Below are 50,108 nucleotides of genomic sequence, written 5' to 3' on the forward strand. Positions count from 1 at the left end.
AATTTTCCTGGTATGCAGTAAATACCTTTTTTAGTGAATTTTATGAATTTCAAGCGTTTTTAACTACAAAATACAACCAAAATCATAAAATTATAGTAGACTTAACTAATTTTTAACCAGAAACAAAAAAGCCTTACTAAAATTAGTAAGGCTTTTTGTGATCGCGACAGGATTCGAACCTGTGACCGTCTGCTTAGAAGGCAGATGCTCTATCCAACTGAGCTACGCGACCGATAAAATGTCGGGGTGGCAGGATTCGAACCTGCGACCTCCGCGTCCCAAACGCGGCGCGATAACCGGGCTACGCTACACCCCGAAATTGGTTATCTAATGCGGAGAGACCGGGATTCGAACCCGGGCATCCCGAAGGATGACAGCTTAGCAGGCTGCTGCATTACCACTCTGCCACCTCTCCTAAATCATTTAATGAACTTTGCAATAAAATTGCGGATGCAAATGTATGATTTCATCTCGTAGAACACAACATTTTTAGTGATTTTTTTGAAATTTTATTCCGGATACTCAATTCTTAAATGGTAAATGTTTGCTAACTTGCGTTTTAGCACTTTTTTTATGGCTTCAATTTCTTTAAAGGTTATATCTGCATTTAAAAATTGTCCTTCGTCTTTTTGTTTATTTATGATATTTTCTACAAAATTATCAATTTTTGCTGACGTAGGTTCTTTTAAACTTTTTGATGCTGCTTCTACACTATCACACATCATTAGTATTGCAGTTTCTTTACTAAATGGCTTTGGTCCTGGATAGCTAAAGTCTTCTATGTTTACACCTTCATTATTAGCCTTTTCTTTCATGTAGAAATAATAAACTTGACTGGTACCATGGTGTGTTCTTATAAAATCTATTACTCTGTCTGGTAGATTATTTTTCTTAGCAATTTCAATTCCGTTTATAACGTGATTTATTATGATTTGAGCACTTTCTTTTGGAGATAATTCGTCATGACTATTTATTCCTGACGATTGATTTTCAGTAAAATAAGTAGGGTTTTTCATCTTACCAATATCGTGATATAGAGCTCCTACTCTGACCAACATCGCATTTGCATTTATTTCATTTGCTGAAGCTTCTGCTAAATTTGCAACGTTTAATGAGTGATGGAATGTACCTGGAGCTTTATTTGACAGCTCTTTTAAAAGTTTAGAATTTGTATCGGACAATTCTAAAAGAGAAACATCTGATACTAATCCAAATAGCTTTTCATAAACATAAATTAATGGCTGGACAAACAATGTAGCCAAACCGCAAAGTATAAATAGTACAAAGGTTTGGGTATGTATGTTTTCTATACTTGCTTCATGTATAACAAAAAAGGCAAAATAAGCGATGATATAAATTAATGTAATTTGACCTACTGATATGAATAGATTTGCTCTTTTATAAAGTTCTGAAACTGTTAATATGGTTACAATACCTGCAATAATTTGCAAAAACATATACTCATAACTATTTGGCACTATTGATCCAAGTAAGAGCACTGTAATAACGTGTGCAAACAAACCTAATCTAGCATCAAAAAAAGCTTTTAAAACTAAAGGTAAAATAGCTATAGGTACAATATAGACATATTCTGATTTGTAACTTACCACCAAGGTTGTAAGCAAGACAACCACAAATATGTTAAAGAATATAAAGGTAACTTTAGTGTTATTGTTAAAAACATCTATTCTATACTTTCTTATAAATAATAATAACATTAATAAAGCTAAAGCGACTAATAATGTGTAAGCAAAAACAATCCAATAATAGTTAGATTTTGTCCAATCTTTAGACTCATATTCATTGACCAAAGAGTTTAAAATTTGAAATTTATTATCGTTTACAATTTCTCCTTTAGAAATAATTAAAGTCTCTTTTTCAATCATTCCCCTATTTACCGAAATAGATTGCAAAGCTTCATTTAAAACATTTTCTGTTAATGTTCTATTATAGGTTAAGTTTGGTTTTATAACATTAAAGAAAAGCGCTATTATAGAGTTTATTTCTTTTGGAGTAAAAATATCTTTTAACTCGTTTTCAACGGTAGATTTTACTTCAGATTGGTTGAATAAATTTTTAAAATTTGTAGTTTCTTTTTCAACATTATTTTCAAGTATAATTACAGTTTTTTCAGGCTTTAACTTGATGTTTTCGCTTAAAATTCCAAATTCATAAAACTCATTTAAAATCTGACTACTTTTTTCTTTAAGAATGTTATAATTTGGTATTGAATCTGAAAAAACATTACTAAAAGACTTTTCAAAAGCATTAAAAACAGTTGATTTAACCTTTTCATTTCTATTAAAATATGCTATAGATTGACTTTTTAGAAGCTCTTTTTCTTTATCAATTTCAGACTTATTTTTCTTTATAGCAAAGTTAAACGGTGCGTAAAGATTTTCTGTTTGCCAAGGTTTTCCTTTTTCAAAGTTATATTTAAAACGACCACTTTTAGGAAATAAAAACACAATTAAAAAAGTAGTAGCTATAAAAAGTAATACTTTGTATATGTTAGAATGGTTTTTGTAAAAAATATTTATGTTGTTGTTCATGTTCAACTAACTAATAAGTTTTTAAGCTTGTATGTTACACTAATTTATTATTCAAATTCTATATCAAAATCTTTTTGGTTGTATTTAATGGGAATTTTAGACCAAAAAATTTCATCTTTATTGTAAATGCTATCAGGCACTTTAATTTCTAGGAATATAGTACTAACTTCAGGATCATCTGGTAAAAAAGTTACAAAATACTTTTCACTCTCTTTTGGTTTAGATCTCCCTATATAATTATTTTGAGTGTAAGTAATAGAATTGTAACTATAGGTATATTTACAAGTCACACCACCTTTCATAGCATAAATATCATCAATAGTTGCTATTGTGAACTTCCCTTCGTTTAACAATTTTTTATCTCTTTTAAGATTAATTATTAAACAAATAATAATAAAAATCAAAAAAATTGGAATGCCTATTTTATCCTTTTTGTTTAGTTTAAACATTTTTACTAGTTAGTTAGATTCTTAATATTTCTTAACCAGCATTAAATTAACTTATTTTAAGTTATCCATTGACTTCTATTAAAAAACTGTAGTTTTTCAAATGTAATAAATAAATACAGTTTTGATTAGTTATAATGCACAGAATGGTCTAAATTTTATTAAAAAATTAGTAATTTCGTGGACATAATAAAAACTAAATAAATATATGAGTAAAGAAGTTGTAATTGTCTCGGCTGCAAGAACACCAATAGGTAGTTTTTTAGGTGCTTTAAGTACTGTCCCTGCTCCTAAATTAGGTGCTGTAGCTATTAAAGGTGCATTAGATAAAATTAATTTAAAACCAGAATTGGTTGATGAAGTTTTAATGGGTAATGTAGTACAAGCTGGTACTGGACAAGCACCAGCAAGACAAGCAGCTATTTATGCAGGTATACCAAATACTGTACCGTGTACAACTGTAAATAAAGTTTGCTCTTCTGGGATGAAGGCAGTAATGCAAGCTGCGCAAAGCATTGCTTTAGGCGACACAGAAATAGTTGTTGCTGGAGGTATGGAAAACATGAGTTTGATTCCTCATTACTTACATGCAAGAACTGGAACTAAATTTGGTCCTGCAAGTTTAATCGATGGTATGCAAAAAGATGGTTTAGTAGATGCTTATGACCAAAACGCAATGGGTGTTTGTGCAGATGATTGTGCTACTGAATATAATTTTTCAAGAGAAGAACAAGATGCTTTTGCTATTCAATCGTATAGTAGATCTGCAGCAGCATGGGACGCAGGAAAATTTGATAATGAAGTTGTACCTGTAGAAGTACCTCAGCGTCGTGGTGAACCAAAAATAGTATCTAAAGACGAAGAATATACAAATGTTAAACTTGAGAAGATTCCTGCATTACGTCCTGCTTTTACTAGAGACGGAACAGTAACTGCTGCTAATGCTTCTACAATAAACGATGGTGCTGGAGCAATGGTTTTAATGAATGCTGATAAAGCAAAAGAATTAGGCCTAACACCATTAGCAACTATAAAATCTTATGCAGATGCAGCACAAGAACCAAAATGGTTTACTACTGCTCCTGCAAAAGCATTACCTAAAGCTTTAGATAAAGCGGGAATTAAATTAGAAGATGTAGATTACTTTGAGTTTAATGAAGCTTTTTCTGTTGTTGGATTAGCTAACATGAAAATTTTAGGTTTATCAGACGACAAGGTAAACGTTAATGGTGGCGCTGTATCTTTAGGTCATCCATTAGGTTGTTCTGGTGTAAGAATACTAATTACTTTATTAAATGTTTTAGAACAAAATGATGCAAAAATTGGAGCAGCAGCTATATGTAATGGTGGCGGTGGCGCATCAGCTTTAGTACTACAACGTCAGTAAATACAACTAATGCAATACGGAATTTGTAATTTAAGCATTGTTCCTTTAAGATTAGAAGCATCAGACACAAGTGAAATGGTATCTCAGGTCATTTACGGTGATGTTTTTAAAGTTTTAGAGCAACGAAAAAAATGGAGTAAAATCAGATTAGCTTTTGATAAATATGAAGGCTGGATTGATAATAAACAATATGTAGAAATTACAGAAGAACATTATAATGACTTAAATAATCAACCTTTAAAAATCTCAACAGATTTAGTTGAGTTTATTCAGGATGAAAATGAGCAACTTCATACAATTGTTTTAGGTTCTAGCTTAAATGGTGTTAGTCTATTAAATCATAAATATGAAGGTGCTTTTGTAGATCAAACACAAGAAAAAAGTCATTTAATTGAAACTGCATTTAAATATTTAAATGCTCCTTATCTTTGGGGAGGAAAAACTCCTTTTGGTATCGATTGTAGTGGTTTTACACAAATGGTATATAAACTTAATGGTTATAAATTATTGCGTGATGCCTCACAACAAGCCACACAAGGTGAAGCTTTAAGTTTTATTGAAGAAAGTGAACCAGGTGATTTAGCTTTTTTTGATAATAATGAAGGCCAAATTATTCATGTTGGCATAATAATGCAAGACAATTATATTATACATGCACATGGAAAAGTAAGGATTGATCGTTTAGATCATACAGGTATTTACAATGCAGATAGACGGATGCATACCCATAAACTTAGAGTTATTAAAAAGATAATATAAAAAAAGCCTCCTAAAATTTAGGAGGCTTTTTTATTATAATGGTTAAAGGTTTTATTTCCCTTCAATCTCTGCATTAATTGCTTTTGCTTTTTCTACTTCACCTAAAGCATTATATATATTCTTTAACTGTTGTAAAACAGATGTAGGTACAGAAGTATTATTATTTTTAAAATCTACTAGCGTTTGTGCTGCTTGATCAAATAAAGAAGACTTCTTCTTTTTAAGTTCTTCATATTTTAAATCATCTGCTCTACTGTTTCCTAAAGAATTCATTTGCTCTACTAAAGCATTTCCTTCTTCAAGGTATGATGTAGATAAGTTTAGTGCTGCATCTGCATTAGCAGGTTTTAAGCTTAATACTTTTTCAAAAGACTGTCTTGCTTTTTCAATCTCTTTGTTATTCATGTAAATAACACCTACGTTATAATGTAAGTCTGCATTATTAGGCTCTTTTTGTATAGCTTCTTGCAAGATTGATTGAAACTTTTTCTCATCACCCATTTCAAAATAAATGTTTGCTTCGTTAATTAATAAATTAACATCATCTGGGTTTGCTTGTTTTGCCTTTTCTATAGCTGCTAAAGCTTTGTCTTTTTCACCTTTATTAATATAAATTAATGCAATATTTTTAGTGATTTCAGAAGCTCTAGATTCTGTGTTTTGGGTCTCTGGATCTGTGTGTGTTCCACTCTTTACATATATATCTCTTTCAGATTTACTGTTAAAGCTATCTACTTGTCCAGTTTCTTTGTTTGTAGCAACAAACATTGTTTTTTCTCCTGTATAACCTAATTTATCTAACTCTAAGTAAGACTCTAATGCTTTATCAAAGTTTTGAGCACCTATATAACTTACTGCTGTGTAATATAAATAGTCCTGTGCTTCTGGATTAACTTGATACATCATGTTAAAAGTTTCTGCTGCTTTATTAAACTTTTTACTTGAGTAAAAATTATTTGCTTTTGTTAACAGATCATTTTCTATGATTCTTTTAAACTCTGCTCCTTCTCCTTCTACTTTAAGTATATTTTCTATAGCTTTATTAGTATCTGCATTAGTAGACGTCCCGTTAGCATAATATGCTTTTGCTGCAGCTAGGTAATAATCTTCTTTTAAGTCATCATCCATAGCAGACACTTGAGAATCTAATTGTGTTGCTATAGTTTTAGCTTCTGCAAAATTGTCTTTTTTTACTGCTTTTTCTAATGCTTTAACTTCTTTTTTTTGGGCAAAAGTAAAAACAGATACAAATAATGCTAAAGCAATAATTACTTGTTTTTTCATTTTAAATTTGTGTTTTAAATTTTATAAATTATTTATTCTTCTTCGTTAGTAGCAATAGTTGTGCCATCTTCTGTGTTGGCAGTGTCTTCTAAGTTTTCAATATCTATTTCTTCTTCATCTTCATCTTTCATTACTTTAGCTACAGCAGCTATAGAATCGTTACCTTTTAGATTTATTAACTTAACACCTTGAGTTGCTCTACCCATAGTCCTTAAGTTTTCTACTGCTAGACGGATAGCAATTCCAGATTTGTTGATAATCATTAAATCATCAGAATCTGTAACACTTTTTATTGCAACTAAGCTTCCTGTTTTTTCTGTGATAGAAATAGTTTTAACACCTTTTCCTCCTCTATTAGTGATACGGTAAACTGCTTCTCCATCTTCTGGATCATCAATAAAAGTACGTTTACCATAACCGTTTTCTGAAACTACTAATACAGTTTCTTCTTGCGGATTGTTAACAGTTACCATTCCTATTACTTCATCATTATCATTTCCTAGAGTTATACCTCTTACTCCTGAAGCATTACGACCCATAGGACGTGTTTTTGCTTCTTCAAATCTAATAGCTTTACCAGATTTTAAGGCTAACATAACTTGGCTGTTACCTGTTGTTAGTTTTGCTTCTAGTAACTCATCATTATCTTTAATGGTAATTGCGTTAATTCCGTTTGTACGAGGTCTAGAGTATTGCTCTAAAGCTGTTTTCTTAACCTGACCTTGTTTAGTTGCCATTATGACATAATGAGAATTTATGTAATCCTCATCTTTTAGGTCTTGAGTACAAATAAATGCCATAACCTTATCATCTTGTTCAATATTTATAAGGTTTTGTATTGCTCTACCTTTTGATGTTCTTGAACCTTCAGGTATTTCGTAAACACGCATCCAGAAACATTTTCCTTTTTGGGTGAAGAATAGCATATATTGATGGTTTGTACCCACAAATAAATCTTCTAAAAAGTCTTCGTTTCTTGTATTTGAAGCTTTTTGACCAACTCCGCCTCTATTTTGTGTTTTATACTCTGTTAAAGATGTACGTTTGATATATCCTGCATGAGAAATAGTAATAACTACTTGCTCATCCGGAATCATATCTTCGATACTTAAATCTCCACCAGCATATTCTATTGTAGAACGACGCTCATCTCCGTACTTATCTTTAACTTCGATAAGTTCTTCTTTGATAATGTCCATACGACGTTCTTTCTTTTCTAAAATATCTTTTAAATCTGCTATTGTCTTTATAATATCTTCATATTCACTACGTAGCTTATCTTGTTCTAGACCGGTTAATTGGCGTAGACGCATATCTACTATTGCTTTAGCTTGAATTTCTGAAAGCTCAAAGCGATCTATTAATTTTTGTCTTGCTTCTTCTGCATTAGACGATGCTCTAATTATTGAGATTACTTCGTCTATATTATCTGAAGCTATTATTAAACCTTCTAAGATATGTGCACGTTCTTCAGCTTTGCGTAATTCGTATTTAGTACGTCTTACTACAACATCATGTCTATGCTCTACAAAGTGATAGATTAAGTCTTTTAAATTTAAAAGCTCTGGTCTACCGTTTACTAATGCAATATTATTGACACTAAAAGAAGATTGTAATGCTGTGTATTTGTATAACTTATTTAATACGATATTTGGTATTGCATCACGTTTAAGCACGTAAACAATACGCATTCCGTTACGGTCAGATTCATCACGAATTGTAGAAATACCTTCTAATTTTTTATCGTTAACTAAATCAGCAGTCTTTTTAATCATATCTGCTTTATTAACTTGATAAGGTATTTCGGTAACTACTATAGATTCTCTTCCGTTAACTTCTTCTACATTAGCTTTACCACGCATAACAATACGTCCGCGACCTGTATGAAATGCTTCTTTTACACCATCATAGCCATAAATTGTTCCTCCTGTAGGAAAATCTGGAGCTTTAATATGTTGCATTAACTCGTCTACTTCAATATCGTTATTGTCAATGTAAGCAATAGTACCATTAACAACTTCTGTTAAATTATGAGGAGGCATATTTGTAGCCATACCTACCGCAATACCAGAAGCACCATTAATTAATAAACCAGGAATACGTGTAGGTAAAACTGTTGGTTCTTCTAAAGTATCATCAAAATTTAGTTTATGGTCTACAGTTTCTTTATCGATATCTGCCAACATGTCTTCAGATATCTTTCGCATACGCGCTTCTGTATAACGCATTGCTGCAGGACTATCTCCATCTACAGATCCAAAGTTACCTTGACCATCTATTAACATATAACGTAAGCTCCATTCTTGAGCCATACGCACCATAGTGTCATATACTGAGGTATCACCATGTGGATGATACTTACCTAAAACCTCACCAACTATTCTTGCAGATTTTTTATGTGCAGTGTTAGACCTAACACCTAATTCGTGCATACCAAAAAGCACACGTCTGTGTACTGGTTTTAAACCATCTCTTACATCTGGTAAAGCACGTGACACAATGACTGACATTGAATAATCAATGTAAGCCGACTTCATTTCATCTTCAATGTTAATCGGAATGAGTTTTTCTCCTTCTGCCATATATAATTTAATTTGTTATATTCATTATTTCAAAACACGCTAATATAAAACTTTCGTTAGTAACGGTAAGCCTTTTACTAGGTTTTTTTAGTGTTTTTTATTAACAATTTTAGCCTCTTTTTTAGTTAATAACTTAATCACTGTTAATTTGTAGATTATTCTTACTTTCAAACCAAAAACAATTAACATATTATTTAAGGTACAGTTTTTGCCTATACTAATTATGTTTACTATTTTTAAAAGCAGAAAGGAAATAAATATGGACGATAATTTTTCACCAAGAGTTAAAGATGTAATTGCATACAGTAAAGAAGAAGCGCTTAGATTAGGGCACGACTTTATTGGCACAGAACATCTTATGCTTGGTCTTTTAAGAGACGGAAACGGTAAGGCTATTAATATTTTAAACGCATTAGATATTGATTTAAATCATTTAAGGCGTAAAGTAGAAATTTTAAGTCCTGCCAACCCAAATACATCAATAACTTCTAACGAAAAGAAAAACTTGCACTTAACGCGACAAGCAGAACGTGCTTTAAAAACTACTTTTTTAGAAGCTAAGCTTTTTCAAAGCACATCAATAAACACAGCACATTTACTGCTATGTATTTTAAGAAACGAAAATGATCCTACTACAAAGCTTTTAAATAAGCTTAAAGTAGATTATGATAATGTAAAAGAACAATTTAAGTCAATGATTACAAACGATGATAATTTTGAAGATATAACAGGAAGCCCTAAAGCCGAATTTCCTGAAGATGATGCACAACAAGATGATGCATCAAAAGATATATTTAATACGCCTTCATCAAAAAGCAACAAAAAGTCTAAAACTCCTGTTTTAGATAATTTTGGTCGCGATTTGACTGCTATGGCAGAAGAAGGTAAATTAGACCCAGTAGTTGGACGTGAAAAAGAGATTGAAAGAGTGTCTCAAGTATTATCACGTCGTAAGAAAAACAATCCTCTCTTAATAGGAGAACCTGGTGTTGGTAAGTCTGCTATTGCAGAAGGACTTGCTAACAGAATTGTAAGTAAGAAAGTATCTAGAATACTTTTTAACAAACGTGTAGTTACTTTGGATCTTGCAAGTTTAGTTGCTGGCACTAAATACCGTGGACAGTTTGAAGAACGTATGAAAGCTGTAATGAATGAGCTTGAAAAGAATGATGATGTTATTCTTTTTATTGATGAAATTCATACCATAGTTGGCGCTGGTGGCGCAACAGGAAGCTTAGATGCTTCAAATATGTTTAAGCCTGCTTTAGCACGTGGCGAAATTCAATGTATAGGTGCTACAACTTTAGATGAGTACAGACAATACATAGAAAAAGATGGTGCTTTAGAGCGTCGTTTTCAAAAAGTTATTGTAGAACCTACTACTGTTGAAGAAACTATTCAAATACTTAATAACATTAAAGCTAAATATGAAGATCATCACAATGTAGAATATACAGATGAAGCTATTGAAGCTTGTGTTAAGTTAACCAATAGATATATGACAGATCGTTTCTTGCCAGATAAAGCTATAGATGCTTTAGATGAAGCTGGTTCTCGTGTTCATATCACAAATATTGATGTCCCTAAACAAATTCTAGAATTAGAAAAGAAGCTAGAAGAAGTTAGAGAAACTAAGAATTCGGTTGTAAAAAAGCAGAAATACGAAGAAGCTGCAAGATTACGTGATGACGAAAAACGTTTAGAAAAAGAACTTGCTGTTGCACAAGAAAAATGGGAAGAAGAAACCAAATTACATCGTGAGACAGTAACAGAAGATAATGTAGCAGATGTTATCTCTATGATGACAGGCGTTCCTGTAAACAGAATAGCACAAACCGAAAGCAACAAACTAGCACAATTACCAGAGCTAATTAAAGGTAAAGTTATTGGTCAAGATAATGCTGTTGCTAAAGTTGTTAAAGCGATACAACGTAACCGTGCTGGATTAAAAGATCCTAACAAACCTATTGGATCATTTATATTTTTAGGTCAAACAGGTGTTGGTAAAACACAATTAGCTAAAGTTTTGTCAAAACAATTATTTGATAGTGAAGAGTCGCTAATTAGAATAGATATGAGTGAATATATGGAGAAATTTGCTATATCTAGATTAGTTGGTGCGCCTCCAGGATACGTAGGTTATGAAGAAGGAGGACAACTTACAGAAAAAGTAAGACGTAAACCATATTCTGTAGTACTTTTAGACGAAATCGAAAAAGCGCATCCAGATGTATTTAATATGTTGCTTCAAGTATTAGATGATGGTTATTTAACAGATAGTTTAGGTAGAAAAATAGATTTTAGAAACACTATAATAATCATGACCTCTAACATTGGTGCCAGAAAATTAAAAGATTTTGGTACTGGTATAGGTTTTGGCACATCGTCTCAAAAAGCTCAAGAAGATGCAAATGCCAGAAGTGTTATTGAAAATGCACTTAAAAAATCTTTTGCACCAGAGTTTTTAAACAGAATAGACGACGTTATTGTCTTTAATGCTTTAGAACAAGAAGACATTAATAAGATTATTGATATAGAATTAGAAAAACTATTAAAACGTATTGATGGTTTAGGCTACAACTTACAATTAACTAAAGATGCTAAAAACTTTATAGCAGAAAAAGGATTTGATAAGCAATACGGAGCAAGACCATTAAAACGTGCTATTCAAAAATACATTGAAGATGCTTTAGCTGAAGAAATTATAACTTCTAAATTAAAAGAAGGAGATAATATAGTTATGGATTTAGATAAAGACAATAACGAAATAGTTATTTCTATACAATCATCAGAAGAAGCTAAATAACAATATAATTAAAATATAAAAACCTGTTGATTATTTATATTAACAGGTTTTTTCTATCTTTATAAGAGTTAAAACCAACCTATATGCCTATAAAAATCACATTAGATTTTTGCACTTTAGAATTTATTGATAAAATTGCTATTGCAGTTATTAATGAAGGTGTGCACGTAGACTATGAAATTAGTAAGGCTATAGCCCAAGCTTGTACAAACTACTTTAAACAAGCACCTTTTGTATATTTATCGCTTAGAACAAACTCATATTCTGTTGACGTTACAAAATATAGTACTTTAGTTAATCAAATGGAAAACCTTAAAGGTTTTGGAGTTATTTCCACTTCATTATCTGCAAGAAATGCAGAAATAGAAAGCCTTTTCCTAGATCTTCCTTTTGCAATATTTGACGATTTAGACGAAGGTCTTAAATGGGCAAAAAACATTTTAGATAAAAATCCAAAGAGAATTAACTAAATAACTCACTTGCATCAATACCTAAATTATTAATAAATAGTATTGATTTTTCTATATCATCGTGTAAAATTTCATCTTCTTTAACAAAAGGCACTTCTACCCTATAACTTTGTAAAAATAATTCTATAAAATCAGAAGATTTTAATGGTGCTCTAAAGTATATAGCCTGCGAAGCATTAAATAACTCTATAGCTAAAACACGCTCTACATTATCTATTAACTTAAATGCTTGTGTAGCTGCATTTGCCCCCATACTTACGTGATCTTCTTGACCATTACTTGATACAATACTATCTACACTAGCAGGACTTGCTAACTGTTTATTAGCACTAACAATACTTGCTGCGGTATATTGCGGTATCATAAACCCACTATTTAAACCAGGATTATCTACTAAAAATGCAGGTAAACCACGAAGTCCTGATACTAATTGAAAAACTCGTCTTTCAGAAATATTTCCTAATTCTGACATTCCTATTTTTAAATAATCTAATGCTAATGCTAAGGGTTGACCATGAAAATTTCCTCCAGAAATAATTTCATCTTCGTTTGCAAAAATATTTGGATTATCAGTCACAGAGTTTATTTCTGTTATAAATGTTTTTTCTACAAAAGATAAAGTGTCTTTTGTTGCACCATGCACTTGTGGTATACATCTAAAGCTATAAGGGTCTTGTACGTGTTGTTTTTCTTGACTTATAATTTCGCTACCTTCTAAAAATTCTCTTACTCTTTTTGCTGTTTTTAATTGTCCGTTATGCGGTCTTACTAAGTGTATTAATTCATTAAAAGGCTCTATTCTTCCATCAAAAGCTTCTAAAGAAATACTTCCTATTAAATCTGCTAAATAAGATAATTTATAAGACTTCAACAATAAAAACACACCGTAAGCACTCATAAATTGCGTGCCATTTAACAATGCCAAACCTTCTTTAGACATTAGTTTAATAGCATCCCATTTAAAGTATGTGTTTAAATCTTCTGCTTCTAAAACTGCATCTTTATACCACACTTTTCCTTTTCCTATTAAAGGTAAAGCTAAATGCGCTAAAGGAGCCAAATCACCTGAAGCACCTAATGATCCTTGTGTATAAATTACAGGTAAGATATCATTGTTAAAAAACTCAATTAAACGCTGAACAGTTTGTAATTGTACGCCAGAATGTCCATAACTTAAAGATTGTATTTTAAGTAACAGCATTAACTTAACAACTTCATTAGGCACAACATCTCCTGTACCACAAGCATGAGACATGACTAAATTTTCTTGCAATTTAGTTAAGTTTTCTTTATTAATTTTTACATTATATAACGATCCAAAACCAGTATTTATACCATAAATTGGCTTAGTTTCTGTTTTTAGTTTTTCATCTAAATAAGCACGACAGTTTTCTATTTTGTCAATAGCTTCATTAGACAACTCTAAATGCTTTTCTTCTAAAATTATTGATTGAATGGTTGCCAAATCTAATGGCTGTGATGATATATAATGAATTGAACTCATGGACATATTTTATTGTGTCCCAAAAGTCATAATTTGAGATAAATTCTGCAAGTTTTTGTTAATAATTCGTCAAAATAAGAAATCCTCAAATTATTCTTTTATTTTTGATTGAAAATTAAATAATCAATAATGAAGAAAGTTTTAATGTGCTTAGCAGGTTTGGCCATAATAGCCTGCAAACAAGAACCTAAAGATTACGCTACTTTTTCTGGTAAAATCGAAAACGCTAATAGTGATTCTTTATTTGTATTTCAATCAAGAAATTACAAAAAAACTATTAAGGTTAATGAAGATGGAACTTTTAGTGACACTTTAAAAGTAAATCCTGGAGTTTATGGTATTTATGATGGAAAGGAACAAGCTTTTGTTTATCTTAAAAATGACGCAGATATCAAACTTTCTGTTGATGCAGAAAACTTTAGAGAAACCATTAAATATGAAGGTAAAGACGTAGAAAACTCAAACTTTTTAGTAGAAAAAGCAAGGTTTGAAAGCAGCTTAATTGATTTAGAAGCTCTAAAAAATCTTGACTCATTAGGTTTTGAAAAAAAGCTAGAAAGCCTTAAATCTGAAATGATGGCTTTTTATGATAAAAACAAAAATATAGATTCTAGTATTATAGCTACATCAAAAAGTCAAATTAATCCAATGCTTATGTCTTTAAAAAGATATGTTGGAGAGTCTATTAAACTAAGATCACAGTTACCAAAAGGTTCTGAATCTCCTTCATTTAAAGACTACGAAAATTATGCTGGTGGCACTACATCTTTAGAAGAATTAAAAGGAAAATATGTTTATATAGATGTATGGGCTACTTGGTGCGCACCTTGTAAAGTAGAAATTCCTTCATTAAAAAAATTAGATGAAGACTACAAAGACAAAAACATAACTTTTGTAAGCATATCAATTGATGACGCAAGAGCACACAAAGGATCTATGGAAAACGCAAACGAAGCTTGGAAGGCTATGGTAGCCGATAAAGAGTTAACTGGTGTGCAATTATTTGCTCCTAATGGATGGCAAAGTGATTTTATTAAAGACTATAAGATTAATGGTATACCAAGATTTTTATTAATTGATCCAGAAGGAAAAATTGTAACACCAGATGCACCAAGACCTTCTGACGAACAACTAAGAACTTTATTAGATACCTTAAACATCTAAATCTATTATAATTTAAATTAAAAAAAGCGAGCTTTATAAGCTCGCTTTTTTTATTTAATCTTGTTCGCCATCATCCTCTTCTTCTACTTGAGGTTGTTCTGGTTTTTTAAATAAATCTAGATAAGCTAACGGTATTCCTTCAACAACATGTGTTGCTATAAAACTTTGATAACCTAACTCATCTACAAGTAAGTCTGCCGCTTTACCGTGTAAATAAATGGCAAATACTGTTGCAGATAATAAATCATAGCCTTGTGCAATCATACCTGCAATCATACCTGTTAAAACATCTCCTGTTCCTGCTGTTGCTAATCCTGGATTGCCGGTAACGTTTACATATAGTTTATCCTCTGCAACCGTTATTGTATTAGCGCCTTTTATAACTACTATACATTTATACTTTTTACTAAATACTTTTGTTTTTTGTAATTTATCAAAATCATCTTTCCAAGTCCCTATTAAACGTTCTAATTCTTTAGGATGTGGTGTTAAAATAGTTTGTCGTTCTGGTAAAAGCTTTAATAACGACTCACGTTTAGCCAACATATTTATACCATCTGCATCAATGACTAAAGGTTTTTTATTTGTTTTTAAAAAAGCTTCAAAAGCATCTATAGACGCATTATCTGTTCCTGCTCCTACTCCAAAAGCTATAACATTTGCGTCTATATCAAAATTAATCTCGGTAAGCTTTTCTTCATCTTTATCTGTAATTAACATTAACTCAGGAAAAGCGCCTTGCAAAGGAATGTATCCACATTTGGGTGTAAAAGCTGTTACTTTTCCAGCACCAGCACTTAGTGCACCTCTTCCTGCCAAGTTAACTGCTCCTATTTTACCATAACTACCTCCAATAATTAAAGCGTGTCCAAAAGTACCTTTATGACTATATTTTTCTCTTGGCTTGTATATTGTTAAGACTTCATTCTTTCCAATTAAGTCTGCTTCTGTTGGTGTCGTATATAAAAATTCAGGATCTATACCAATATCTAACACTTCCCATTGTACTGTGTATTTGGCAGTTTCTGGTAAGAAAAAAACTAATTTAGGTGATTGAAAACTTAATGTATATCCTGCATTAACAACATTATTTGGTGATGTTGGCACAGCATCTGTTTGCAAACCTGATGGTATATCTACAGATAAAACAAAAGCTTTTGTAGCTCTAAAATGATCAAAAATATTTACTACCCAATTAGCTACTGGTCTGTTTAAACCTATACCAAAAATAGCATCAACAATAATATCTCTTTCTTCTATTTGCGGTAATTCGCTTTCTTCATTTAGTAATATTGGCCAATCTTTTGTTGTATTTTTAATACGATCGTAATTAATTAAAAAGTCTTTTGATCTTGACGTACTGTAATTAACAATATACGTTTTAACATTATAACCATGAGTTATTAAGTGCCTAGCAATTACTAATCCATCTCCTCCATTATTACCTATACCACAAAATATATGAATTGGTACTTGTGCACCATGCATACGCATATGTAACCAATTAAAGATTTGTATGCCAGCACGTTCCATTAAATCTGTAGAACTTATATTTTGTTTTTTAGCGGTTAATGCATCACCTTCATAAATCTGTTCTTTCGAAAATATTTTCATCTATAAAAATTTATTATAACATTCATTTTAAGTTTCATTATTAATAAAATTTAAGCTTAAATTTATTAATCTATCAAAAATCAAACTTAGGTTTGTTTATTAAGGTAAAAGTAATACATTTGATAAGTATTGAAGCAAAAAGATGAAAACAACTTCTTTAATTATTACTTTTTTTATGACAATGACCCGTTAGGGTTATGCTTCTATATATCTTCCGTTTAAGGTAGTTTAAAAACTACATTTTTCAATTAATAACATACAAACTAAGATGAAAGTTCTAAAATTTGGAGGAACCTCTGTAGGTTCTAGTCAAAACATAAATAAAGTTATAGCCATTTTAAAAGAAAAATCGCAAGAAGACACTGTAATATGCGTAGTTTCTGCAATTGGTGGCATCACAGATAAACTATTAAAAGCTGGGCAATTAGCTAAAAATAAAGATAAAAGTTATTTAAATGAATTTGAAATTATTAAAGACATTCATTTTAAAACAATAAACCAATTATTACCACAACCAAGTAAACCCATAACGACTGTTGTAGAAGATAAACTTAATCAATTAAAAGAATTATTGAATGGTATTTATTTGATAAACGAATTATCACCAAAAACATCTGATAAACTAGTAAGTTTTGGTGAGCACTTATCTTCTACTATCATTGCTAAAACAATGAAAACTCAAGGTTTTGATGTAGAATTAAAAAATAGCCAAGATTTAATTGTAACTGACGATAATTTTACACGTGCCCAAGTTAATTTTGAAGTAACTAACAATAATATCAAATCCTACTTCAAAACACCTAAACAAATTACAGTATTACCTGGTTTTGTGGCAAAAACTACTTCTGGAGAACCAACAACGTTAGGTCGTGGCGGATCAGATTTTACTGCTGCTATTATTGCTGCTGCATTAAAAGTGGATCAATTGGAGATTTGGACAGATGTAAGTGGTATGTACACAACAAATCCAAAACTAGTAAAACAAGCATTTCCTATTGATAATTTATCGTATCAAGAAGCTATGGAATTATCGCATTTTGGAGCCAAAGTATTATATCCTCCAACAGTACAACCTGTGTTAGATTTAGACATACCAATTCACATAAAAAACACTTTTGATCCTGACGCTATTGGAACAGTAATCACCAAACAAGACAACGAGAAAAACTTAACCGTTAAAGGTATAAGTAATATAAACGACGTAGCTTTACTTACACTTGAAGGAAGTGGAATGATTGGTATTCCTGGATTTTCTAAACGATTATTTGAAGTCCTTGCTAATGAAAAAATCAATGTGATTTTTATAACACAAGCGTCTTCTGAACATTCTATTTGCTTCGGAATTCATAAATCGGATGCTGAACGTGCCAAGAAAGCTATTGATACTGCTTTTGATTATGAAATTTCGCTTCATAAAATTAATCCAATCGCTGTAGAAAAAGACTTATCGATTATTGCTTTAGTTGGCGATAATATGAAAAGCCATCAAGGCATTAGCGGAAAAATGTTTAGCACTTTAGGTAAAAACAATATAAATATTCGCGCTATTGCACAAGGTGCTTCAGAAAAAAATATATCTGCAGTTGTATCAGAAAAAGATGTAAAAAAAGCTTTAAACGCTTTACACGAACGTTTTTTTGAAAGCAACACTAAACAACTTAATGTATTTATAACAGGCGTAGGTAATGTTGGCGAAAAGCTAATAGAGCAAATTAAACAACAACGCAGTTATTTAAAGAAAAACCTAAAACTTGATGTTAGAATTATTGGACTATCAAATTCTCGTAAAATGGTCTTTAAACCAGAAGGTATCGATTTAAATAATTGGGCTTCACTTTTTCATCATGCAGACAAATCAAGTATAGAAGGTTTTTATCAAAAAGTAGTTAATCTTAATTTACGTAACAGCATTTTTGTAGACGTAACAGCAAACGAGGATGTAGCAAACATCTACGAAAAATACCTAAAACAAAGTGTAGCGGTTGTGGCTTGTAGTAAAATAGCGTGTTCTAGCGCATTTGCTAATTATAAAAAGTTACAAGATTTATCATTAAAATATAACGCACCTTTTTTATACGAAACTAATGTTGGCGCAGGATTACCAATAATAAATACCTTAAGTAATTTAGTTGCTTCTGGTGATAAAGTGATAAGTATTAAAGCCGTTTTATCGGGTAGTTTAAATTTTGTGTTCAATAATTTTAGTGATAAGAAAAACTTCCATGACACTGTAAAACAAGCGCAATTTGAAGGTTATACAGAACCTGATCCGCGAATTGATTTAAGCGGCATTGATGTGGCTAGAAAAATTCTAATTCTTGCTCGTGAAAATGGAATAGAAATGGAAATTGAGGATATTAAAAACAAATCATTTTTAACCAAAAAAAATTTAGAAAGTGACACTGTCGATGATTTTTATGAAACCTTAATAGAAGACGAAGCTCATTTTCAAAAGCTATATGCGTCTGCTAAAGCAAATAATTGCCAACTAAAATATGTTGCAGAATATAAAAATGGTAAAGCATCTGTTGGCTTACAAGAAATACCAGAAGGTCATCCTTTTTATAATTTAGAAGGTAAAGATAATATAGTAATGTTCCATACACAGCGCTATCCAGAACAACCTTTAATTGTAAAAGGTGCAGGTGCTGGCGCAGATGTAACTGCTTCTGGATTATTTGCAGATATTATTAAAATCGGAAGTAAATAATATGGATTGTATTAAAATATTTTCTCCTGCGACTGTTGCCAATGTGTCTTGCGGCTTTGACGTCCTTGGGTTTTGTTTAGATCATATTGGTGACGAAATGATTATAAAAAAGACTAAAGAAAAAGGCATTAAAATCACAAAAATTGAAGGTGCAAACCTTCCTTTTGAAGTTGAAAAAAATGTTGCCGGAGTTGCTGCTTTGGCTATTTATAATCACGCAAAACCAGATTATGGTTTTGAGATTGAAATTTATAAAAATATAAAACCTGGAAGTGGTATTGGTAGTAGTTCTGCTAGTGCATCTGGAGTTGTTTTTGCTATCAACCAATTATTAGGCAAACCATACAATGCAACGCAATTAACCCAATTTGCAATGAAAGGTGAAGCTGTTGCTAGTGGTTGTGAGCATGCAGACAACATTGCTCCTGCACTTTTTGGTGGCTTTACTTTGGTAAAAAGTACGCAACCATTGGGAGTACTGTCGTTACCAACACCAGCGGATTTATATGCTACAATAATTCATCCTCAAATAGAAGTAAAAACTGCTGAAGCTAGAGCCATTTTACCTAAAAAAGTAGAATTGCAACATGCCATATCGCAATGGGCAAATGTTGGTAGTTTGGTACATGCATTGCATACTAACGATTATAATTTGTTAAGTGAATCTTTAAAAGATAAAATTGTAGAACCATACAGAAGCAAGCTTATACCTTATTTTGATGATGTAAAAAATGCTGCAATAAACGCTGGTGGATTAGGAACAGGTATTTCTGGTTCTGGACCTTCAATTTTTACTTTAAGTAAAGGCGAAAAAACAGCAAAAGACGTTGAAAAATCTATACAAAACGTGTACAGTAAAACAGATATAAAATTTAATACTTACGTGTGTAAAATCAATACTGAAGGCATAAAAATAATTTAAACAAAAGTTTCGCTAAGACACCAATATGAAATACTACTCTTTAAATAAACAAGCACCAATTACTACATTCGAAAATGCAGTAGTAAAAGGATTAGCGCCAGACAAAGGACTTTACTTTCCAAAAAAATTAACGCCACTACCACAATCCTTTTTTGATACTATTGATAATCTTTCTCACGCTGAAATTGCTTTTGAAGCCATCAAACAGTTTGTAAGTCCAGAAATACCTGAAGCCGAACTTAAACGAATTGTTGAAGACACATTGTCTTTCGATTTTCCTATTGAAAAACTTACAGAGCATATATCAACATTAGAATTATTTCATGGTCCAACTATGGCGTTTAAAGATGTTGGCGCTCGTTTTATGGCGCGTTGCTTAGGTTATTTTAATAAAGAAAACACAAACGAAGTTACAGTTTTAGTAGCTACTTCTGGCGATACTGGTGGCGCTGTTGCTAACGGATTTTTAGGTGTAAAAGGCGTAAATGTAGTGATCCTCTATCCTAGCGGAAAAGTAAGTGATATTCAAGAAAAACAATTAACTACACTTGGTAAAAACATTAGAGCTTTAGAAGTAGATGGTGTTTTTGACGATTGCCAAGACATGGTTAAACGTGCTTTTTTAGATGAAGAATTAACTTCTAAAATGCAATTAACATCTGCAAATTCGATAAATGTGGCGCGTTGGTTACCGCAAATGTTTTATTTCTTTTTTGCTTACAAACAGTTACACAACTCACATAAAGATATTGTATTTTCTGTCCCTAGCGGAAATTTTGGTAACATTTGTGCAGGTATGATGGCGCAACAATTAGGCTTACCAATCAAACATTTTATTGCCGCTAACAATGCAAATAATGTTGTAACTGAGTTTTTACAATCGCAAGAATACAATCCAAAACCATCTGTTCAAACCATTAGTAATGCGATGGATGTTGGTAATCCAAGCAATTTTATTCGTATACAAGAAATTTATAATCAAGATTTCAACGAATTAAAAAACAACCTAACGTCTTACAGCTATACAGATGAAGAAACTTGCGAAGCTTTAAAAGAAATGTATAACGATTACAACTACGTTGCAGATCCACATGGCGCTGTTGGTTATTTAGGCTGTAAGGACTATTTAAAAACTAATCCAAACGCGCATTGTGTCTTTTTAGAAACAGCGCATCCAACCAAGTTTTTAGATGTTGTGGAAGATGTAATTAAAGAAAATATAGAATTACCACCACAAATTTTAAGCGTCATGGATAAAAAGAAAAAGGCGACTAAAATTAGTTCTTATGAAGAATTGAAACGTTTCTTATTGAAATAACAATTCATCATCTAACTTCTACAATTCGGTGATATAATATTTAGTATTTTTCAAATTAGAGATAAGTTTGCTTCAACATTTAATTTCAACTAATGAAAAATAAATCAAAATTAATCCTAAGAATTGTTCTGCTTTTAAGCACTGTAATTTCGCTCTATTTTGTCCCTTGGCCAATTGTAACTGCTTGGATAAAACCGTTACCAAATACTATTCAAGAACAAGTAAATCAAGCTTCAGATTACGGTTTTGATGGTATAATTGTTTATGTAGATCAAGCAGGAAAATCACCTCAATTTTACACTTCTGGTTATCATAATACAGAAAATAAAATTCCTGCAAAACCTGACGCTTTATTTAAAATTGCAAGTAATGATAAACTATACACATCGGTTTGTATTACTAAATTAGTTTATGACAAAAAGATTGATTTAAATAAAACATTAGCGGATTATTTTCCTGAATTAGTTGGTAGAATCGAATATGCTAACACCATAACTATTAAAATGATGGTACAGCACAGAAGTGGTATACCAAACTATACAGATTTTAATAATTATTGGGCAAATCCAAAATATACAAATGGAGAAAACCTTAAAATTGTTTTAGATTTACCTGCTCGTTTTAAACCAAATACAGATTACGAATACAGTAACACCAACTACCTATTACTAACAGAACTTATTGAAAAAGTTACCGAAAAACCTAAGTTTGATTACATAAACCAGCATATCTTAAAACCATTACAGTTAACAAACACTTATAATTCCATAAACGATGTAAATATTAACCGTATTATGAGTGGTTATTATGTTGGTTATGACAAAGATTTAAAAACCGAAGATGTTGGTATGCTTGCTACTGCAGAAGATTTAGGCAAATTTTTAAGAGCCTTAAATAACGGAGATGTATTTAAAAACAAAGAGGAACAAAAAATTTATTCCTCTATATATAAATATGAACATACTGGTTTAGTTCCTGGTTATCAAAGCATCGCTAAGTATCATAAAGATATTGATGCTGTTGTAATACAATTTACTAATACCGTTAACTTTGAAGGTTATAATTGGAACCTATCTGAAGTTATGTATGGTCGTGTTATTAAAATTTTAAAACGCAATAATTAGCTAGATAACTTATGTAAAGCTTCACCAATTAAGGTTTCTCCTTTAATTATTTCAAAAGTCTCTCTATTTGCTGTATCGTCATTTAATACACTAACTAATGTTTGTGCAACATCGTTACGGCTAATTTCGCCATGTTTATTGAGATGTTGTTTTAACTCAATTTTATTTGCTGCTGGCTCGTTAGTTAATGATCCTGGTCTTACTATAGAGTAGTTTAAATCTTTAGATTTTAAATACTCGTCTGCATTGTGTTTTGCTTTTAGGTAGTCTTGAAGTTGGTTAGCTTCTTCTGGTTTATCTGCACCTAAAGAGCTAAGCATAACAAATTTTTTGACATTGTTTTTAATAGATGCATCTACTAATTTTTTAGCACCTTCTTGGTCTACATTAACTACATCTTTTCCTCCAGATCCAGCTGCAAAAACAACTTTATCAATAGATTTGTTAAATGCCCCATCAACATTATCTTTTAAATCTGCTAATACCGTCTCGACATTTTTGGCTTCAAAAAAAGGGATTTGCTCTTCTTTTCTTACCATTGCAATTGGGTTAAAATACTGAGATTCTTTTAAAAGGTTTACTATTTTTTTTCCTGTGGTACCATTGGCACCTGCTACTAATATATTTTCCATAATACTCTAATTTACAAAAGAGTTAGATTTTAATAAGAATTGTAAAATAGGTTTAACTTAGGTTTAATATAGATTGAAATGAAATGCTAAATTTTTAACACTAAAAACGTATAAATTCAATAATTTAAAAGAAATTTCAGTGTGTGATAAATTGAAGTTATTTCTTCAAAATGAAAATGTCTAGTCAATATTTTTCAATACTTTTGTTTCACTTAAAACTAAAAAATTCCGCTTGACGGAAATAAAAAATATTATTTAAAATGAAAAATACTGCATTAACAGATACTCACATTGCATTAGGTGCTAAAATGGTTCCTTTTGCAGGTTACAACATGCCTGTTCAATACGAAGGTGTTAATATAGAACACGAAGCTGTAAGAACAGATTGTGGCGTTTTTGACGTGAGCCATATGGGTGAGTTTTTGATTGAAGGAGAACATGCTTTAGATCTTATACAAAGCGTAACCAGTAATGACGCTTCAAAATTGACTATTGGTAAAGCACAGTATTCTTGTTTACCAAATGATGAAGGCGGAATTATTGACGATTTAATTGTATACCGAGTAAAAGAAAATACATATTTATTAGTTGTTAATGCTAGTAACATAGAAAAAGACTGGAATTGGATTAGCTCTAAAAATACATTTGGCGCTACTATGCGTGACTTATCTGAAGAATATTCTTTACTAGCTATTCAAGGTCCTAATGCAGTTGAAAAAATGCAAGCTTTATCAAGCCACGATTTAGCCGGAATTAAATTTTACAACTTTATAGTAGGCGATTTTGCTGGGATAGAAAATGTTATCATCTCTGCAACAGGATATACTGGTAGCGGTGGATTTGAAATTTACTGTAAAAACAACGAAGTAAAACAAATTTGGGATAAAGTTACAGAAGCTGGAGCAAAACCAATTGGTCTTGCAGCACGTGATACGTTGCGTTTAGAAATGGGTTATTGTCTTTACGGAAATGATATAGACGATACAACATCTCCTTTTGAAGCAGGTTTAGGTTGGATTACTAAGTTTACCAAAAAATTTACCAACTCAGAAAACTTAGAAGAACAAAAGAAAAAAGTACTAAAACGCAAACTTATAGCATTTGAGTTAGACGAAAAAGGTATACCAAGAACAGGATACGATATTGTAGACGGACAAGGAAAATTAATAGGTAAAGTTACCTCTGGTACAATGTCTCCTTCATTAAAAAAGGGAATTGGTTTGGGTTACGTCTCTCCTATTTTTAGTGATTTTGGAAGTAAAATTAACATTCAAATTCGTAAAAATGCAGTTCCAGCAACGGTAGTAAAATTACCTTTTTACAAAGGATAATTTTTTAAAGAAAATAATACAATGTCAGTCTAAGCTTGTCGCTATAAACATTGGTTTGTTTTAACAAGTTTATTCTGGCATTTTATTTGAAATGAAGTAGATTAATGAAGCCTCAAAAAGACAACAAACATCGTGTATTAATTCTTGGCGCAAGTGGTTTTTTAGGACAAGCCATTTACAAAGAGCTGTATGCCTACTATAACACATTTGGTACCTACTGTACCGATAAATATGTATATGAGAAAAACCATCACTTTTTTCAATATAATATAGAAGAAGATGACGTTTTTGAAATCTTAGATATAATAAAACCTACAATAATTATATCTGCCCTTCGTGGTAATTTTTCGGCTCAAGTTATAGCACATCAACACATTGTTAGTTATATTACAAATAACGATTGTAAGTTACTTTTTTTATCATCAGCAAATGTTTTTGATGCTTACAGTCAATTTCCTAGTTACGAATTTGACAAAACTTTAAGTCATAGTATGTATGGTCATTTTAAAATTAAGATAGAAAACATGCTTCTTAGACTACCAAAAAACAAAATAGGTGTTTTAAGACTACCTATGGTTTTTGGCGTACAATCTCCTAGAATTAAAGAAATAAAACTTCATTTAAGAGAAAAACTACCAATAGAAGTGTTTCCTAATTTAATAATGAATGTTACAAATGATAGCAAGGTAACTCAGCAAATTCATTACATCATTAATCGAAATAAATCAGGAATTTTTCATCTTGGAAGTCAAGACCTAGTGCATCACGAAGATTTTTTCTCAGAAATTATTTCATCTTTAGGATACAAAAATCCATTGTATAAACGAGTATATACAACCAACGAAGATCGTTATCTTGCTGTTTTACCAAAAGAGAATAAACTACCAAAGCACCTTCAAATATTAAGTCAAGACATTTTATCTGAATTAGAAGTATAAATTTCTTATTTTTAAAACATAAAACATTAATATGGAAAAACTATCTAAAACCGACATAGAAACACGTCTATTAAGACTACCAGATTGGGAATATTTCGATAATGCAATACATGCCGAATTTGAATTTGAAAACTTTAAAGATTGCTTTAGTGCTATGAGTCGTATAGCTTTTGAATGTGAAGCATTAAACCACCATCCGGACTGGAAAAACGTGTACAACGTATTAAGTATTTCTTTATCTACACATGATGCAGATGGTGTTACAGAAAAAGATTTTAAATTAGCACAAGCAATAGAAGCTATTATTGAGGAAGAAGAATAATTAAATTCTCTTTTTTAAATTTGCAAAAAATTAAATAACCGCCTTCGTTAGAAGACAAAAATAAAACATCAAATATGGGAAGAGCTTTTGAGTTTAGAAAAGCACGAAAAATGAAACGTTGGGCTGCTATGAGTAAAGCCTTTACACGTATAGGAAAAGATATCGTAATGGCTGTTAAAGAAGGTGGACCAGATCCTGACAGCAACTCAAGACTAAGAGCAGTTATACAAAATGCCAAGTCTGTAAATATGCCTAAAGACAATATAGAACGTGCTATAAAACGTGCTAGTGATAAAAATCAAGGCGATTATAAAGAAGTAGTTTTTGAAGGTTATGCGCCACACGGTATTGCTGTTTTAGTAGAAACAGCAACAGATAATAATACACGTACTGTAGCCAACATACGTAGTTATTTTAATAAATGCGACGGTAGTTTAGGTACATCTGGGTCTGTTGTTTTTATGTTTGACCATACTTGTAATATTAGAATTAATGCTGAAGGATTAGATCCTGAAGAATTAGAATTAGAGCTAATAGATTTTGGTGCAGAAGAAGTGTTTGTAGATGATGATGGTATCTTAATCTACGCACCTTTTGAAAGTTTTGGAGCAATACAAGCAGAACTTGAACGCAGAGAAATAGAAATCTTATCTTCAGGTTTTGAGCGTATACCACAAGTCACAAAAAAATTAACCGAAGAAGAAGCTGCAGATGTAGAAAAACTTTTAGAAAAAATAGAAGAAGATGACGATGTACAAAACGTATATCACACAATGGAAGAAACAACAGATTAATAAGCTTCCTTATTTATAAAACAAAAAGGCTATTCAAAAATTGAATAGCCTTTTTTCTTTCAAATCAAATCAATTATCAACCATTAATTATTGCTTAGAAAGATAAACTGCAGAAGCTGATGCTAAATCATAATCTAAAACCGGTGTAAGATTTCCTCCTGAAGAGATATTATTAAAAGCTAAAATCTTACCATTTGCAGCTTCTGCAATATATACTGTTTCAGTCATACTATCATACGCAACATCAACTGGATTACCTAACATTGTATTAGATCCTGCAACTCTAACTTGACTAGACATTGCTAAAGTACCACCATCGTTTATACTATTAAATTTTGTTGAGAAATTAGAAATAACATGAAATCCACCATCTGATGCACTTGTAGAAGTACCACTTGCAACACCTATATCTGTTAATACCATAACATCTGCATCCATGTCATAAGCTATACCATGTGTTCTAACAATTCCTTCTACAGAAACTGTTTTTGTAGCCATAACTGTAGCATCTGTGGTATTTGATAAAAAGTTATTAAATACAGCTAATTGATCTGTAACATCTACAATTGCATATAAATCAGATCCAGCAAAAGTAATTCCCCATAATTTAAAGTTTGTAGTAATAGTATTTCTTAAAGTGAAGTTACTACCCGATTTTTGATAAATAAATAATCTACCATCAGGTGTGTTTACATCTCCATCTACATCACTGTTATCTGCAACCACATAAAATTCACCATTTACTGCAACTTCACGAGGACTTGTCATATCTGCCGTACCAGTAAAATCTATGGATACATTTGTACCAGAGCTAATCATACTTATATTAGAAAAACCTTCTAAAGAAAGATTTGATCTTGATGCTTGAAAAACGGCATCAGATTCTGAATCATAATATACACCATCTGCAGCTGTACTTGTTGTAATTAAAGTTTTAGATTCTACGTTTGACATATCTGATACATTAATTTCGTCAATATTACCATTGGCATTATTAGATGTATAAATTTTAGTTGAAACTTCCGCCATAGGCATATCCATTCCGTTGTCATCGTCATCACTACAAGAAGTTAAAGCAAATGAAGCAATTGCTAAAAGACTTAAAAATTTTACTGTTTTTTGAGTTTTCATAATTTTTGTTGTTTTGTTAATACACCATACTTACGAAGTTTCCTTTTAATGGGTTTTATAAAAAACACACATTAACATTTTTTAACAAAAAAAACGCTTTCAACTATGTAATTGAAAGCGCTTAATTTAAGTAAGTTGTAGCTTTATAATGTTTCTTTTTAGTGACTTGGGAAGTTTACTTTATGTTTCATTAATATCTACATTATATCTATATCAAATAAGATGCCAAAACTAAGATTAACAACGTTTTAGCTTAAGAATTTTTACTAACCTTACCTTTAACATCACTAAAAAAAGACTTCATGTATTTAAAATCTTCTTCTATATTATCTGTTGGGTAAAAAGGTCTTGAAACTTTGTTTTGTTTGTTTTGATAATCTAATGTAAACATGATTATTGGCACATTTGCTTTTTTAGCTATGTAATAAAAACCAGTTCTCCAATTATCTACCTTACTTCTTGTGCCTTCTGGAGCTAAGGTTAATCTAAACTCTTCTTTATCGTCAAAAAGTTTTGCTATGGTTTCAACTTTATTTTCTTTATTTTTTCTGTCTACAGGAACACCGCCAACAGCTCTAAAATAATATCCTATAGGCCATACAAAAAGCTCTTTTTTTCCTAAATAGTTAGATTTTAAATCAACAACTTTTCTTAAAAGTAGTCCTATAATAAAATCAAAATTATGAGTATGAGGCGCAGAAATTAAGACTGCTTTTTTTATTGAATCCTTAGAAAAATTAGTATTTCCTACAACTTTCCAACCTAAGATTTTGAAATAAATTAATTTAGCTAACCAACGCATTTTACATTTTTTGGTAGAGTGCCTTTAAGACTTCTGGTGTTATTTTTTTCTTCCAGTTTTTTCCTATTGCGTTTTCCCATAATGGTTCTAGGCTTAATGCTACACCAATCATGGTATCAAATTCTTTATCTGTTAAATTGGCACAAATACCTTGTGGTAATTGTATGTTATGCTTTTCTTTCATTTGTTTGAAAAGTTTAACGCCTTCTGGATAATATTCCTCTAAATGATCAAACACTATACAGTTACCTATGCCATGTTTTACACCTAATAAATATCCTAAACCATAACTCATAGCATGAGCAACACCAACTTGAGAATACGCAATACTCATCCCGCCATGCCAGCTAGCCATCATTAATTTATCTTGGGCTTCTTCTGCTGTTAGATGATCTGATAAGAAAATTTCTTTACACAACTCATAAGCAGTTTCACCATAAGTTTTACTAAAAGCATTTAAGTATGTTCCATTTAAAGACTCTATGCAATGTACATAACAATCCATACCTGTGTAAAACCACTGGTCTTTAGGTACATCTTTAGTTAATTCTGGATCTAATATAACTTGATCAAATGGAGTAAAATCACTATTAATGCCTAACTTACGTTCTGGACCTGTTAATATTGTTGTTCTAGACACTTCTGCTCCTGTACCTGATATGGTTGGCACACCAACATGATATACTGCAGGATTTTTAACTAAATCCCAACCCTGATAATCTTTAGATTCTCCATCGTTATTTAGCATAATAGATACTGCTTTAGCTACATCCATAATGCATCCACCACCAATACCAATAATACCAGATGGTCGTTCTTTATAATCTAATATTATTTGTTCTACTAACTGATCTATTTGTGATGTTTTTGGCTCTTCTGCTGCTGAGACGTATATTATTTTGTCGTCATAAGCTAAAGGAATTCGTGAAGTTAACCAAGCATTACCTTTAAAGACATCATCTACAAAATATATAAATGGAGCATTTCTGTTTACACGCTTAGGTTCTAATATTTCTCCTAGCTGACTGAAACTGCCTCGTCCAAAAACAATTTTGGACACCATTGGAAAATTTTTGAATTGCATTAACTAGTTTTCTTATTTTGTAAATTTATTATTTATTTAGGTGTTTCTGAAATATTTCTGAAAATAAACCAATATGATATCCATCTGCAAGAGCGTGATTTACACTTATAGCTACATTCATTTTTAATTGGTTATTCCTTTTTACTGCTTTACCAAAAGCTAATTTTGGTACAGAGTCTTTTAAGCCAGAAACTGGTTCTTTATGTCCTGTAAAATCTACCCAAGGTAGTGCAGAACAATGTATACAATCTAATCCGTTTTTAGGTGGATATAATTGATCTGTGTTATTAATTCTTTGTTTTTCTAAAAGTAAATTATTTAAAAATACATCTAAATTTTTATCATAATTTACAAAAGAAAACCCAAAAGTTTTATCTTCTCTAGATATCGTTGGTGATGCATTTATAACATCATAACTAACTACTTTATCTTCTATTATTCTATACTTTAAATTTTCTACATTATTAATTGCTATCATACACGCATGCAAATAGACACCAAAAAAACTTAGGTTATTATCCTTAGAAAATTGATAGGTTTTTGTTACATCAAAAGGAATAGTTACAGCAAAATATGGGTCTTTAAAATTGGCAAAGTGATTAAAAAGCTGCTTTCTTTCCCAGGTTTCTATATCTATAGTTTTTAACATTGTAATAATTGTGGTATTTCTTTCAAAGTTTTTAAAGTATGAAATTGATTATTACTATTTGCATCTAATTTAACTTCTTCATGTGCCCAAGTGGTATGAAAAGGAACATGAATTGCTTTTGATTTTATGTTTATTAAAGGTAAGATATCTGATTTTAAAGAGTTTCCTATCATTAAAAATTCTTTAGGATTGATGTCTAAATGATTTAATAATTTAGAGTAATTAGCCTCTTTTTTATCACTTAAAACTTCTATATGATGAAAGTAGTCTAACAGTCCAGATTTTTCAAGTTTTCTTTCTTGGTCTAATAAGTCTCCTTTTGTGGCTACAATTAATTTATATTTAGTTGAAAGTTTTTTTAACACTTCTTCTACACCATCTAAAAGCTCTACATCTTTATTAATCATATCTTTTCCTATCTCTAATATTTTTGAAATGACTTTATTAGAGACTGTTCCATTTGATAATTCTATAGCCATTTCTACCATTGATAATACAAAACCTTTTACACCATAACCATAAACAGGAAGGTTTTTCATCTCCATTTTAAATAGTTCTTGATCTATTTTATTAGGTGTTTCAAATTGACTTAATAGTTTAGCAAATTCTGTTTCGGCATCTCTAAAATAGGTTTCGTTAACCCAAAGCGTATCATCTGCATCAAAACCTATTACTTTAATATTATCGTAATTTATTTCCATAGCTTTTTTGCACGTTCAAGGTCTTCTGGTGTATCAATTTCTACTCCTTGTACATTAGTTTCGACCATTTTAATTTTTTTTCCGTATTCTAAATATCTTAGTTGTTCTAGTTTTTCTGATGCCTCTAATGTTAGCATAGGAAAATGATAAAAATCTAATAATGCTTGTTTTCTAAATGCATAAACACCTTTATGTTTGTAGTATTTTACATTAACATTTTCATCTCTAGGATAAGGAATTGGACTTCTTGAAAAATAAAGCGCTAGGTTATTTTTATCTAAAACTACTTTTACAGTATTAGGATTTTTAATTTCTTCTTTATCTTTAATACGAACCATTAAAGACGCTAAATCTATTTCTTTATTTGGATCGTTTTTAAAAACATTTATTAATTTTTTCAAGGAATCAACTTCTGTAAAAGGCTCGTCACCTTGTACGTTAACTACTATATCTACATCTAAATTTTCTACCGCTTCTGCTATCCTATCACTTCCACATTGATGTTCTTTTTTACTCATCATAACATTACCATCAATATGTTTTATTTCGTCATAAATAATTTGACTATCTGTTACAACTAACACATCGTCAAACAAATTGGTGTTAACTGTAGCTTCATAGGTACGTGTAATTACTGGTTTTCCGTTAAGGTCTTGCATAAGTTTACCGGGAAAACGAGAAGCACTATATCGTGCTGGTATCATGGCAATGATTTTCATATTTTATTTTGAAAAATTACTATTCAAAAATAGTCTATTAATGTTAATTATTGGTAGGTATTGCTTTAATTTTCTTCGAAAAATTCGTCTTTAAAACCTATTAAATACAGTTTTTCTTTAGCTCTTGTTACTGCTGTATACAACCAGCGTAAATAATCTCGATCTATTCCGTTAGGTAAATATGGTTGTTCTACAAAAACAGTGTTCCATTGTCCTCCTTGAGATTTGTGGCAAGTAATAGCGTAAGAAAACTTAACTTGAAGAGCATTAAAATGTGGGTTATTCTTGATTTTTAGGAACTTTTTATAGTTACTCGTTTCATCCTCATAATCTTTTTGTATTTCTTCATAAAGTTTATTTGATTCTTCATAAGACAGTGATGGTGATTCGGCAGTTATCGTATCTAAAAGTAAAACGGTTTCAAAAGGTTTCATTTTTGGGTAATCTACCATTTTAACTTTTACTTCTGCAAATTTAAAACCATATAATTCTTTAAAACTAAAGATTTCTAAGACTTCAATAATATCTCCGTTAGCTATAAAACCTGCTTCGGTATTTGGCTTTATCCAAAAATAATTGTTTTTAACTACCATTAGATAATCGCCTGCTGCAAGTTCGTTTTCACTAAATAGAATTCGGCTTCTAATTTGTTGATTATATAAATTAGCACGTTTATTACTTCTAACAATTATACTTGTCTCTTCATACCCTAAAGTGCTATAAGCATCGTTTATGGCATCCATAATCTCATAACCATCAACTAGCCTAACTATATCTTTAAAAGGTTTTAAATTAAATTTAAAACTTTCAAAAAACTCGTCTGCTAACGCTTCTCTTAATAAAGTTGCATTTTCTAAGATCCCAGAATCTAAACCTTGACGTGTTACTTCATCTAACTCCATCTTTGTAACAGATTTGTTGTAGTTTAGATTTAGTGTGTTTTCATTTAAAGCTGGACTTAAATCTAACTTTACTGGAGGCAACTGTGCTGTATCACCAATTAAAAGTAATTTACATTTATGTCCTTGGTATACATACTGCATTAAATCGTCCAACAAAGACCCGTTAGCATATAATTTAGAATCGTTAGGTGTGTCTGGTATCATAGACGCTTCGTCTACAATAAATATGGTGTTTTTATGTTTGTTTGGTTGTAAAACAAAATTAACGCCACCACCTTTATTTTTTTTAGGAAAATATATTTTTTTATGAATTGTAAAGGCTTCTTTTTTTGAGTAATTAGATATTACTTTTGCTGCTCTACCTGTTGGAGCCATTAAGACTGCACTTTTCTTTGCTTTCCATAAGTTAGTTACAATAGTACCTATAATTGTTGTTTTTCCTGTACCGGCGTAACCTTTTAATAAAAAAACGCTATCTGTAGTATCTTTAAAAATAAATTCTGAAAGTTGTAAAAGTAAAATGTCTTGTTTTGCGGTTGGTTTAAATGGAAATTGCTGTTTTATAAGGGAATAAAATTCTGAACTAGTCATTAAGGCACAAGGTTTAAAAACTTTTTCTCAAATATATAAATCATTTTTACCAACAAATGGTTTTTACGAATAAAAAAAAATTGTAGATTTGTCACTGACCTTAATTATATTTTAATAAAAAACACTATGCTAAATTTAATATTAATTATTATTGGTGCCATTCTTTTAACCTTTGCAATTGTATGGCTAATTGACAAATATTTACCTTCAAAAGTAAAACCTGTAATTGTAATTGCACTTTGGGCTTTAATTATCCTTTTAGGTTATTTAACTTTTGACTCTGTTTATGGAGAAATTAAATTTAATCAATTAAAAGTGAAACGTTATGCTGCTGCAATTGAAAAATTAAAAGATATTAGAGATTCTGAATTAGCATACAGAGAAGTAAACGGAAAGTTTACAAAAAGCTACGATACTTTAATTAAGTTTATTGAAAATGGTCAATTTACAATTATAGAAAGACGCGACTCTAGTGTTGTTGACGAAGAAAGAACCAAGGCTTATGGTGGTGTAGAAATGTTTAAAGATATTGTAATTACAGATACTATTGGATACGTACCTGTAAAAGATAGTTTGTTTAAAACTTCTACTAGATACAAAACAATGATGGATGTACCAAATGCTAAACCAGGTACTAAATTTACTTTAAATGCAGGAGAACTAACAGATGGAGATAATAAAATACCTGTATTTGAAGCATTTGTTAAAAAAGACGATTTATTATTTGACCAACCTAAAGATTTAGTTTCTAAAGAAAAAGAAGTATTATCTGTAGAAGGTGTTAACGGAGATGCTTTACGTGTTGGATCTATGGACGAAGTTAAAACTGTAGGAAACTGGCCAAAAACTTATGGCAATAACGAATAATACACATAATATTTTAACCAACCTAGAACTGTCCATTCAACTAAGTTTGAGTGGACTTTCTTTTTGTATCCTAAACACAGATACAAATACCATTATAGATCTACAAAATGTAGACTTTATAAAAAAAACACCGTTAGATTTATTAGATGCTGTAAAGCATCAGTTTAACTCTAATCCTAAACTAGATCAAGCGTTTGATAAAGTAACTGTTATTCATGAAAACGAATGGTCTACTCTAGTGCCTAAACCATTATTTGACGAAGATAATTTAGCAGATTATTTAAAATTTAATACCAAAATTTTAAAAACAGATTTTATTACTTTTGATGATATTAAACAAAATGATAGTATAAATGTTTATGTTCCATTTACCAACATAAACAATTACTTATTTGACAAGTTTGGAAGCTTTACTTACAAACATTTTTCTACAGTATTAATTGAGCAATTATTGACTTTAGAAAAAAATAACAACACTTCTAAAGTATACGTTAATGTAAATACAGAAAGCTTTGAAGTAGTAGCATTTAACTCAGGTAAATTAGCACTTTACAATACGTTTAATTATCAAACTAAAGAAGATTTTATCTATTATTTACTCTTTACTTTAGAGCAATTACAGCTCAATCCAGAAACTATCGAGCTTGTCTTTTTAGGAAATTTAGATAAAGAACATCCTATTTATAAAATAGCTTATAAGTATGTAAGACATGTTAGTTTTGGTAATAGATTTGACACTTTCGCTTTCGTGGAAAAACCAACAAATAACTATTCTAATTTCACTTTATTAAAAAGTCTCTAATGCGTATTATATCCGGAAAATACAAAGGACGAAAGTTAGTTGCACCAAAAAAACTACCCGTTAGACCAACAACAGATATGGCTAAAGAAGCCTTATTTAACATCTTAAATAATCAATATTATTTTGATGAAATTTCTGTTTTAGATTTATTTGCTGGCACGGGTAATATCAGTTACGAATTTGCATCACGAGGTACCGAAAACATTACCTGCGTTGATCAAAATTATGGATGTATAAAATACATTAATGAAACTGCTGAAAGTTTTGAAATGCCTATCAACACCATTAAAAGTGATGTGTTTAGCTTTTTAGAAAATCATCAACAACCTTACACTATTATTTTTGCAGATCCACCATATGAATTTCCTGTGGAAGAATTTTCAAAAATCCCAGAATTAGTCTTTCAAAATAACCTATTAGAAAAAGATGGACTTTTAATTTTAGAACACTCTAAACATACCGACTTATCAGGTTTATCACAGTATTCTCATTCTAAAAGTTATGGCGGTAATATGTTTAGTTTTTTTGAACTGACAGAAGAATAGTATTCTTAAAACCAATTTATAATTCCGAGGAATCGAGTAATCTCATCCTTATGTGATTTCTCACTTTGTTCGAAATGACAAAAAATAAAAAACCACCTTAAAAAAGGTGGTTTCTTTATAAAATAGTAAATCTATAAGCCGGATTCTGTACGCAAAAGCGTCCTTATCATTTATCTGAATGTGCTGTTACCAACACACTTTAGCTACCTACCCTTTAACATCGCACGTGCAGCGCTCAAACGTTAATATACATGGTATTGCACCTTATAGAGTTTACCTGATTTCACTACAGCATGACCTGTACATTCTTTCTGTTGCACTTTTCCTCACCTTTCGGCGGATGGCTGTTAACCACTATAATTGCACTATGGTGTCCGGACTTTCCTCTAAATTCTCGCGAATGCGGGAATCTCAAAAAAAGAGAAACTCAATCAAATTGAGTTTTTAGCGATAAGGCGATTTACTGGTGCTAAATTACGATAAACTAATGTATGTATTTGTATAAAATAATAATTATATTTTTTTAAATAAAACATCTATAATTTTAAGACCAACTATAGAGTTATTGTTATCTCTAAGAAAGGTTATTAGGTCAGAAGAGTAATCAAAAGCATCTTTTTCAAGAGGTATAATCTCATTTTTCCAAGCACCATTTCTGCTAAAAACAAAAAGTTTACCGTCTATTAGTTTGATTTTTTTACTGATTTGAAAATCTGCATTAAAATATTGTCCTTCAAATTCTTTTAATTCCTTTTCGTTGTAAGTAGTAGGATTGTATTCTTTAAATAGCCAAGGTAATTGGTTTTGAGATTCATAATATTTATAACTTTTTTTATCAGACTCTAAGTCAAAAACAACTAATTTGTCATTAAACATAAATTGATTATTTCCAATAGGTTTTAATCTTGTTATTTCTTCTCCATCAATCGTTAGTACAGCAAGTTCATCATTTTTAAGTTGTATTATGTTTGTTTTAATTGTCTCGACATCGCTACCAGCAAAGAGATAACTTCCTTCGTATAATTTCAGCTCTTTTTTTGAAAGCTTTACTTTTTTCTCCTCTTCGATATTTTTTGTTTCGTTATTGAAATTATTTTTAGGAATGTATAAGTCAACTAACTTAAAAAACTGTTCCTCAAAATCTGAATCAAAGGTATTTTGTGTAGTAAAAAACATCATATCTAATTCAGGAAAATAAAGATATTTAGAAACAAAGCCGCCTAATATCATTCCGTCAAAACCAAATGCTTGATAGTTATTATAAGTTTCAAACTCTACTCCTAAACCATAATCGATAGTATTACCATTATTTAACTTGGCTTTGGTATGCATTTTTTTATATAATTCAGAATGTTGATTTTTAATTTTCTGTAAACCTATATGCCACTTAAACATATCTTTTGGAGTGGTAAGTACTTGCCCGTCTCCATCGTAAACAAAAGCGTGTAAATGTGTCTTATAAAAACTGCCTTCATCTTTTACATATCCAATTGCTCTGTTTTTAATAATAGTGTAAGTGCTTGATTTTTTAATTGTATTTTCCATTCCGAATGGTTCAAAAACATTTTCGTGCATAAATTTCGTAAACGGTTTACCTGAAACTTTAGTTACAATATCTGCCAATAAGATATAGTTTGAATTTGTGTATTGAAAATACTCGCCTGGTTTGAAGTTTAATGATGTCATTTTTGTAATAAAATTCATCATTTGCGATTGTGTGAGTAAATCATTCTTAGTTAAATCTGCAATTCCCGCAATGCCATCTACTTCTTTGATGCCACTTGTTTGATTTAATAATTGTTCTATGGTTGGATTTCCTTTTTGATATTGAGGTAGATTATTAATGTATTTATAAGCAGGCTCTTTAATAGATAATTTACCTTGTTCTTCTAGCAAAAGTATTGCGTATGCTGTAAATTGTTTAGCAATTGAACCGATGTCAAAAACTGTTTTGTTTGTAATTGGTATGTCATAATCTAAATTAGATATTCCATATTGTTTTTCTACTAAGATTTCTTCGCCTTTAGAAACTATAATTGAAAAACCAGGTGTGTTATCTTCTACTTGATAAATTTTATCAACTTCAGCATCTAAATTTTGGCAAAACCCAAATGTTGATAAAATTGTAAGAAAAGTAAAAGCAGTCAGTTTTTTTATCATTTTAATTCTTTTATGTAAGGACAAGAATAATTATCATTTGTTACAATTGATTTTTTATTACAGTCAATATAATAATTTAAAAAACTATTAATCTTCAATTAATGTTAATAACTCAAAATAAATTGGAGCAACAAACTTCCTTTTTATTAAGCTATTTTTTAAATTTGTATTCAATCTAATGTCTATGGAACATTTTGTAGTATCAGCCAGAAAATACAGACCACAAACCTTTAAGGATGTTGTTGGTCAATCTGCTATTACAAACACTTTACTTAATGCCATAGAAAACAATCATCTAGCACAAGCATTGTTATTTACTGGTCCACGTGGTGTTGGTAAAACGACTTGCGCACGTATTTTGGCAAAGATGATTAACAGTGAAGGCAATGAAAACTCTGAAGAAGATTACGCCTTTAATATTTTTGAGTTAGATGCAGCTTCCAACAACTCTGTAGACGATATTAGAAACTTAACCGATCAAGTTCGTATTCCGCCACAAGTTGGTAAGTACAAAGTTTATATTATTGATGAGGTACATATGTTATCTCAAGCCGCTTTTAACGCTTTTTTAAAGACTTTAGAAGAGCCACCAAAACATTGTATTTTTATTTTAGCAACTACTGAAAAACATAAAATAATCCCAACTATTTTATCACGTTGTCAAATTTTTGATTTTAAACGTATTACAGTTAAAGACGCTAAAGAGTATTTAAAATACATTGCAGAAGAGCAAGGTGTAAATGCAGAAGATGATGCGCTACATATCATCGCTCAAAAGGCAGATGGTGCTATGCGTGATGCACTTTCAATCTTTGATCGTGTAGTTAGTTTTTCTGGTAAAGATTTAACAAGACAAGCAGTTACAGAAAATTTAAACGTATTAGATTACGAAACTTACTTTGAAAGTACAGACCTTATTCTAGACAATAAAATCCCTGAGCTATTACTTCAATTTAATAAGACATTAGCAAAAGGTTTTGATGGACATCATTACATTGCTGGACTTGCATCACATTTTAGAGATTTATTAGTTTGTAAAAATCCTGCTACAATTGAACTTTTAGAAGTTGGAGAAGACACTAAAAAGAAGTACGAAAATCAAGCTACAAAATCAAGTCAGCAGTTTTTAATACAAGCTATAAATCTAGCAAACGACTGTGATTTGAAATATAAAAGCAGTAAAAACCAACGACTTCTGGTCGAACTTACTTTAATGCAACTTGCCTCTATCACTTTTGATGGAGAAAAAAAAAATAGCAGACGTTACATAATTCCACCTAGTTATTTCAGAAAAAAAGGTATTACACCTATTCCTGTTAAAAAACCAGTAGAAGCTTCTTCTAAAAACGAAACACAAAAAGTAAATCCAGAACTTAAACAATTTGTAGAACCACCAAAACCTAAAATTGTATTAGAAAAAGGTATAGCATCTGCAAAAAAACGAACATCTGGATTATCTTTAAAAAGTATAAGAGCAAAAAAAGAACATGAAATAAAACAACTAGATGTTGTTGTTGATGAAGAAAACCTACCAAAGGAACCTTTTACTCAAGAAGAACTAACCAATCATTGGAATTTATTTGTTAACGAAATTGAAGCCAAAGGACAATTTAACCTTGCTTCTATCCTATCTATAGATAAGCCTAAATTAGCCGAAGATGGTGTAACCGTAAAATTAACTTTTCCTAACGCGACAAATAAAGTTGAAGTAGAACGTCAATCGTATGATTTGATGTCTTATTTACGTAAAAGTCTAAACAATTATGATATTAATTTAGACATTACTGTAGATGAAGTGATGGAAAAAAAATACGCCTATACACCAATTGAAAAATATGAAAAACTAAAAGAAAAAAATCCTAACATCGAATTACTAAGAAAGGCTTTTGATTTAGATGTTTAAATTGTAACTTTATAATTATGAACAAGTTTACAGTACTACTTTTAGGGATAATTATTACGCTTATTAGTTGTGATGCTAGAGATAAAATTAATAGATCACCTAAAGATATCTTAAAAGACAAAAACTTATTAGAATCTTTTTCAGAACGTGTTTCTTACTTTCCTAAAGAATATGCTGAAGTTAAAACAGATACTATTTTAAGTAATGGCTATCATGTAAATGTAAAAACTTTTACAGATATGAAGTCTTCATACTTAAGACAATTTAAACACGATTCTATAAACTATAAATATCATTACAGAGATTATAAAGCCCAAATTGTAGCACGTCAAAACAAAATTATTTTTAATGATGTTATTGATAAACAATATATTTTAAAACATGATAAAACGGTTTCTTACTATATGGAAACTTCAATTTTAAAAAGTGTTTGGGTAAATCAAGAAGAAAGTTTAAACCAAAATAAATTGGTTTTAAACATTCTTTTTACACAACCAAAATCTAATACAGAAAAACTTTTTGAATTAGTAATAGATAATAAAGGTGATAAAAAACTAATCAACCTTACAGATTTAGATCATAACTACTTAACTGCTTAAAAAAATATGCTTGGACTAAAATTACCAACAGATCCACGTTGGGTTAATATTGTAGAAAAAAATATAGAAGAAATTCTTACAGACCATGCCTTTTGTGAGCAAAAAGCAACAAGTACTGCCATTTCCTTAATAGTAAGTTTTCCTGAATATACAGAGCTTGTTCAAGAAATGACTGCTTTAGTTAAAGAAGAAATGAGCCACTTTAAAATGGTACATGATAAGATTATAGAACGTGGTTGGACTTTGGGTAGAGATAGAAAAGATGAGTATGTAATTCAACTTTTAAAATTCTTCCCTAAAGGAGGAAGCAGAACAGATCAATTAGTGCACAGACTATTATATGCTGCACTAATTGAAGCTAGAAGTTGCGAGCGTTTTAGATTACTTTCTGAAGAATTAAAAGATAAAGAATTAGCCGAGTTTTATAGACGATTAATGGTTAGTGAAGCTAATCACTATACTATGTTTTTAGGATATGCTCGTAAATACGGAAACCGAGAAGAAGTAGATAAAAAATGGCAAAATTTATTAGATTATGAAGCCCAAATTATGAAAGACTTAGGGACAAAAGAAACCATACACGGATAAATATAAAAAGCCTTTTCTAAATTAGAAAAGGCTTTTTTTAAACACTTACTATTTATTGAATATATTAGAATTTTACTCCAAATCCTATTTGCATTGTATTTCCTTTAAATTCTACACCTAATTCATCATCAACTAGGTTTTGTAATCCATACTTATATCTAAAGTCTAAGAAAAATTCATCAGTAATCATGTAGTCAATTCCAGCTACACCAGAAAATGTAAAGTTTTTAATGCCATCATCATACTCATGAGCTTTTAAACTAGCTTGAGGTCCAACTGCTAAAGCAAAATTATTAGATAAGTTAAACTTAAATAAAACTGGTAATTGGATATAGTTAATTCTCAATTCTTCTTCTTTAGAACCTTCTGCTGAAAACTGAATTTCTGGAGCAATATCAATTAAGTTTGATAACTTATACTCTCCAAAAAAACCAATCATAAATCCATTTCTGTGAGTGTGAGGCGTATCATCAAACTGATCTTCAAAATCTAAATCAGAAATATTAATACCAGCTCTAACTCCATAAACAGAGTTTTGAGAAAATCCATAAAAAGAAGCTAAGATTAAAGTAAAGAAAAGAATAGTTTTTTTCATATTTTAAAAGTTATAAGAGGTTGAGTTTAGTTTTTATAATCTTATTAGTAAATATATATATTATTATTTAATCTATCACAATAAACAGATAAAGTGTACTATTTTAACTTTGTATGACTCTTAACCGTATCATTATATATACTTTTTATAATACCATCTGCTAGTCCAATTTTTGGAACATAGATGTCTTTTGCGCCACTCCATTTCATCGCCGATAAATAAATACGTGTTGCAGGTATAATCACATCTGCTCTATCTTGATTTAAGTCTAATTGAGATATACGCTCTTCGTAAGAGTATGTTTGTAAGGTATTATAGTAAGAAGTAAGGTAAAAATAGGATAATGGTTTACCTAAAGATTTTCCTGAAATTTTAAAAATTTTATTAATGTTTCCTCCAGATCCAATAACATCAATTTTTTCGAATCTTGATGTTTCAGTTTTTATCCATTCTTCAAGTTCTTGCCAAGCTTCTTTTTTTACTACATCATTTAAAAGTCTTACAGTTCCTATTTTAAAGGATTTTGACGATATTTTTTCCCCTTTATCTATTACAGAAAACTCAGTACTACCGCCTCCTACATCTACGTATAGATAAGTTTTATTTTCATCAATGTAACTTTGAAGGTCTGTTGCAGCAATAATAGCAGCTTCTTCTTCTCCTCCTATAATATCTATTTTAATACCTGTTTCTTCTAATACTAAATCTGCTATTTGCTTACCATTTTTTGCTTCTCGCATTGCAGACGTTGCACATGCTTTGTACCTAACAACATTATGTGTTTGCATTAACAAACTAAACGCTTGCATGGTTTTAAGCATACGCTCTTTATTATTTTTAGAAATCTTTTCTTTTATAAACACATCTGCACCAAGACGAACAGGAACACGCACTAACGAACTTTTTTTGAAGCGTACAGGTTTACCTTTTTCTTCTATAATATTAGAAATTAGTAGTCTTACAGCGTTAGACCCAATGTCTATTGCAGCGTATTTTTGTATGGTTAGCATTATTTAGTTTAGTTTTTCTTTTAAATAATCATAAGTTGCAAATTGAGACCTTAATTTAGGTTTATCGTTTTTACGATAATTATTTTTTTGAGTTTTGTCTAATAGTCTTGCTTTTGCATTATCATTCCAACAGATATCGAATATATCTAATAATTCTTGTTTAATATCATCTTGATAGATTGGGCAGGATACTTCTACTCTATTATCTATATTTCTTGTCATCCAATCTGCAGAAGAGATGTATACTTTTGTATCGTTATTATTACAGAAAATGTATAGCCTAGTGTGTTCTAAGAACTTGTCTACGATACTTATTACTTCAATGTTTTCACTAACACCTTTTACTCCAGGAACAAGACAACAAATACCTCTAACAATCATTTGTATTTTTACACCAGCTTTGCTTGCTTCGTATAGCTTATCAATCATTTTATAGCTTGATATACTATTCATTTTTAATTTAATAAAAGCTGGTTTGCCTTGTTTAACATTTTCTATTTCGTTATCAATTAAACGAAAAAATTTATCTTTTGTATAATGTGGCGAGGTAATTATGTGTTTATATCTGTAAATTTTATAGTTAACTTCAAAAAAGTTGAATACTTTATTGATGTCTTTTAATATTTTTTGATTGGCTGTAAATAACGTAAAATCTGTATAAACACGTGCAGTAGACTCATTAAAATTACCTGTGCTTATAAAGCCATAACGTTTAGTTTTCTTTCCTTCTTCACGCTCTATTACACACATTTTACTGTGTACTTTTAATCCTTGTACTCCAAAAATTAGGTTAACACCTTCGCGCTGCATTTGTTCCGCGTAAGCGATATTTGCTTCTTCATCAAAACGCGCTTGAATTTCCATAGAAACAGTAACTTTTTTACCATTTTTTGCAGCATTGATAAGAGAACTTGCTACATGAGATATCTGTGCTAATCTATAAATTGTAATTTTTATTGATTTTACTTTTGGGTCTAAAGCTGCTTCGCGTAAAAACTTTACTACATATGTAAATGTATGATAAGGTGCATATTGTAAATAATCTTTTTTTGCTATAGACTCAAAAATACTGTCTTGTAGGCTTAAACCTTTAACTTGTAATGGTGTGATTTTATCGTAAAGTAAATCTGTTCTGCCTAAACTAGGAAAATCCATATAATCTCTCCTATTATGATAACGTCCACCTGGTATTATACTATCTGTATTATCTATACCCATAATTGACATTAAAAAGTTTAACGTCGTTTTATCTATAGTTTTATCATAAACAAATCTTACCGGCTCACCAATTAATCTATCCTTAACGCTATCACTAATTTTTTCCATAAAACTTTTAGACAAATCGCTGTCTAAATCCAACTCTGCATCACGTGTAATTTTTATCATATGCGCAGAAATATTTTTATAGCTAAAAACGTTAAAAATATCGTCTAAAAACAAACGCAACATATCATCTAACATAATGATATACTGTTTATTGTCTACTTTTGGAAGTACAACAAATCGTTGCATTGATCTAGAAATTTCTATCAAAGCATATTGGCTAGAATTATCTTCTAAAACCATATTTATTGCTAAATACGCATTACTATCTTTTAGGTTAGGAAGTTCTATATCTGGGTTTAAAATAATAGTTACTAAAGCTGGACTAACTTTTTCTAAAAAATACTTTTTAAGAAACTCTTTTTGAGATTTATTAACCTTATTTTCTTTTATAATAAAGATGTTTTCTGTCTCTAATTCTTTTTGAATTTTGCTTAAAATTTTAAGACTTTCTGTTTGATGTCCAATAACAGTATTTGTTATTATCTCTAACAACTCTGATGCCTTAATACCTCCAAGTTGACTTTTACCTGCTTTACCTGCATAGTCAATACGTTTTACTGTAGCATAACGTACTTTAAAAAATTCGTCTAAATTATTAGAAAAAATACCTAAAAAACGTAATCTTTCAATTAACGGAACAGTCTCATCTGCTGCTTCTTGTAAAACTCGGTGATTAAATTGAAGCCAACTTAACTCTCTATTAATGTATTTATTATCTATAATATGGTTGTTCATTTGACGAATTTTTACTACAAATATATTTAATTAGATTGGCTATTTTAAATGTTTAGGGAATACAATTCTTGTTGTTTTACCAAATTTAACCTTTTGCCAACATTGAGCATTAAATTCTATTTGAACAAATCCAGATGTTGGTAAGTTTTCTATATAACTATCCCCTAGTTGATTACACAAATCTGTAAGCGCATAATTGTGTCCAAATATTGCTAAAGTTTTCACAGAATCGTCACAATTATAAATTTGATTTAATACAGCGTCTCCAGAAAAATCATAAAGCTCTTTTTTAAGTTGAAATTTGACGTCAAAAAGATCTAAATTTTTAATGTAATTTTTAGAAGTTGTACATGCACGATTTGCTGTACTTGATAATATTAAATCTGGCTTTTTAAAATCTTTTTTTATGTATTTAGACACTAATTCAATATCCGTAAAACCTCTTTTTTTTAAGGGTCTATCATGATCTGGTAAATTATATTTCCATGAAGATTTACCATGTCGAAATAACTGTAAAGTTTTGTCCATAATGATTATTTAAATGATTATTCTAGAGATTTTTAGAGTTAAAAATGTCGTTTATCGATTAAATATACGCTATATCATTTTTTTTTGATTTTAATATTATTTACAACTTGATTTGTATTGCTATTAATTAATTTCACCCTTGAATCTAAAAACTAAGAACCTACTAAACCATTCCCTTAAGCAAAATAGTAGCACTTTAAATGTATGTAATTTTTTTAAAAATTATAAAGTAAAACAGTGTTATATGCATATTAGTTCTAAAAACATTTATATTATAAGTAATAAGTTAATTATATTGCAATTAATTACTGTTTTTGTGTGTACTGTATATGTTATAAATCAATTTTTGTCGTTTTGAAAAAACTTAACCCATTAGTAAAGTGCTATAAAGCACTTTTAATATTAGCTGTGTCATTAATTGCTACAATTAGTACAGCTCAAGTAAAAAAACCATTTACGCTTAGATACCAAAGTAGTATTAATGGTGATGTTATTGTTGTTGGTAATAACACAATCTCTAGAACTGCTACAGGTAATTATAATGGATCTGATGGTAATCATGACTTTTCAGATAACGTTTATGTAGACATTGATAACGATTTTACTACATTTAACTCTAGTAGCGCAAACTTAACAAACCCTTATCCAGGCGATCCTTGCTTAGCGATAGATAAAGTTTTACTTTATTGGGCTGCAGCAGATAAAGGTTTAATAGTTGGTAATGGTAATAACGCTGTAGAGTTAGATAATCAACCTGGTTGGAATTATAACCAAGTAAAAATAATGCTACCTGGACAAACAAGCTACACTACTGTTTCTGCAGATGATGTTATTTTTAGAGGTCGTGATGAAAATCCTCACTTTGTTAATGATGCTTACATCTGTGTAAAAGATATCACTAATAATGTTTTAAATAACAGCAATGCATTTGGTAAGTATCAAGTTGCTAATGTTGAAGGAAGACAAGGGTATTTATATTCTCATGACGGAAATAACACTGGTACTTCTGGAGGTTGGCAGCTAGTAGTTGTTTATAAAAGTGATCAATTAAAAAGAAAAAACATATCATTTTTTGATGGTTATGCCAATGTAACTAGTTCTAACAATAATTTTAATATTAATTTTAGTGGCTTTCAAACAATCCCAACAGGAGCTGTAAAATCTGATATAGTAATTGGAGCTTTAGAAGGCGATCGTGATTTATCAGGAGACAGATTACAAATGCTTAACTCTTCAAACGTCTTCGAAGATTTAGATGCGCCTTTAAGAAATTCAAATAACTTTTTTAATAGTAGAATTACTAATGGAAATAGCAACTTTACAGATCGAAATCCAGCAAGTACAAACACTTTAGGTTTTGACTCAGCTCATTTTCATTTAGATAATTCAGGAAATAATCTTCTACATAATAATCAAACATCAACAACCTTAAGACTAACTTCAAATCAAGAAGCATATGGTCTATATCTATTAGGTTTAGCTGTAGAGGTTTATGAACCTAAATTAGATCCAATTGTATATACAGCTACACCAAATACTATTACTCCTAATAGTAACCCTCAAACAGTAACATATAATGCATCCACCACTAATAACGGTAATGATGATGCTACAAATATAAGCTTTGTTACAACGGTTCCTGTTGGTTCAGAACTAGTACAACCTATAACAGGATTACCATCAGGATTAACTTATTCCTATAATTCTGGCACAAGAGAATTAACATTTACTGCTACAGATGGATTATTGGATGTTGGAGAAACATTAAGCTTTGCTTTTGATATAACTGTAAATGATCAATGTTATTATTTAGAAAACGGATGTTCTACAACTTTAAGCTCACAACTTTCGGCTTCTTACTCAGGATTTATCAATAATCACAATACTACCATAGTAAGTTCTAATAGTTTAGATGAATGTAAGCAAGGTAATAATTTATCAACTACAGTAACAGTTAACCCTCCAGCACCAGCAACTTGGGTTACTACACCTAATGAATTAGATAGAACTGTAGAGTGTGATAATACAAATGCCTTAAATAATGCTCAAAATTTAGCTCCTGTAGCAAGTTGTAACAACCTTATCCCTATAAAAACATCAGGCAACTTTATGCCAGATCCATCTTGCCCTTCTAACGGAACTATTACAAACACATGGTCATTTACCGATGCTTGTGGTAATACAATAGAAGATTACACTCAAGTTATTACTATTGTAGACACGACAGGACCTGTAATTGACACAGAATCTTTTGACTTTACAGTACAATGTGATGGAAATGGTAATACTGACCAATTTAACAATTGGTTAGCTAATAATGGTAACGCTGTTGCTTATGATGAATGCGGCGGACCAATAACTTGGTCTAATACTATTACAAACACAACTGATGATTGTGGCGAAACTGGTAGTACAACTGTTACTTTTACAGCTACTGATGAATGCGGAAACTCATCTTCTACTACAGCTACTTTTACAATAATTGATACATTACCGCCAACAATTGTAGGTTTTCCTTCTAATGTAGATAATAGTCAACCTTCATGTGTTGATGTTCCTGTATTAAGTTTTGAAAATTATACTGAAGAAACTGGTGATGGAAACAATAATACGTTTTTACAAGGAGAAGTTTTTAGATTTACTGAAATTGCACCAGGAGTAGACGCCTTAGTTAATATTGTAGCAACTGTTAATACTACAATTCCTGTTTTCGATGATAATTCTACAGGAAGCGATTCTTTTAGACCTAGAACTGCTTTTTCAATAGCAAACAATGGAGATAGAGCTTATACAGAATTTAGATTCGATTTTGTTCAAGCCGGAACTACAACACCTACTAGTTTACCTGAATTCTATTCTAATTTTAATGATATTGATGGTAATAATAATTTTGGAGAAGTAAACTGGACTCAGTTTACAAATAGTTATACTGTAAATGATCCTACAGATTTAACCATTACAGAAGAAGGTCCTTGGATAGTTGCTACCTCTGGTACTACAGAATATACAGGTGTAACTAATGCTAATCCTCAAGCTAATTTTACTACTAGAAATACAGATGCAACAAGTTTTTCTTTTAGAGTTGGTGTTGAAGCCAGAAAAAATAATGTTTCTGGTAGTGGAAGACAACATAATATTGAATTTACTTGTATTTCTAATTATACAAATGCCGTTACTATTTCTGAAGAAATAACAATTGAATGTGACGAATTACAACCTGCGGAAGATTTAACAGCTACAGATGAATGTGGAAGTGCTACTATTAATTTTGAAGAAACAACAACTCCAGGAACTTGTGAAAATGAATTTACAGTAGAAAGAACTTGGACAGCTACTGATGAATGCGGAAATACAACAACAAGAACTTTAATCATTAATGTTGTAGATACTACTCCTCCAACATTTACTGTGCCTGCCGATGTAACTATTAATTGTGAGCAAGACCCTAATGATCTAACACTTACTGGAGATGTTACTGATGAAGCAGATAATTGCGACACGACTTTAGAGGCTACTTTTAGCGATCAAGAAGACACTTCTGCCGGTAACTGTAGCAGCGAATCTATCATCACTAGAACGTGGACTTTAACTGATGATTGTGGGAACACTACAACTCAAACACAAATCATTACTATTCAAGATACAACAGCACCTACTTTTACGGCACCAGCTGATATCGAAATTTTTACTGATGCGTCTTGTAACTATAATGCGTCGGTTGCACAAACAGGTGATGTAACGGATGAAGCTGATAACTGTTCTGCTTCTATTGAGGCAACATTTACTGATTTGGTTACTGCAGGTTCTTGTGAAGGATCGTATATCATTACAAGAACATGGACTTTAACTGATGATTGTGGGAATACTGCAGCTGATCAAATACAAACAATAACTGTTACGGATAATACTGCTCCTACTTTTACAGCGCCAGATGATATTGAAATATTTACTGATGCGTCTTGTAACTATAATGCGTCGGTTGCACAAACTGGTGATGTTACTGACGAAGATGATAACTGTTCAACTTCTCTTGAGGCAACATTTACTGATGTGGTTAATACTGGTACTTGTGAAGGTTCATATATAATAACAAGAACTTGGTCTTTAATTGACGACTGTGGTAATGCTGCTGATGACCAAATACAAACTATTACTGTTACTGATAATATAAGTCCAGATATATCTTCATGTGATGTTAAGGATACTATTTTAGAGTGTAATGGGAATGATAATGAAACTATAGCTACAACTTGGAATACTACTAATATAAATGAATTAACTTCTTGTGCTACGGATAATTGTTCTTCTAATTTAACTGTAACATCTGACTTTGACTTTAATAACTTTGTTAGTGCTTGTGGTTTTGGTGGTACTATTACTGTAAACTATACAGTAACGGATGATTGTGAAAACATTGCTTCTACTTCGGCTACTTTAACTATTGAAGATACGACTGCTCCAACATTTACAGCTCCAGATGATATCGAGATTTTTGTTGATTCTGATTGTAATTATGACGCTAATTTATCAATTACATTAGATGTTATTAATGAAAATGACAACTGTTCTTCTCATCCAGAAGCCACTTATACAGATACAGTATCAGACGGTAACTGCGAAGGTTCATATATAATAACAAGGACTTGGTCTTTAGTTGACGATTGTGGTAATGCTGCAGCAGATCAAATTCAAATTATAACTGTTACGGACAATACAAGTCCAGATATATCTGCTTGCGATGTTAAGGATACTTCTTTGGAATGTAATGGAAATGACAATGAAACAATAGCAGCTGATTGGAACACTTCTAATATAAATGAATTAAGTTCTTGCGCAACAGATAATTGTTCTTCTAATTTAACTGTAACATCTGACTTTGACTTTAACAATTTTGATAGTTCTAATGTATGTGGACTTGGTGGTGCTATTACTGTAAACTATACCGTAGCGGATGATTGTGGAAATATGGCGTCTACTTCGGCAACGTTAACTTTATCTGATACAACTGGTCCTGATTTATCTACTTGTTCAATTACTGATACTGATGTTGAGTGTACTGCTTCTGATAATCAAACTATTGCTGATCAATGGAACGCTGATAATATTGCAGCACTTCAAGCTTGTGCTTCTGATAGTTGTGCTACAGATATTACAGTAACTTCTGATTACGATTACAATAACTTAAATACCGTTTGTGGTCCTTGTGGAAACA

At 30.8% G+C, this 50,108-nt stretch carries 39 protein-coding genes, 3 tRNA genes and 1 other RNA gene; 20 read left to right on the forward strand and 23 right to left on the reverse strand.

From position 1 onward, the window contains the following. Positions 1-158: 158 nt before the first annotated feature. The 5 genes from ACEQT4_RS00005 to ACEQT4_RS00025 form a co-directional block, all read right to left on the reverse strand. A tRNA-Arg gene (locus ACEQT4_RS00005) sits at positions 159-232 on the reverse strand. 9 nt (positions 233-241) lie between these two features. Continuing rightward, positions 242-316: transfer RNA gene (locus tag ACEQT4_RS00010), tRNA-Pro, on the reverse strand. Positions 317-333: 17 nt separating this feature from the next. Next, a tRNA-Ser gene (locus tag ACEQT4_RS00015) sits at positions 334-415 on the reverse strand. 94 nt (positions 416-509) lie between these two features. Then, a complete protein-coding gene (locus ACEQT4_RS00020; protein ID WP_370225423.1) occupies positions 510-2,552 on the reverse strand; it encodes an HD family phosphohydrolase in 2,043 nt (680 codons plus the stop codon). A 47-nt stretch (positions 2,553-2,599) separates the two neighbouring features. Continuing rightward, the gene (locus tag ACEQT4_RS00025) at positions 2,600-3,001 is read right to left on the reverse strand and encodes a hypothetical protein (protein ID WP_027879071.1); all 402 of its coding nucleotides are present in this window, start codon (positions 2,999-3,001) and stop codon (positions 2,600-2,602) included. Between the two features lie 205 nt (positions 3,002-3,206). On the opposite strand from ACEQT4_RS00025, the gene ACEQT4_RS00030 reads away from it, so the two are divergent. Together ACEQT4_RS00030 and ACEQT4_RS00035 are read left to right on the forward strand one after the other, a co-directional pair. After that, positions 3,207-4,385, forward strand: coding sequence for an acetyl-CoA C-acyltransferase (locus tag ACEQT4_RS00030; protein ID WP_370225424.1), 1,179 nt, complete (start codon positions 3,207-3,209; stop codon positions 4,383-4,385). Between the two features lie 9 nt (positions 4,386-4,394). Continuing rightward, positions 4,395-5,144, forward strand: coding sequence for a C40 family peptidase (locus tag ACEQT4_RS00035; protein WP_106677585.1), 750 nt, complete (start codon positions 4,395-4,397; stop codon positions 5,142-5,144). 51 nt (positions 5,145-5,195) lie between these two features. Here ACEQT4_RS00035 and ACEQT4_RS00040 read toward each other — a convergent pair whose 3' ends face one another. Beyond that, positions 5,196-6,428: a lipopolysaccharide assembly protein LapB gene (locus tag ACEQT4_RS00040; protein WP_027879074.1), complete on the reverse strand. Its 1,233-nt coding sequence runs from the start codon at positions 6,426-6,428 to the stop codon at positions 5,196-5,198. A 32-nt stretch (positions 6,429-6,460) separates the two neighbouring features. Beyond that, positions 6,461-9,010, reverse strand: coding sequence for a DNA gyrase subunit A (gyrA, locus tag ACEQT4_RS00045; protein WP_370225426.1), 2,550 nt, complete (start codon positions 9,008-9,010; stop codon positions 6,461-6,463). A 259-nt stretch (positions 9,011-9,269) separates the two neighbouring features. Here gyrA and ACEQT4_RS00050 point away from each other — a divergent pair, with 259 nt between their 5' ends. Together ACEQT4_RS00050 and ACEQT4_RS00055 are read left to right on the forward strand one after the other, a co-directional pair. Continuing rightward, a complete protein-coding gene (locus tag ACEQT4_RS00050; RefSeq protein ID WP_027879076.1) occupies positions 9,270-11,816 on the forward strand; it encodes an ATP-dependent Clp protease ATP-binding subunit in 2,547 nt (848 codons plus the stop codon). A gap of 83 nt (positions 11,817-11,899) precedes the next feature. After that, positions 11,900-12,286, forward strand: coding sequence for a hypothetical protein (locus ACEQT4_RS00055; protein WP_051169812.1), 387 nt, complete (start codon positions 11,900-11,902; stop codon positions 12,284-12,286). On the opposite strand, the gene hutH is transcribed toward ACEQT4_RS00055, so the two are convergent. Beyond that, positions 12,279-13,790 carry a histidine ammonia-lyase gene (gene hutH / locus ACEQT4_RS00060; protein WP_370225427.1) on the reverse strand — a complete coding sequence of 504 codons (1,512 nt, stop codon included), beginning with the start codon at positions 13,788-13,790 and terminating at the stop codon, positions 12,279-12,281. The genes ACEQT4_RS00055 and hutH overlap by 8 nt on opposite strands. Before the next feature lie 129 nt (positions 13,791-13,919). On the opposite strand from hutH, the gene ACEQT4_RS00065 reads away from it, so the two are divergent. Next, positions 13,920-14,954 (forward strand): TlpA family protein disulfide reductase, encoded by a 1,035-nt coding sequence (locus tag ACEQT4_RS00065; RefSeq protein WP_370225428.1) that lies wholly within the window; start codon positions 13,920-13,922, stop codon positions 14,952-14,954. A gap of 54 nt (positions 14,955-15,008) precedes the next feature. Here ACEQT4_RS00065 and ACEQT4_RS00070 read toward each other — a convergent pair whose 3' ends face one another. Continuing rightward, positions 15,009-16,568, reverse strand: coding sequence for an NAD(P)H-hydrate dehydratase (locus tag ACEQT4_RS00070; protein ID WP_370225429.1), 1,560 nt, complete (start codon positions 16,566-16,568; stop codon positions 15,009-15,011). Between the two features lie 268 nt (positions 16,569-16,836). Between ACEQT4_RS00070 and thrA the strand changes: the two genes are divergently transcribed. The 4 genes from thrA (at position 16,837) to ACEQT4_RS00090 (ending at position 22,642) form a co-directional block, all read left to right on the forward strand. Next, complete coding sequence (thrA, locus tag ACEQT4_RS00075; RefSeq protein ID WP_370225431.1) at positions 16,837-19,278, forward strand: bifunctional aspartate kinase/homoserine dehydrogenase I; 2,442 nt, start codon at positions 16,837-16,839, stop codon at positions 19,276-19,278. Between the two features lies 1 nt (position 19,279). After that, positions 19,280-20,200 (forward strand): homoserine kinase, encoded by a 921-nt coding sequence (locus ACEQT4_RS00080; RefSeq protein WP_370225432.1) that lies wholly within the window; start codon positions 19,280-19,282, stop codon positions 20,198-20,200. A gap of 25 nt (positions 20,201-20,225) precedes the next feature. Continuing rightward, the gene (thrC, locus tag ACEQT4_RS00085; protein ID WP_370225433.1) at positions 20,226-21,518 is read left to right on the forward strand and encodes a threonine synthase; all 1,293 of its coding nucleotides are present in this window, start codon (positions 20,226-20,228) and stop codon (positions 21,516-21,518) included. 92 nt (positions 21,519-21,610) lie between these two features. Further along, positions 21,611-22,642 carry a serine hydrolase domain-containing protein gene (locus tag ACEQT4_RS00090; protein ID WP_370225434.1) on the forward strand — a complete coding sequence of 344 codons (1,032 nt, stop codon included), beginning with the start codon at positions 21,611-21,613 and terminating at the stop codon, positions 22,640-22,642. On the opposite strand, the gene ACEQT4_RS00095 is transcribed toward ACEQT4_RS00090, so the two are convergent. Then, positions 22,639-23,274: an SDR family oxidoreductase gene (locus ACEQT4_RS00095; protein ID WP_027879085.1), complete on the reverse strand. Its 636-nt coding sequence runs from the start codon at positions 23,272-23,274 to the stop codon at positions 22,639-22,641. The genes ACEQT4_RS00090 and ACEQT4_RS00095 overlap by 4 nt on opposite strands. 260 nt (positions 23,275-23,534) lie before the next feature. On the opposite strand from ACEQT4_RS00095, the gene gcvT reads away from it, so the two are divergent. From gcvT to ACEQT4_RS00115, 4 genes are all read left to right on the forward strand, one after another. Next, complete coding sequence (gene gcvT, locus ACEQT4_RS00100) at positions 23,535-24,605, forward strand: glycine cleavage system aminomethyltransferase GcvT (RefSeq protein ID WP_370225435.1); 1,071 nt, start codon at positions 23,535-23,537, stop codon at positions 24,603-24,605. Positions 24,606-24,709: 104 nt separating this feature from the next. Then, positions 24,710-25,543: a sugar nucleotide-binding protein gene (locus tag ACEQT4_RS00105; RefSeq protein ID WP_370225436.1), complete on the forward strand. Its 834-nt coding sequence runs from the start codon at positions 24,710-24,712 to the stop codon at positions 25,541-25,543. A 31-nt stretch (positions 25,544-25,574) separates the two neighbouring features. Further along, a complete protein-coding gene (locus ACEQT4_RS00110; RefSeq protein ID WP_370225437.1) occupies positions 25,575-25,865 on the forward strand; it encodes a 4a-hydroxytetrahydrobiopterin dehydratase in 291 nt (96 codons plus the stop codon). A gap of 74 nt (positions 25,866-25,939) precedes the next feature. Next, complete coding sequence (locus ACEQT4_RS00115; RefSeq protein WP_370225438.1) at positions 25,940-26,659, forward strand: YebC/PmpR family DNA-binding transcriptional regulator; 720 nt, start codon at positions 25,940-25,942, stop codon at positions 26,657-26,659. Positions 26,660-26,746: 87 nt separating this feature from the next. Here ACEQT4_RS00115 and ACEQT4_RS00120 read toward each other — a convergent pair whose 3' ends face one another. The 7 genes from ACEQT4_RS00120 to ACEQT4_RS00150 form a co-directional block, all read right to left on the reverse strand. Further along, positions 26,747-27,790 carry a hypothetical protein gene (locus ACEQT4_RS00120; RefSeq protein WP_370225439.1) on the reverse strand — a complete coding sequence of 348 codons (1,044 nt, stop codon included), beginning with the start codon at positions 27,788-27,790 and terminating at the stop codon, positions 26,747-26,749. A gap of 253 nt (positions 27,791-28,043) precedes the next feature. Beyond that, positions 28,044-28,592, reverse strand: a complete 549-nt coding sequence (locus ACEQT4_RS00125; protein ID WP_370225440.1) for a 1-acyl-sn-glycerol-3-phosphate acyltransferase — start codon at positions 28,590-28,592, stop codon at positions 28,044-28,046. Between the two features lies 1 nt (position 28,593). Further along, positions 28,594-29,655 carry an iron-containing alcohol dehydrogenase family protein gene (locus ACEQT4_RS00130; protein ID WP_223076658.1) on the reverse strand — a complete coding sequence of 354 codons (1,062 nt, stop codon included), beginning with the start codon at positions 29,653-29,655 and terminating at the stop codon, positions 28,594-28,596. 49 nt (positions 29,656-29,704) lie between these two features. Beyond that, a complete protein-coding gene (locus ACEQT4_RS00135) occupies positions 29,705-30,325 on the reverse strand; it encodes a CatA-like O-acetyltransferase (protein ID WP_370225441.1) in 621 nt (206 codons plus the stop codon). Beyond that, positions 30,319-31,026 (reverse strand): HAD family hydrolase, encoded by a 708-nt coding sequence (locus ACEQT4_RS00140; RefSeq protein WP_370225443.1) that lies wholly within the window; start codon positions 31,024-31,026, stop codon positions 30,319-30,321. The genes ACEQT4_RS00135 and ACEQT4_RS00140 overlap by 7 nt, the downstream gene beginning before the upstream one ends. Next, positions 31,017-31,745: a 3-deoxy-manno-octulosonate cytidylyltransferase gene (gene kdsB, locus ACEQT4_RS00145; RefSeq protein ID WP_370225444.1), complete on the reverse strand. Its 729-nt coding sequence runs from the start codon at positions 31,743-31,745 to the stop codon at positions 31,017-31,019. Before kdsB ends, ACEQT4_RS00140 begins: the two co-directional genes overlap by 10 nt. A 65-nt stretch (positions 31,746-31,810) precedes the next feature. After that, positions 31,811-33,238 carry an ATP-dependent RecD-like DNA helicase gene (locus ACEQT4_RS00150; protein ID WP_370225445.1) on the reverse strand — a complete coding sequence of 476 codons (1,428 nt, stop codon included), beginning with the start codon at positions 33,236-33,238 and terminating at the stop codon, positions 31,811-31,813. A gap of 126 nt (positions 33,239-33,364) precedes the next feature. Here ACEQT4_RS00150 and ACEQT4_RS00155 point away from each other — a divergent pair, with 126 nt between their 5' ends. From ACEQT4_RS00155 to rsmD, 3 genes are read left to right on the forward strand one after another with little or no spacing between them, the layout of a single operon-like run. Beyond that, positions 33,365-34,105 carry a hypothetical protein gene (locus tag ACEQT4_RS00155; RefSeq protein ID WP_027879097.1) on the forward strand — a complete coding sequence of 247 codons (741 nt, stop codon included), beginning with the start codon at positions 33,365-33,367 and terminating at the stop codon, positions 34,103-34,105. Beyond that, a complete protein-coding gene (locus tag ACEQT4_RS00160; RefSeq protein ID WP_370225446.1) occupies positions 34,089-34,907 on the forward strand; it encodes a DUF3822 family protein in 819 nt (272 codons plus the stop codon). Before ACEQT4_RS00155 ends, ACEQT4_RS00160 begins: the two co-directional genes overlap by 17 nt. Further along, positions 34,907-35,452, forward strand: a complete 546-nt coding sequence (gene rsmD, locus ACEQT4_RS00165; RefSeq protein WP_370225447.1) for a 16S rRNA (guanine(966)-N(2))-methyltransferase RsmD — start codon at positions 34,907-34,909, stop codon at positions 35,450-35,452. The genes ACEQT4_RS00160 and rsmD overlap by 1 nt, the downstream gene beginning before the upstream one ends. Positions 35,453-35,570: 118 nt before the next feature. Here the strand turns inward: rsmD and rnpB are convergent. Next, positions 35,571-35,919, reverse strand: an RNA gene (gene rnpB / locus ACEQT4_RS00170) — RNase P RNA component class A. A 46-nt stretch (positions 35,920-35,965) separates the two neighbouring features. Continuing rightward, the gene (locus ACEQT4_RS00175; protein WP_370225449.1) at positions 35,966-37,612 is read right to left on the reverse strand and encodes a serine hydrolase domain-containing protein; all 1,647 of its coding nucleotides are present in this window, start codon (positions 37,610-37,612) and stop codon (positions 35,966-35,968) included. Between the two features lie 184 nt (positions 37,613-37,796). Between ACEQT4_RS00175 and dnaX the strand changes: the two genes are divergently transcribed. The 3 genes from dnaX to ACEQT4_RS00190 are packed head-to-tail and all read left to right on the forward strand — an operon-like array spanning position 37,797 to position 40,702. Continuing rightward, entirely contained in the window at positions 37,797-39,515 is a 1,719-nt protein-coding gene (gene dnaX, locus ACEQT4_RS00180) for a DNA polymerase III subunit gamma/tau (RefSeq protein ID WP_027879101.1), read from the forward strand. Positions 39,516-39,532: 17 nt separating this feature from the next. Beyond that, the gene (locus ACEQT4_RS00185; protein ID WP_370225450.1) at positions 39,533-40,114 is read left to right on the forward strand and encodes a hypothetical protein; all 582 of its coding nucleotides are present in this window, start codon (positions 39,533-39,535) and stop codon (positions 40,112-40,114) included. Between the two features lie 6 nt (positions 40,115-40,120). Beyond that, positions 40,121-40,702 carry a tRNA-(ms[2]io[6]A)-hydroxylase gene (locus ACEQT4_RS00190; protein WP_106677534.1) on the forward strand — a complete coding sequence of 194 codons (582 nt, stop codon included), beginning with the start codon at positions 40,121-40,123 and terminating at the stop codon, positions 40,700-40,702. A 64-nt stretch (positions 40,703-40,766) separates the two neighbouring features. On the opposite strand, the gene ACEQT4_RS00195 is transcribed toward ACEQT4_RS00190, so the two are convergent. The 4 genes from ACEQT4_RS00195 to ACEQT4_RS00210 all read right to left on the reverse strand — a co-directional run bounded on the left by ACEQT4_RS00195 (position 40,767) and on the right by ACEQT4_RS00210 (position 44,896). After that, entirely contained in the window at positions 40,767-41,297 is a 531-nt protein-coding gene (locus ACEQT4_RS00195) for a porin family protein (protein ID WP_027879104.1), read from the reverse strand. A 98-nt stretch (positions 41,298-41,395) separates the two neighbouring features. Then, a complete protein-coding gene (locus tag ACEQT4_RS00200; RefSeq protein ID WP_106677530.1) occupies positions 41,396-42,307 on the reverse strand; it encodes a Ppx/GppA phosphatase family protein in 912 nt (303 codons plus the stop codon). A 3-nt stretch (positions 42,308-42,310) separates the two neighbouring features. Further along, on the reverse strand, positions 42,311-44,368 hold the full coding sequence (gene ppk1, locus ACEQT4_RS00205) for a polyphosphate kinase 1 (RefSeq protein ID WP_370225451.1): 2,058 nt from the start codon (positions 44,366-44,368) through the stop codon (positions 42,311-42,313). 39 nt (positions 44,369-44,407) lie between these two features. After that, the gene (locus ACEQT4_RS00210) at positions 44,408-44,896 is read right to left on the reverse strand and encodes a histidine phosphatase family protein (RefSeq protein ID WP_036226939.1); all 489 of its coding nucleotides are present in this window, start codon (positions 44,894-44,896) and stop codon (positions 44,408-44,410) included. 354 nt (positions 44,897-45,250) lie between these two features. Between ACEQT4_RS00210 and ACEQT4_RS00215 the strand changes: the two genes are divergently transcribed. Beyond that, on the forward strand, positions 45,251-50,108 hold a 4,858-nt coding region (locus tag ACEQT4_RS00215; RefSeq protein ID WP_370225452.1), incomplete at its 3' end, for a hypothetical protein.

This window comes from Mesoflavibacter sp. (assembly GCF_964226795.1).
Classification (GTDB): Bacteria; Bacteroidota; Bacteroidia; order Flavobacteriales; family Flavobacteriaceae; genus Mesoflavibacter; species Mesoflavibacter zeaxanthinifaciens.

What these genes read in the sequence shown, in the direction of transcription:
- ACEQT4_RS00090 (WP_370225434.1), top strand. Translation starts at nt 21,611, where the DNA reads ATGAAAAATAAATCAAAATTAATCCTAAGAATTGTTCTGCTTTTAAGC.
- ACEQT4_RS00020 (WP_370225423.1), bottom strand. Translation starts at nt 2,552, where the DNA reads ATGAACAACAACATAAATATTTTTTACAAAAACCATTCTAACATATAC.
- ACEQT4_RS00110 (WP_370225437.1), top strand. Translation starts at nt 25,575, where the DNA reads ATGGAAAAACTATCTAAAACCGACATAGAAACACGTCTATTAAGACTA.
- ACEQT4_RS00040 (WP_027879074.1), bottom strand. Translation starts at nt 6,428, where the DNA reads ATGAAAAAACAAGTAATTATTGCTTTAGCATTATTTGTATCTGTTTTT.
- rsmD (WP_370225447.1), top strand. Translation starts at nt 34,907, where the DNA reads ATGCGTATTATATCCGGAAAATACAAAGGACGAAAGTTAGTTGCACCA.
- ACEQT4_RS00105 (WP_370225436.1), top strand. Translation starts at nt 24,710, where the DNA reads ATGAAGCCTCAAAAAGACAACAAACATCGTGTATTAATTCTTGGCGCA.
- ACEQT4_RS00160 (WP_370225446.1), top strand. Translation starts at nt 34,089, where the DNA reads ATGGCAATAACGAATAATACACATAATATTTTAACCAACCTAGAACTG.
- ACEQT4_RS00125 (WP_370225440.1), bottom strand. Translation starts at nt 28,592, where the DNA reads ATGCGTTGGTTAGCTAAATTAATTTATTTCAAAATCTTAGGTTGGAAA.
- ACEQT4_RS00055 (WP_051169812.1), top strand. Translation starts at nt 11,900, where the DNA reads ATGCCTATAAAAATCACATTAGATTTTTGCACTTTAGAATTTATTGAT.
- ppk1 (WP_370225451.1), bottom strand. Translation starts at nt 44,368, where the DNA reads ATGAACAACCATATTATAGATAATAAATACATTAATAGAGAGTTAAGT.
- ACEQT4_RS00120 (WP_370225439.1), bottom strand. Translation starts at nt 27,790, where the DNA reads ATGAAAACTCAAAAAACAGTAAAATTTTTAAGTCTTTTAGCAATTGCT.
- dnaX (WP_027879101.1), top strand. Translation starts at nt 37,797, where the DNA reads ATGGAACATTTTGTAGTATCAGCCAGAAAATACAGACCACAAACCTTT.
- ACEQT4_RS00175 (WP_370225449.1), bottom strand. Translation starts at nt 37,612, where the DNA reads ATGATAAAAAAACTGACTGCTTTTACTTTTCTTACAATTTTATCAACA.
- thrC (WP_370225433.1), top strand. Translation starts at nt 20,226, where the DNA reads ATGAAATACTACTCTTTAAATAAACAAGCACCAATTACTACATTCGAA.
- ACEQT4_RS00190 (WP_106677534.1), top strand. Translation starts at nt 40,121, where the DNA reads ATGCTTGGACTAAAATTACCAACAGATCCACGTTGGGTTAATATTGTA.
- ACEQT4_RS00150 (WP_370225445.1), bottom strand. Translation starts at nt 33,238, where the DNA reads ATGACTAGTTCAGAATTTTATTCCCTTATAAAACAGCAATTTCCATTT.
- ACEQT4_RS00130 (WP_223076658.1), bottom strand. Translation starts at nt 29,655, where the DNA reads ATGGTGTCCAAAATTGTTTTTGGACGAGGCAGTTTCAGTCAGCTAGGA.
- ACEQT4_RS00080 (WP_370225432.1), top strand. Translation starts at nt 19,280, where the DNA reads ATGGATTGTATTAAAATATTTTCTCCTGCGACTGTTGCCAATGTGTCT.
- ACEQT4_RS00155 (WP_027879097.1), top strand. Translation starts at nt 33,365, where the DNA reads ATGCTAAATTTAATATTAATTATTATTGGTGCCATTCTTTTAACCTTT.
- ACEQT4_RS00065 (WP_370225428.1), top strand. Translation starts at nt 13,920, where the DNA reads ATGAAGAAAGTTTTAATGTGCTTAGCAGGTTTGGCCATAATAGCCTGC.
- ACEQT4_RS00115 (WP_370225438.1), top strand. Translation starts at nt 25,940, where the DNA reads ATGGGAAGAGCTTTTGAGTTTAGAAAAGCACGAAAAATGAAACGTTGG.
- ACEQT4_RS00140 (WP_370225443.1), bottom strand. Translation starts at nt 31,026, where the DNA reads ATGGAAATAAATTACGATAATATTAAAGTAATAGGTTTTGATGCAGAT.
- ACEQT4_RS00200 (WP_106677530.1), bottom strand. Translation starts at nt 42,307, where the DNA reads ATGCTAACCATACAAAAATACGCTGCAATAGACATTGGGTCTAACGCT.
- ACEQT4_RS00035 (WP_106677585.1), top strand. Translation starts at nt 4,395, where the DNA reads ATGCAATACGGAATTTGTAATTTAAGCATTGTTCCTTTAAGATTAGAA.
- kdsB (WP_370225444.1), bottom strand. Translation starts at nt 31,745, where the DNA reads ATGAAAATCATTGCCATGATACCAGCACGATATAGTGCTTCTCGTTTT.
- ACEQT4_RS00070 (WP_370225429.1), bottom strand. Translation starts at nt 16,568, where the DNA reads ATGAAAATATTTTCGAAAGAACAGATTTATGAAGGTGATGCATTAACC.
- gyrA (WP_370225426.1), bottom strand. Translation starts at nt 9,010, where the DNA reads ATGGCAGAAGGAGAAAAACTCATTCCGATTAACATTGAAGATGAAATG.
- ACEQT4_RS00050 (WP_027879076.1), top strand. Translation starts at nt 9,270, where the DNA reads ATGGACGATAATTTTTCACCAAGAGTTAAAGATGTAATTGCATACAGT.
- ACEQT4_RS00210 (WP_036226939.1), bottom strand. Translation starts at nt 44,896, where the DNA reads ATGGACAAAACTTTACAGTTATTTCGACATGGTAAATCTTCATGGAAA.
- thrA (WP_370225431.1), top strand. Translation starts at nt 16,837, where the DNA reads ATGAAAGTTCTAAAATTTGGAGGAACCTCTGTAGGTTCTAGTCAAAAC.
- ACEQT4_RS00095 (WP_027879085.1), bottom strand. Translation starts at nt 23,274, where the DNA reads ATGGAAAATATATTAGTAGCAGGTGCCAATGGTACCACAGGAAAAAAA.
- ACEQT4_RS00195 (WP_027879104.1), bottom strand. Translation starts at nt 41,297, where the DNA reads ATGAAAAAAACTATTCTTTTCTTTACTTTAATCTTAGCTTCTTTTTAT.
- gcvT (WP_370225435.1), top strand. Translation starts at nt 23,535, where the DNA reads ATGAAAAATACTGCATTAACAGATACTCACATTGCATTAGGTGCTAAA.
- ACEQT4_RS00135 (WP_370225441.1), bottom strand. Translation starts at nt 30,325, where the DNA reads ATGTTAAAAACTATAGATATAGAAACCTGGGAAAGAAAGCAGCTTTTT.
- ACEQT4_RS00025 (WP_027879071.1), bottom strand. Translation starts at nt 3,001, where the DNA reads ATGTTTAAACTAAACAAAAAGGATAAAATAGGCATTCCAATTTTTTTG.
- ACEQT4_RS00185 (WP_370225450.1), top strand. Translation starts at nt 39,533, where the DNA reads ATGAACAAGTTTACAGTACTACTTTTAGGGATAATTATTACGCTTATT.
- hutH (WP_370225427.1), bottom strand. Translation starts at nt 13,790, where the DNA reads ATGAGTTCAATTCATTATATATCATCACAGCCATTAGATTTGGCAACC.
- ACEQT4_RS00030 (WP_370225424.1), top strand. Translation starts at nt 3,207, where the DNA reads ATGAGTAAAGAAGTTGTAATTGTCTCGGCTGCAAGAACACCAATAGGT.